55 protein-coding genes, 1 other RNA gene and 1 riboswitch (2 of these 57 only partly in view) are annotated in these 57,671 nt (G+C 39.4%); of the genes, 27 read left to right on the top strand and 29 right to left on the bottom strand.

All coding sequences use genetic code 11. The features are described from left to right. The 4 genes from AAFN64_RS11645 to AAFN64_RS11630 form a co-directional block, all read right to left on the bottom strand. Positions 1-478 carry the 5' portion of an SDR family NAD(P)-dependent oxidoreductase gene (locus AAFN64_RS11645; protein ID WP_347760557.1) on the bottom strand. The gene continues 239 nt to the left of window position 1, outside the view, so 478 of the gene's 717 nt are visible here — the first part of the coding sequence; the start codon lies at positions 476-478; the stop codon falls past the left edge of the window. Positions 479-501: 23 nt separating this feature from the next. Next, positions 502-2,157 carry a serine hydrolase gene (locus AAFN64_RS11640; protein ID WP_347760556.1) on the bottom strand — a complete coding sequence of 552 codons (1,656 nt, stop codon included), beginning with the start codon at positions 2,155-2,157 and terminating at the stop codon, positions 502-504. Positions 2,158-2,230: 73 nt separating this feature from the next. After that, positions 2,231-3,040 carry a helix-turn-helix transcriptional regulator gene (locus AAFN64_RS11635; protein ID WP_347760555.1) on the bottom strand — a complete coding sequence of 270 codons (810 nt, stop codon included), beginning with the start codon at positions 3,038-3,040 and terminating at the stop codon, positions 2,231-2,233. 130 nt (positions 3,041-3,170) lie between these two features. Next, positions 3,171-4,484, bottom strand: coding sequence for a PAS domain S-box protein (locus tag AAFN64_RS11630; RefSeq protein ID WP_347760554.1), 1,314 nt, complete (start codon positions 4,482-4,484; stop codon positions 3,171-3,173). 441 nt (positions 4,485-4,925) lie between these two features. Between AAFN64_RS11630 and AAFN64_RS11625 the strand changes: the two genes are divergently transcribed. From AAFN64_RS11625 to AAFN64_RS11610, 4 genes are all read left to right on the top strand, one after another. Next, positions 4,926-6,803, top strand: a complete 1,878-nt coding sequence (locus AAFN64_RS11625; protein ID WP_347760553.1) for a PAS domain S-box protein — start codon at positions 4,926-4,928, stop codon at positions 6,801-6,803. A 26-nt stretch (positions 6,804-6,829) separates the two neighbouring features. Then, entirely contained in the window at positions 6,830-7,264 is a 435-nt protein-coding gene (locus AAFN64_RS11620) for a response regulator (protein ID WP_300492075.1), read from the top strand. Between the two features lie 403 nt (positions 7,265-7,667). Further along, positions 7,668-10,625 (top strand): hypothetical protein, encoded by a 2,958-nt coding sequence (locus tag AAFN64_RS11615; protein WP_347760552.1) that lies wholly within the window; start codon positions 7,668-7,670, stop codon positions 10,623-10,625. Positions 10,626-10,634: 9 nt separating this feature from the next. Continuing rightward, the gene (locus tag AAFN64_RS11610; RefSeq protein ID WP_347760551.1) at positions 10,635-11,060 is read left to right on the top strand and encodes a hypothetical protein; all 426 of its coding nucleotides are present in this window, start codon (positions 10,635-10,637) and stop codon (positions 11,058-11,060) included. Positions 11,061-11,167: 107 nt separating this feature from the next. On the opposite strand, the gene AAFN64_RS11605 is transcribed toward AAFN64_RS11610, so the two are convergent. After that, on the bottom strand, positions 11,168-12,370 hold the full coding sequence (locus AAFN64_RS11605; RefSeq protein WP_347760550.1) for an NAD(P)-dependent oxidoreductase: 1,203 nt from the start codon (positions 12,368-12,370) through the stop codon (positions 11,168-11,170). A gap of 208 nt (positions 12,371-12,578) precedes the next feature. Here AAFN64_RS11605 and ssrA point away from each other — a divergent pair. Next, positions 12,579-12,975: a transfer-messenger RNA gene (gene ssrA / locus AAFN64_RS11600) on the top strand. A 21-nt stretch (positions 12,976-12,996) separates the two neighbouring features. Here ssrA and AAFN64_RS11595 read toward each other — a convergent pair. Further along, positions 12,997-14,421 (bottom strand): MFS transporter, encoded by a 1,425-nt coding sequence (locus AAFN64_RS11595; RefSeq protein WP_347760549.1) that lies wholly within the window; start codon positions 14,419-14,421, stop codon positions 12,997-12,999. A gap of 43 nt (positions 14,422-14,464) precedes the next feature. Next, positions 14,465-15,031: a TetR/AcrR family transcriptional regulator gene (locus AAFN64_RS11590; protein WP_347760548.1), complete on the bottom strand. Its 567-nt coding sequence runs from the start codon at positions 15,029-15,031 to the stop codon at positions 14,465-14,467. 337 nt (positions 15,032-15,368) lie between these two features. Between AAFN64_RS11590 and AAFN64_RS11585 the strand changes: the two genes are divergently transcribed. Both AAFN64_RS11585 and AAFN64_RS11580 read left to right on the top strand, forming a co-directional pair. Continuing rightward, positions 15,369-15,779, top strand: coding sequence for a RidA family protein (locus AAFN64_RS11585; RefSeq protein WP_300492062.1), 411 nt, complete (start codon positions 15,369-15,371; stop codon positions 15,777-15,779). Between the two features lie 277 nt (positions 15,780-16,056). Beyond that, positions 16,057-17,526 carry a PAS domain S-box protein gene (locus AAFN64_RS11580; protein WP_347760547.1) on the top strand — a complete coding sequence of 490 codons (1,470 nt, stop codon included), beginning with the start codon at positions 16,057-16,059 and terminating at the stop codon, positions 17,524-17,526. Positions 17,527-17,578: 52 nt separating this feature from the next. Here the strand turns inward: AAFN64_RS11580 and AAFN64_RS11575 are convergent, their stop codons facing one another. The 4 genes from AAFN64_RS11575 to AAFN64_RS11560 all read right to left on the bottom strand — a co-directional run bounded on the left by AAFN64_RS11575 (position 17,579) and on the right by AAFN64_RS11560 (position 22,124). Continuing rightward, positions 17,579-18,586: a S41 family peptidase gene (locus AAFN64_RS11575; RefSeq protein ID WP_347760546.1), complete on the bottom strand. Its 1,008-nt coding sequence runs from the start codon at positions 18,584-18,586 to the stop codon at positions 17,579-17,581. A gap of 314 nt (positions 18,587-18,900) precedes the next feature. Then, a complete protein-coding gene (gene eptA / locus AAFN64_RS11570; RefSeq protein ID WP_347760545.1) occupies positions 18,901-20,424 on the bottom strand; it encodes a phosphoethanolamine--lipid A transferase EptA in 1,524 nt (507 codons plus the stop codon). Beyond that, entirely contained in the window at positions 20,411-21,238 is an 828-nt protein-coding gene (locus tag AAFN64_RS11565; RefSeq protein WP_347760544.1) for a phosphatase PAP2 family protein, read from the bottom strand. The genes eptA and AAFN64_RS11565 overlap by 14 nt, the downstream gene beginning before the upstream one ends. Before the next feature lie 454 nt (positions 21,239-21,692). Then, the gene (locus AAFN64_RS11560; protein WP_347760543.1) at positions 21,693-22,124 is read right to left on the bottom strand and encodes a PepSY-like domain-containing protein; all 432 of its coding nucleotides are present in this window, start codon (positions 22,122-22,124) and stop codon (positions 21,693-21,695) included. Between the two features lie 288 nt (positions 22,125-22,412). Here AAFN64_RS11560 and AAFN64_RS11555 point away from each other — a divergent pair, with 288 nt between their 5' ends. The 6 genes from AAFN64_RS11555 to AAFN64_RS11530 all read left to right on the top strand — a co-directional run bounded on the left by AAFN64_RS11555 (position 22,413) and on the right by AAFN64_RS11530 (position 26,559). Further along, positions 22,413-22,988 (top strand): inclusion body family protein, encoded by a 576-nt coding sequence (locus tag AAFN64_RS11555; protein ID WP_347760542.1) that lies wholly within the window; start codon positions 22,413-22,415, stop codon positions 22,986-22,988. 190 nt (positions 22,989-23,178) lie between these two features. Next, positions 23,179-24,180, top strand: coding sequence for a metal-dependent hydrolase (locus AAFN64_RS11550; protein ID WP_347760541.1), 1,002 nt, complete (start codon positions 23,179-23,181; stop codon positions 24,178-24,180). Positions 24,181-24,343: 163 nt separating this feature from the next. Next, positions 24,344-24,721: a hypothetical protein gene (locus AAFN64_RS11545; protein WP_347760540.1), complete on the top strand. Its 378-nt coding sequence runs from the start codon at positions 24,344-24,346 to the stop codon at positions 24,719-24,721. An 88-nt stretch (positions 24,722-24,809) separates the two neighbouring features. Beyond that, on the top strand, positions 24,810-25,568 hold the full coding sequence (gene yaaA / locus AAFN64_RS11540; RefSeq protein ID WP_347760539.1) for a peroxide stress protein YaaA: 759 nt from the start codon (positions 24,810-24,812) through the stop codon (positions 25,566-25,568). Positions 25,569-25,648: 80 nt separating this feature from the next. Next, complete coding sequence (locus AAFN64_RS11535) at positions 25,649-26,080, top strand: META domain-containing protein (protein WP_347760538.1); 432 nt, start codon at positions 25,649-25,651, stop codon at positions 26,078-26,080. A 20-nt stretch (positions 26,081-26,100) separates the two neighbouring features. Beyond that, the gene (locus tag AAFN64_RS11530) at positions 26,101-26,559 is read left to right on the top strand and encodes a hypothetical protein (RefSeq protein WP_300492030.1); all 459 of its coding nucleotides are present in this window, start codon (positions 26,101-26,103) and stop codon (positions 26,557-26,559) included. A 32-nt stretch (positions 26,560-26,591) separates the two neighbouring features. Here AAFN64_RS11530 and AAFN64_RS11525 read toward each other — a convergent pair whose 3' ends face one another. From AAFN64_RS11525 to AAFN64_RS11465, 13 genes are all read right to left on the bottom strand, one after another. Continuing rightward, positions 26,592-26,942, bottom strand: coding sequence for a hypothetical protein (locus tag AAFN64_RS11525; RefSeq protein WP_347760537.1), 351 nt, complete (start codon positions 26,940-26,942; stop codon positions 26,592-26,594). 180 nt (positions 26,943-27,122) lie between these two features. After that, positions 27,123-28,706 (bottom strand): MDR family MFS transporter, encoded by a 1,584-nt coding sequence (locus tag AAFN64_RS11520; RefSeq protein WP_300492027.1) that lies wholly within the window; start codon positions 28,704-28,706, stop codon positions 27,123-27,125. 1 nt (position 28,707) lies between these two features. Beyond that, positions 28,708-29,787, bottom strand: coding sequence for an HlyD family secretion protein (locus AAFN64_RS11515; RefSeq protein ID WP_300492025.1), 1,080 nt, complete (start codon positions 29,785-29,787; stop codon positions 28,708-28,710). Between the two features lie 20 nt (positions 29,788-29,807). Next, positions 29,808-31,130 (bottom strand): TolC family protein, encoded by a 1,323-nt coding sequence (locus AAFN64_RS11510; RefSeq protein ID WP_347760536.1) that lies wholly within the window; start codon positions 31,128-31,130, stop codon positions 29,808-29,810. Then, positions 31,120-31,743: a TetR family transcriptional regulator gene (locus AAFN64_RS11505; RefSeq protein ID WP_300492021.1), complete on the bottom strand. Its 624-nt coding sequence runs from the start codon at positions 31,741-31,743 to the stop codon at positions 31,120-31,122. The genes AAFN64_RS11510 and AAFN64_RS11505 overlap by 11 nt, the downstream gene beginning before the upstream one ends. Before the next feature lie 363 nt (positions 31,744-32,106). Continuing rightward, positions 32,107-32,868, bottom strand: coding sequence for a tryptophan synthase subunit alpha (trpA, locus tag AAFN64_RS11500; protein ID WP_347760535.1), 762 nt, complete (start codon positions 32,866-32,868; stop codon positions 32,107-32,109). 24 nt (positions 32,869-32,892) lie between these two features. Next, complete coding sequence (gene trpB, locus AAFN64_RS11495; RefSeq protein ID WP_347760534.1) at positions 32,893-34,080, bottom strand: tryptophan synthase subunit beta; 1,188 nt, start codon at positions 34,078-34,080, stop codon at positions 32,893-32,895. A gap of 1 nt (position 34,081) precedes the next feature. Then, on the bottom strand, positions 34,082-34,672 hold the full coding sequence (locus AAFN64_RS11490) for a phosphoribosylanthranilate isomerase (protein WP_347760533.1): 591 nt from the start codon (positions 34,670-34,672) through the stop codon (positions 34,082-34,084). Between the two features lie 35 nt (positions 34,673-34,707). Then, on the bottom strand, positions 34,708-35,493 hold the full coding sequence (gene trpC, locus AAFN64_RS11485; RefSeq protein WP_347760532.1) for an indole-3-glycerol phosphate synthase TrpC: 786 nt from the start codon (positions 35,491-35,493) through the stop codon (positions 34,708-34,710). Between the two features lies 1 nt (position 35,494). Next, the gene (trpD, locus tag AAFN64_RS11480) at positions 35,495-36,490 is read right to left on the bottom strand and encodes an anthranilate phosphoribosyltransferase (RefSeq protein WP_347760531.1); all 996 of its coding nucleotides are present in this window, start codon (positions 36,488-36,490) and stop codon (positions 35,495-35,497) included. Between the two features lie 83 nt (positions 36,491-36,573). Then, a complete protein-coding gene (locus tag AAFN64_RS11475; protein WP_347760530.1) occupies positions 36,574-37,143 on the bottom strand; it encodes an aminodeoxychorismate/anthranilate synthase component II in 570 nt (189 codons plus the stop codon). Between the two features lie 41 nt (positions 37,144-37,184). Further along, a complete protein-coding gene (locus tag AAFN64_RS11470; protein WP_347760529.1) occupies positions 37,185-38,585 on the bottom strand; it encodes an anthranilate synthase component I family protein in 1,401 nt (466 codons plus the stop codon). A gap of 243 nt (positions 38,586-38,828) precedes the next feature. Further along, a complete protein-coding gene (locus AAFN64_RS11465; protein WP_347760528.1) occupies positions 38,829-40,133 on the bottom strand; it encodes a voltage-gated chloride channel family protein in 1,305 nt (434 codons plus the stop codon). 37 nt (positions 40,134-40,170) lie between these two features. Further along, positions 40,171-40,233: riboswitch (Fluoride riboswitch) on the bottom strand. A gap of 629 nt (positions 40,234-40,862) precedes the next feature. Here AAFN64_RS11465 and AAFN64_RS11460 point away from each other — a divergent pair. From AAFN64_RS11460 to AAFN64_RS11415, 10 genes are read left to right on the top strand one after another with little or no spacing between them, the layout of a single operon-like run. Then, on the top strand, positions 40,863-41,558 hold the full coding sequence (locus AAFN64_RS11460) for a phosphoadenylyl-sulfate reductase (RefSeq protein ID WP_347760527.1): 696 nt from the start codon (positions 40,863-40,865) through the stop codon (positions 41,556-41,558). A 20-nt stretch (positions 41,559-41,578) separates the two neighbouring features. Then, positions 41,579-42,484 (top strand): sulfate adenylyltransferase subunit CysD, encoded by a 906-nt coding sequence (cysD, locus tag AAFN64_RS11455; protein WP_347760526.1) that lies wholly within the window; start codon positions 41,579-41,581, stop codon positions 42,482-42,484. A 26-nt stretch (positions 42,485-42,510) separates the two neighbouring features. Further along, positions 42,511-43,746 (top strand): GTP-binding protein, encoded by a 1,236-nt coding sequence (locus AAFN64_RS11450; protein WP_347760525.1) that lies wholly within the window; start codon positions 42,511-42,513, stop codon positions 43,744-43,746. A gap of 4 nt (positions 43,747-43,750) precedes the next feature. Further along, positions 43,751-44,563, top strand: a complete 813-nt coding sequence (gene epsC, locus AAFN64_RS11445) for a serine O-acetyltransferase EpsC (protein WP_347760524.1) — start codon at positions 43,751-43,753, stop codon at positions 44,561-44,563. 22 nt (positions 44,564-44,585) lie between these two features. Beyond that, positions 44,586-45,497, top strand: coding sequence for a cysteine synthase A (cysK, locus tag AAFN64_RS11440; protein WP_347760523.1), 912 nt, complete (start codon positions 44,586-44,588; stop codon positions 45,495-45,497). Between the two features lie 32 nt (positions 45,498-45,529). Further along, entirely contained in the window at positions 45,530-46,345 is an 816-nt protein-coding gene (cobA, locus tag AAFN64_RS11435; RefSeq protein ID WP_300488179.1) for a uroporphyrinogen-III C-methyltransferase, read from the top strand. Continuing rightward, positions 46,335-47,990: a flavodoxin domain-containing protein gene (locus AAFN64_RS11430; protein WP_347760522.1), complete on the top strand. Its 1,656-nt coding sequence runs from the start codon at positions 46,335-46,337 to the stop codon at positions 47,988-47,990. The genes cobA and AAFN64_RS11430 overlap by 11 nt, the downstream gene beginning before the upstream one ends. Positions 47,991-48,014: 24 nt before the next feature. After that, the gene (locus AAFN64_RS11425) at positions 48,015-49,664 is read left to right on the top strand and encodes an NADPH-dependent assimilatory sulfite reductase hemoprotein subunit (RefSeq protein WP_347760521.1); all 1,650 of its coding nucleotides are present in this window, start codon (positions 48,015-48,017) and stop codon (positions 49,662-49,664) included. Further along, complete coding sequence (locus AAFN64_RS11420; RefSeq protein WP_347760520.1) at positions 49,615-50,424, top strand: DUF2490 domain-containing protein; 810 nt, start codon at positions 49,615-49,617, stop codon at positions 50,422-50,424. The genes AAFN64_RS11425 and AAFN64_RS11420 overlap by 50 nt, the downstream gene beginning before the upstream one ends. Continuing rightward, positions 50,414-51,865, top strand: coding sequence for a TSUP family transporter (locus AAFN64_RS11415; RefSeq protein ID WP_347760519.1), 1,452 nt, complete (start codon positions 50,414-50,416; stop codon positions 51,863-51,865). The genes AAFN64_RS11420 and AAFN64_RS11415 overlap by 11 nt, the downstream gene beginning before the upstream one ends. A gap of 82 nt (positions 51,866-51,947) precedes the next feature. Here AAFN64_RS11415 and AAFN64_RS11410 read toward each other — a convergent pair whose 3' ends face one another. From AAFN64_RS11410 to AAFN64_RS11400, 3 genes are read right to left on the bottom strand one after another with little or no spacing between them, the layout of a single operon-like run. Further along, a complete protein-coding gene (locus AAFN64_RS11410; RefSeq protein WP_347760518.1) occupies positions 51,948-52,514 on the bottom strand; it encodes a YceI family protein in 567 nt (188 codons plus the stop codon). A 28-nt stretch (positions 52,515-52,542) separates the two neighbouring features. Further along, positions 52,543-53,175 carry an NAD(P)H-dependent oxidoreductase gene (locus tag AAFN64_RS11405; protein WP_347760517.1) on the bottom strand — a complete coding sequence of 211 codons (633 nt, stop codon included), beginning with the start codon at positions 53,173-53,175 and terminating at the stop codon, positions 52,543-52,545. A 12-nt stretch (positions 53,176-53,187) separates the two neighbouring features. Next, positions 53,188-53,643 (bottom strand): MarR family transcriptional regulator, encoded by a 456-nt coding sequence (locus AAFN64_RS11400; protein WP_300488200.1) that lies wholly within the window; start codon positions 53,641-53,643, stop codon positions 53,188-53,190. 136 nt (positions 53,644-53,779) lie between these two features. Here AAFN64_RS11400 and AAFN64_RS11395 point away from each other — a divergent pair, with 136 nt between their 5' ends. The 4 genes from AAFN64_RS11395 (at position 53,780) to AAFN64_RS11380 (ending at position 56,458) form a co-directional block, all read left to right on the top strand. Continuing rightward, the gene (locus AAFN64_RS11395) at positions 53,780-54,346 is read left to right on the top strand and encodes a TlpA family protein disulfide reductase (RefSeq protein WP_347760516.1); all 567 of its coding nucleotides are present in this window, start codon (positions 53,780-53,782) and stop codon (positions 54,344-54,346) included. Positions 54,347-54,371: 25 nt separating this feature from the next. Continuing rightward, the gene (locus tag AAFN64_RS11390) at positions 54,372-54,983 is read left to right on the top strand and encodes a thioredoxin family protein (RefSeq protein WP_347760515.1); all 612 of its coding nucleotides are present in this window, start codon (positions 54,372-54,374) and stop codon (positions 54,981-54,983) included. Between the two features lie 247 nt (positions 54,984-55,230). Continuing rightward, on the top strand, positions 55,231-55,659 hold the full coding sequence (locus AAFN64_RS11385) for a lipocalin family protein (protein ID WP_300489144.1): 429 nt from the start codon (positions 55,231-55,233) through the stop codon (positions 55,657-55,659). A 478-nt stretch (positions 55,660-56,137) separates the two neighbouring features. Further along, positions 56,138-56,458, top strand: coding sequence for a rhodanese-like domain-containing protein (locus AAFN64_RS11380; RefSeq protein WP_300489143.1), 321 nt, complete (start codon positions 56,138-56,140; stop codon positions 56,456-56,458). Positions 56,459-56,500: 42 nt separating this feature from the next. Here AAFN64_RS11380 and AAFN64_RS11375 read toward each other — a convergent pair whose 3' ends face one another. After that, a complete protein-coding gene (locus AAFN64_RS11375; RefSeq protein ID WP_300489142.1) occupies positions 56,501-57,226 on the bottom strand; it encodes a TIGR00730 family Rossman fold protein in 726 nt (241 codons plus the stop codon). 318 nt (positions 57,227-57,544) lie between these two features. Then, positions 57,545-57,671, bottom strand: partial view of an excinuclease ABC subunit UvrA gene (gene uvrA / locus AAFN64_RS11370; RefSeq protein WP_300489140.1) — the 3' end only. 2,708 nt of this gene lie beyond the right edge of the window; the window shows 127 of its 2,835 coding nt (coding positions 2,709-2,835); its start codon lies off the right edge, out of view; it ends in the stop codon at positions 57,545-57,547.

The following is a 57,671-nucleotide window of genomic DNA, read 5'->3' as shown; positions in this document are numbered from 1 at the left end:
GTAAGCCTTCCAGATAGTTTATCTGATATGCTTTTGAAGCATTATAAGCCGGAGCAAGAGAACTTCCCCGTAATCCGGCTATAGACGTGATGACCGCCAGATGTCCCGATTGTTGTTTTTCGAAATACCGAAATGCCCAATCTGCGATTTGGGTAAAACCGATGGTATTGGTCATAATCGTGTGGTGTCCCAAAGCGAAATCCAATTCGGGATTCAACTCACCGGTTCCGGAACTGAGTACCAATAAATCAAGACCACCGAGTTGGTTGGTGAGCACTTCCAATTGTTCACAAAGGTTATCCGTTTGTGTAATATCCATGGCTGCGATTTCAAAGGCTTCGGGATGTTGTATTTTCAGGTCGTTTAATAATGCTGTTCTTCGTCCGGTAATCCCAATTTTATAATCGTTTGCGGCAAAAAGTAGGGCGAGTTGTTTTCCGATTCCTGATGTGGCTCCTATGATAATTACTTTTTTCATCGATTGATTTTATACGATGGCTATTATTGTGCGATCATGGCTGGTAACAGGAATTCCTGCATCATCCGGCGTACCTGTGGATGAGCGTAAGGTTTGTTGTAGGCTGTGGCTGTGATAACAATCACAAGAGGGACGTTTTGAAAAATATAGACTTTATTACCGCCGTTTCCACTACAGGCAAAGGCTTCATAATCTTTCCCTTTTATCGTAAAGCTTTCTTTCCAGAACAGATAACCGTATCCCGGTGTGTTGGGATCTTCCGGGAAATAATTGGTAAAACTTTTTTCAACCCATTCTTTTGGAAGCAGTTGTTTTCCGTTCCACAAACCTTTGTTGGCATATAATTGTCCGTAGCGTGCCAAATCCAACGTTCGCAATTGTAAGCCGCCAGCCGTATTGGCTACGTTTTGAGGCGTGTATTGCCATTGGTAGCTTTTAATTCCCAGCGGATTGAATAGTTTGGTCGCAGCGTAGGATTCCAGTCCTTTAGGCACCCGTTGGTTTAGAATATCGCCCAAAAGGACTACTCCGGCTGTAAAATAATCCCAATTTTTCCCGATTTGTTTTTCGGAGTCCATCGGAAGGTCTAATCCGAATTTAACCCAATTGTCTGTCGGATACATATTTTCTTCGTTACCCGGTGAATCCGGATTCTGATCCGATCCGTCAAAACCGGAACTCATCGTAAGTAAACTTTTTAAGGTGACGTTTTCTTTTGAAATAGAATAGTGCGCAAAGTCTTTTAGCTTGTAAAACTGATTGAGGGTTTGCTTCTCGTTTTTAATATAACCGTCCCGTATGGCGATTCCCATAAGGGTGGAAGCAAAGGATTTTCCAATCGATCGGGTGTTGTGAAGGGTGTTGCGATCGCTACCGTTAAAATATTCTTCAAGTATTAATTTTCCGTTTTGGATTACGACAATACTGGTGATGTCTTTAAAACGTTTTTCCTGAATTTTTTGGTTTAAAAGGCGGATCGTAGTAGTGTCGTAGGTAGCGGTTGCCTGTGGCCAGTCACTTTTTGGGGCGATTTTCTGAATAGCAATCTGATTTTCAGATAATGAAACTATCGGAGCCGTTACGATAAGACTTCCCTTTGCGATTAATGTACCGGTTTTGATAGTTGTACCGGATTTCAGATACGGGCGTATCTCGATCGTAAGTTTGTGTTTTCCAGAAAAGAAAGCATCTTCGCCACCACCGTTAAAAAAGAAGCGTGACCATAAAAATCGTCCCCAGGAATCTTCACCCGATTTGCTGATAAGCGGAATCTGAAACGTGGTTCCTTTGGTTTTACTTTGAAGTGTTCCCGCACCGGTATTCAGGTTTTCGGTATAAAGTAGTTTGTCGTCGGCATAAAACGAAAACTGGAAATTTCCACTTTGAACTAATTCGTCAACGGTTAGATTTGTGTTTATTGTATGTAGAAAATTAACCAGCGAATTGTCCATAAAAACACGGAGGTATAAATCATTTCCGTCGCTATTCTGAAACGATTCCAGAAAATCGGATTCTGTTAGTTGTTCCGATGGAATGGATTTGGAGAGGAAAACAATCTTTCCAATGTTCTTTTGGTATAGGGGATTGGTATTTATTTCGGGGTTGGTAATGTTGTGTTGTGCCGTGACGCTAAACGATAATCCTAAAATAGTGATCATACACCAAAAGTATGCTTTCATCCTGAGTTTGTTTTTTGATTTGATGATGTAAAAATAAGGAATCGTTTTTTTTGAAAATAGCATGAAATTAACATCAGAAGTGCATTCGTTTGCGGAAAGCCAACGGTGTTATTCCCATGTTTTCTTTAAAACAGCGGATAAAATGACTTTGATCGGAAAAGCCGGAATCCAAAGCAATGTCCGTAAGTGATTTGTATTTGTCCGGTAGTAAGGCAAGCGATTTTTCCACTTTTAGTTTGCGGATATAGGTACCAAGGGAACAGCCAAAATACTTAGGGAAATAACGGGAAATATGAACCGGATGTATCCCTAATAGCGCGGATAGTTCCGAAAGGGAAAGGTCTTGGAGGGTATCTTCGTAAAGTATTTCCTGTAGTGGTTTTATCCAATCCGGACGCGAAACAGCATTGGTTTTATTTGCGCCTTTTATGTTTTCCAATACTTCAACGAGAAGTATGTCTGTGGCCAAATGACTGGTTGTGTCGTGTAGCCTACTTTCATTAAAAAGCTTATAAAACAAAAGTTTTATCTCCGGATTTTTTACGGCAAAGCTTCCCTGTAGACAGTCGAGCGACAAATCGAATCGATCCAGCCAGTGCTGTGCTATTTCAATATGAAATCCACGGGTAAATCCAGGTGGTTTGAGGTTGTAATGAGCATCGTCCCAATTATGAAAAAGCAGGGAACCCGCAGTGCATTCATAGATTTCTTTCCGGTTGCCTTCGAGAACTTTTCCCTGAATGATAAATGTAAAATAGGGTTTTTCGTGATAATGCCAGTCTACTTTTTCGTGTGTATATTCGGTATCGGTAACCACAAGACCTCCCCATTCAAGGCGACTGTTGGTTTCTCCGAAAAACTGTCCTGTTTTGAGCTGTTTCATCTGTTTAAAACGGACTGTTACTTTACAGTACGTTATGGGATAGCAATATAAGGAAATTTATAATTTTTTGTAGGCTAATTATACCTGTTTCCCGGTGTTGTTTTGGGCAATTATAAAAGGAAATCGTTGCTTAGCTAAATCCGTTTTTAAGGTTTAATGAGGTCCTTATTTCCATTTCGGTTTGTTTTACAATTTGAGCCACAACTATATCGAGTTCTTCAGCGGAATGGTTGAGGTAGAAGAGGAGTTCTTCCAATTCGGGGCCTTCAACAGGGTCTGATTTGATCAGTTCGGTGATGCCCATAATCCGGGATAGCGGATTGCGGATAACATGGGATTGCAGATGCGCAATTTCCCGGAGTTTTTCATTCTTTTGTTCAATGGCAGTGATGTATTCGGCTTCCGAAGTAATGTCTCTCACAATAGCAAGTCGTACCCAGGTTCCGTTAAGTCGGATGTTACTGGCATTGATGTCAACTTGAATACGCTCCCCATTCTTACAATAATGTTCGTCCCGCTGGTGTACGTAATCCTGGCGTATTTTGTTTCGAAAAGCGGCTTCGTCACAGCGTATAAGATCCGTTATTTTCATATTGAGAAGTTCCTTAATGCTATATCCGTAGCAGTCTACCGCACTTTTGTTTACATGTTGCATCCGGAGGCTTTGCGGATCGTAAATCAGCATCGGTAGCGGATTAAAAATAAACAGGCTTTTATAATGGGTCACGGCATCTTCCAATAGATTTTCCCGATTAATCTTTTCCTGAACTTCCTGGCGGAGTTTCTGATAGAGGCTTTCCGATTTTAAAATGGTTTTTTCGAAACCGCGGATGATATATAAAATAACAGCTACCATAACCAGATTCGAAAATATAAAATTAAAGGAGTATAAAACCCATCGATCCGGAATGTTGTCGCTCATTAATTCAAGCCGATTTACCGGAAATCCTTCATATAAGGCAATACCAAACGAGAGACAGATTACGGCATTGACCGCAACCGACAAATAGGCCATTTTTTTTGAAAACAAAAGCGTAACAAATACGCTGAGCAATAGAAGAAAGACCGTTCCGAACATTAGCGAATGCAGCGTTACGATTTTTATAATCGAGAAAGTCAGCATTACCATAACACCGAAAAGTTTTTTAACCCGGATGTCCAGTTTTTTATGCAAAACTACAATCACTATGGAGGTAAATGCCGACAGATCAGTTATGGCTGTCAGATAACTGCTGTGGTAGCACTCGATAATCACATTAGGGATCAGTGCAATGATACCGGTTGGAACTGCAAATTTTATGATTTGTGTAAAAAAACGGTCTTTCCACATCTCATTTCGGTTCGGATATTTCTTTCCGGTAAGCGTTCCCCGGTTTATAAAAACGGAGTAACTTCTCCATAATTTTTCGAGGTGCCTGATTATAGGGGAAGCGCTAGTTCTCATGTTGGGTTTGGTAAGGCTCAATTTTACGAATAAATTCTGTATCTCGTTATGGCAAAAAGAACCATTTATCCTAAAAATATCAAGACCTGAAAAAATAAGAATAGCATGTTGATTAACAGGAATTTATTGTTAAATTGTAGCGTAAGAATGAATCATTGCGGACTTTACTATCGATGGTAATTTAACGGATCGATTAAAAAAAACACATTCGGAATGCCAACTGATACCCAAAATGTTCGAAAGTTTATCGGAAATAGTTGACAGGATCAAATGTCTTAAGCAATTAAAAATGTATCTTTCGCCTATCGGGAGAAGCATCCGGCCTTGATTCAGGAGATTTGAATCTTTTACATTAAATGAACAGGGATACGATAAAAACGATGACAGTACTCGGAATATTTTACCGGGACTGTTTGTAGTTTGTTAATTAAAAAAAGAGATATGCATTCAGCAGAACTTCAGAATATGTGGAACGATGCGATATTAAGCAGTATGCAGAATATCGGAAAGGAAGGTGTATTTATTGTAGATTTTGAAGGAAACATTGTTCGGGCAAATAAAAATGCCATGATTACTTTTGGTCTTAACGATGAAAAGTATCAGGGGAGAAGTTGTTTTGAATTGTTTCGGTTTTCTTATGCAGAAGACAGAACACCACTAGACCAAAAAGAATTGCCGTTTTCGATTACGTTAAAAGGCGGAAAAACCATAGAAGATCAGATACTGGGCGTAACCATAGCGGATAAGCCACTTGCCTGGTTGTCGATTAGTTCACAGCTCATTACGGTTTCGGACATGGAATATGTTATGATCCGTTTTTTTAATGTGACCGGAATTATAACCAAAAGTCAGAAATTAGAGAAACGGAAAAATCAATTGGATGAGATTTTGGCTTCTATAGACGATATGATTTTTGAAGTAAGCGCCGCCGGAGTAATCCTAAATTGCTGGACTAACGATAAAGATCAGCTTTTCTACGAACCGTCACTATTTTTGGGGAAAAATCTGGAAGCACTGTTTCCAGGTGAACTTGGGCGTTCTTTTGTAACATTGATCAAAGATGCTCTAAGCAAAAATAAATCACTCAGTATGGACTACCAGTCACCCGTTCAGGTCAATAGCGGGTTGTGGTACAGAATGCAGGCACGACCCATTTATTCATCAAAAGACAAAGCGGCGGTAGTTATTACCGATATTACGAACCGAAAGAAAACGGAGGAAGCGGTTCGGATCAACGAACAAAAATTCAATCAGGCATTTCTGCATTCGGGATTAGGAATGGCTTTGGTCGATACCGATGGCCATTGTATCGACGTTAATAAAACCCTGACCAAGATGCTGGGTTACGATCTGTCTGAAATGTCACGGATGAGTTGCTGCGAATATACCCACCCGGACGATTTGTTGCTTATTGAGGAAAACATAAAAAAGCTAAAATCACTCGAAAGCGAAAGTTTTACGATCAAGAAACGCTATATCCATAAAGAAGGGCATTATATCTGGTGCCTTCTCACCATGTCGACTGTTTTTAACCAACAAGGCGAGCCCGTTTTTTTTATTGCTCAGGTTCAGGATATCACCTTGTACAGTAAATATGTACAAACATTACAGCGCAATAACCGACAATTGGAGATTGCCACAATCGATCTGGAAACCAAACTACGGCAATTGGAAGAATTCAATCAAATTGTAGCGCACAATTTGAGAGGACCGGCTGGAAATATCCAGATGTTGGTTGCCGAAATTGAACATGCTGAAAATGAAAACGACAGAAAAGAATGCCTGCAACTCCTGCAATCGTCCAGTGACGGCCTTATTGCGATTATGGAGGAACTCATTGAAATACTCGAAGTGAGAGGTAGCAAATCGCTTCCTTTTGAAGAATGTAATTTCGAACGCCTCTATAAAAAGACGATTCAGCAGTTTTCAGCAGAAGTCTATGCCAAAGGTGCTGTGATCGAAACCAATTTTGAAGTCAATTCGATTTCCTATTCGAGAATCTATCTGGAAAGTATTATGCATAATTTGATCAGTAATGCATTAAAATACACCATACCGGGTAGGAAACCACATATTTATATCAAATCCTATATAGAAGAAGGAAAAAGCTGCTTGAGTGTTAGTGATAATGGGGTAGGAATTGATCTCGAAAGACATGGAGCACATATATTCAAATTCAGGAAAACCTTCCATACCGGATACGACAGTAAAGGTATCGGGCTTTTTATGACAAGACATCAGATTGAGTCATTGGGAGGACGAATATATGTGGAAAGCGAACCGGATAAAGGAAGTACCTTTTATATCCAGTTCAACTGATGCGTAAGCCCTAAATATCCCTTTATATGACAAATTTACGTATTGCTATTATCGACGATGATTCGATATTTCGTTTTATCTTCAGTAAGATGGTAAAGAAGTTTCCCGATGTCCACACGGAGGTCATCGGTTTTGAAGATGGCCTTGAAGCCATCAATTATTTTCAGTCGAATGAAAAAAAGAGTGAAACCTGGCCGGATATGTTGTTTGTAGACATTAATATGCCTCAAATGACCGGTTGGGAATTTATGGATGAAGTATGCCGTTTGGAATTGGATTTTGTAAAAAACATTCCCGTTTTTATTCTGAGCTCTTCGACAAGCCTTGCCGATATCGAAAAAATAAACGAATATCACTTTATCGATGATTATTTGGTAAAACCATTAAAAAAGGCAGCATTTATGGAACTATTACATTTGTATTACCATAAAACTGCCGGAACCATAGGGAAACCCGAATAATCACTTTTACTACTGCAACAACCAAAAAAAACACCCGATAGGATTTTAAAACCCGATCGGGTGTTTTTTGTATGCCTAAAAAAGGATCTACCGCAACTACAGAATTGTCCTTCTCAAAAACTATTAATTGCAATAAAAAAAAGTGAATTTTGACTCCGAAATAAAAAAGTACTGAAAAAAAAATAAAGAGCCAAAAACAATAATTTACGCATTCAGGACATCATTACCGGGACGATAAAACGATCCGGGTTTGCATAAGAACTCTTATGTCAATTTCAGCAAAATAATAAAGCCAGTCCGGTTTTATTTGATTTTCCAGAACTAAAAAGGCCACCAAAAGTGCAACAACCGGAGTTGCATTTTATAGGGCAAAAATAAATATGTCCAATCAAAAATTGACGGTATGAAAGATACAATACCTTTAGATAAAGAAAATAACCCACAGCAGACAGAGCAAAAGAAAAGACAGACGGAGTCGATACCATTGCGTACACCCGAACCTGGAAAAAACAACGCTCCATCCCAAAATACAGGAGCTCCGGGAACGACAAGCGAAAGTGGCAGCAAAGGACCGGGAAATAATCCGGCACCTGCGACTCATGGAACGAATTCTGCGTATACGGATGGCTCGACGAAAATGCATACAGAACTTCAGGAAAGTTTGCAGCAAACCGGAAATTTAAATCATCCGGATACGCAAAAAAAAGAAATGGAGTATAAAAAGAGCCTGAAAATTGATGAGTTACGAAAGTATAATGATATAAAATCGGGTGAAGGGAATGCAAAAACGACAACCATGCAGCCTGTCAAAAATGCTACTGAACAACAGCAACAACAAATCCCCGAATTTATACCGCAAGCTCCGGCGATCACTGGGAAATTCCGACCACCGGTAGTGTATCGGAACAAGGGCCAGTATACCGTCGATTTTAATGCAAATCAAACCGATTATGACGGCTCTTTGATCACAAGTAAAGAGCAATTTAATACATTCATCACGCGGGTTCTTAATGAGTCTGATGTCGTATTGCCCGAAGATAAACCGAGAAGCGCATCGCTTACGGGTAATTTTGATCAAAGCATTGAAAAGCTACTGAAAGAAGGGAATACCATCACCTACAGACCAAGTTCTAACGAGAGTAAAATAGAAAAACAAACCAGTACCGAAAAGAGTGGTACAGGACAAGGAACCGGTACTGGCCACGAAAATGGTACGGGTACGGCTAAACCTAAAAAAACAGCAGAAGAATTACAGGAAGAGTTTAATGCCTTCCCGGAAGCCGTAAGAAATCTTATTCGTACATCCGAAGAAGGAGGCTGGGTAACACCGGAAGAAAAACTCGAAGTTGCACAATATATATTCGACAACCTTACCGTTTTGGAAATGCTGGATTATGCCAGTAAAACCAGTAAAAGTACGATGAGCCTTTTTGAGTTTAAGGCGTCGATACAAAATTATAAAGGAGATAAAGCAAACCGGGAATCTAATCAAAAAGTAAAAGCTGATCTGGAAAAAAAACTCGGTACCGCCAGCTTTAAAGAGTTATACAAGCTTTATAAAGATTATGTTTTTTGGGTAGGACAAGCCAGTACAAGTGCGGCTATAAGTGGGATGAATAATCCTCAAGCTGGTCCGGATATCGGTAGTACGATGATCATGACGGATAAGGCGGAGATTCTTCGTAAAGCTTTGGAAAATGCAGGCTATAAAGGCGGTATATCGGAATTTGAAAAACTGATTCATCAATATGAAGCCGCTTTCGAGCAGGAGGCACTTTATACCGCTATTGATCAGCTGCAGAAGTATAAACATATCTTGTTTGAAGAAAAAAACAAACTCGAAAGTCCAGCCTATTTACAACAATTGCTCAATCAGCTCAAAGGGACTGGTGCTAAGCAAATGTATCAGGCAGGTAATTCGCAAATTGCTGGTGCATCAAAACTCCACAAAGATGCGGATGGTTTTGAAGTGCGGGTAGATTATGGGGAACGTGATAAAGGACAACAAAAACTAGATAAAGCCGACTCGCTGGTAGGAACTATAAATAACGATCTGGTAAAAGAAAAACAGTTTGATAAACCTGCCTTTGCTGAAATTTCGGATACCGCCAGACTTAAAGCGTTTTTATCAGATTATATTCGAGAGAAAGAAGAAAGTATCGATAATATACAGCAAAAAATAATCCAGAATCCGGAGGCAATTTATGGAATGGATTTGCTGTATAACAGCTGTAAACAGGCTCAGGGTATCGCTCCGGGTTCGACACTCGATGCGATTTTGACGGATAAAAAAAGCCAGATAGAAAAATTTGAGTTTATAAAAAATCTTGCCATCGCTTTTGGTGCGATTGTGCTTACGATCGCTTCGGCAGGAACCGGTTCGTTGGCATTGGTAGCCTTAGGTGCTAATTTTGCCTTGAGTGCCTATACCGTATATGAAACAATAGAAACCTATAAAACCGAAAAAGACGGTTATAATGCTGGTTTATTGAGTGATGATCCAAGTTTGTTATGGGTGGTTATTGCTATAGTGGGTGCGGCTGTCGATGCAGCAGCTCTTAAAAGTGCCTTTAAAGCGGCAGAACCGTTAGCGGATGCTGCAAAAGAATTTAATAGAATTAAAGATGTTACAAAGCTGGAGAAACGACTTGAAGCGATTACAGAGCTGAAAAAAGAAGTACGCGCCAATATTGTAAAACAAGCGAAGGTAGAAGCGCAATATGAGCGTGTAATGCAAGGCATAGCACAAGCCAAAAAGCTTACCAATGTTACGATACCTGGACTTCTGCAAACCGGAGAGCTTTTGACACATCTTGTATTTGCGATTAGAAAAGGAATACTTACATTTGAAGGAGTACTGTTGGAATTAAAAGCCGCTCGTCTGATCGAGGATTTGGGCACATTAAGCAAAGCGGATATCACTACTCTGGAACAAGCCTTTGCCAAAGCCAAAACGCTGGCCAAAGACGATAAGCTGGCTATCGAATTGGAGCAGGCATTGGTCGATCAGGATTTTACAAAATTAAAAAGTTTGCTGGATGAATTTAATGTGACTTATGGCAAAAATATGCTTGAGAAATTTAAAAAACATTCCGCTCAAATAAGAAGAGTTGCCAAAAAGTTTGACATAGAAATTCCAACAAGTCCAACGAAAATTGAAACCCAAAAAGCGATGCAGAGTTTTGTAGAAAAGGTAGTGATTGAAGGCGAAAAAAGACAGGGTGAATATATGACTTTAGGAATATGTAAATGGAGTAAGCTTGATGATGGTATCGTCGTACAAAAACTAGATGGAGAGTTTGTTACATTTTTAGATTATTCGCTAGGCGGTGTTTCAAAACAATGGGATAACATAAAATAACAAAATAAGATGGAAAAATTATTAGGTGTAAATATTACGAATCTAAAGAAAATAATAGTTGTTGAGCAGGATGATAAAACAGAATTGATTGATTCTATTTTAGTAAATAATGATTTGGTTTCGTATCAAATATATACGAATCATACTGGAATATATGTGAATACAGTTTACAACACACAAGATATTGTTGTTGATGGAGAATATGATGTTTCAGCTATTTTATATGAAACGATTTTAAATGTTGAGAATTTTAATATTGATAGTATAGAATTGTTTTGGGATGAATATAAAACCTATTTATTAGGATTTATATTAAAATCGAATTCAAAAGGCTTATATTTTATTAATTTGGGTGATGAACTTATTTTGGAATCCGAAGAAGACTTTTTTACTAAACTAAACAATGCCACTAATTTTCAGACCGAAAAAATATAATAGCACTCTAAATTTTAGAATAAAGCATTTTGATTCTGCTACAAACTAAAAACACCTGACAGGTTTTCAAAACCTGTCAGGTGTTTTTTTGTATATAAATAGCGGTATTATTTACCGTCTACATAATCCTGAAGATAGCTAAAACGTTCGGTTAGCTTTCCACCTTCGGTTATTTTAGCGCGCTGTAAGATACCGTCTTTGTCGTTATTATAAAAAGCCGGAATTACATGTTGCAGGAACATTTCGCCAAAACCTTCACTGGCATCTTTTGGTAATTCGCATGGCAGGTTGTCTACCGCCATTACGACAATCGCCCCCGGATGGTTCACATCCACTTCCTTGCCTTCACTTGGATAATAACCGTAAATCGGCTCGGCTATCGTTGAAGCGCGTAATGTACAGGCAATTGGTCCTTCTACATCACAGGAGATATCGGCTACGACTTTGATTTTGTTATCCGGAGCATTTAACATCTCGCGGGTTAAAATCACCGGAGAGCCGTTTCCATAAAAGTGACCCGCCATAAAAATATCGGATACTTTTGTAAAACGTTCGAAATCGGATATATAATCCTGCGGATTGTGGTAGAAATCCTGATTGTCCAGTTTTTGTCCGTCTTTACGTTTGTTATAATCCAACACGTCGATTTGGGTATAAACCGGAGTGGCAAAATTTTTAGTCAGATAATCTTCAATTGAAACCTGCTTGATTTTCATCGCGTCCAGGATTTCCTTAGCACCCATCCCTACTTTTCCATGTCCTGTTAAAACGATTTTAATAGGGGGTAAAAGTGGTCTTCTCAGGCGTTCCACCAAAGCCGCTTTATCGGCTAAAGTTTCGGCTTTAGGAAGGTTAAAAAGATCAAATTTAATTCCGAAAGCTCTAAAACCGTTGTAAGCGCCCACAATTCCGGCATAACGACCAAAACCGATTAATCGGTGGTTCGTTTCGTTTACAATCGTTTCATGATCAATCAGTCGGATGTTTTTCTCCAGACAAGCCACCAACAGTTTTCTGTTATACGGTTGCTTTTTGATGGTATGCGAAAAGAAAAAATATTTTTTATCCGGGATCAGGGCATCAACCGGTACTTCTTTTACACCTAATAACACGTCGCAATCGCTCATGTCTTCGGTTACTTCAAAACCAAGGGCTTTGTATTCTTCGTCTTTAAAAATCCGGATATCGGATGCTTCAACTTTAATTTCCGTCTGCGGGTAGTGTTCCTTTAATGTAACGAGTTCTGTAGGCGAAAAAACCACGCGTCTGTCCGGCGGATTTTTTCGTTCCTTAATAATTCCAATTTTCATTTTACAGTAAGTAGCTTTGAGAAATTAGCATCAAAACAGTAAGAAAACTGTTATTAATGTAACTCTCGATGGGTTGTTTAGTTTGTTTTTAATAAATAGTTCCCAAATGTAACATTTAAAGAATAGTGTTGCAATTATTTTTAATTGAAAATTTAATCATTTATATTTGCGGTCTGGTTTTTGCTGAGTATAGTAAAGACAACTGTTCGGGGTCGACTGGTTTTGACAGCGAGTGGAATTGGACAGTAAGCACGTCGAGCGCTGGGACACAGCTCGTAAATATCATGTTTCAAACTTATAAACGGCGAAAATAATTACGCTTTAGCTGCTTAATCCGAATTATAGTACGATTTGCCTAGTTCCGACAAGGTCGGAAAGCTAGATTCTCCTCAAAAGCCTTGGTTTATGGCGTTTGGAATAGGGGAACCGTAAAAGTAAACCTAGGAACGGTAATGCTTTAAATCCGTTCTGACACTGATAAAGCTAAGCAAAAAGTGGCGGTTTCCGGCCTTGCTTTTTGTCGAAAATTTAATCGGAAACTAAGCGTGTAGAAAGCTCTTCGATTGCTTGTTTGGACGAGAGTTCGATTCTCTCCGACTCCACTGAAACCCTTGTAAATCACTGATTTATAAGGGTTTTTTGTTTTTTGAAACTCCCAAAGGAAGTATTGATTTCGGTAAATAGATAAGGGTACATAAAACACCTATCAGACAAGATAGATGAATCAATAGCCCGTATTTAAACGCCTTATAGAAATGGATAAAATCACTATTGCCATCTAGTATATAATAGAATACACCGCCTGTGAGTGCTATTCCTATGGCGCCAAACAATTGCTGTAGCGTGGAATAAACACCTGATGCATTTCCAATCATGTTTTCCGGTATGTCTTTAAGGGCAATATTAGCAAAGGATGGGAGTACCAAAGCCACACCAAAACCATGCATTGCCATTATGATATATCCCGTAAATCCGATCTGTTGGTGATAAAAAAGTACAAGCTGTGAAATCATAGCAACAATAAGCAAGAATACTCCAAAAAGCAAGACGTTTTTGCCGAAACGTAGGACCCATTTCGCAGCAAAGAGTGACGAAAGAATAAAGCCGCCTCCTTGAAATACAACGAAGTATCCTGCATGCATAGGAGCTAATTTTAGCCCATCCTGCAAAAATAGTGCAAGCACAAAAAAATAGGCATCAAGCATCAACATAAATAAGGCTACCAATAACACCGCCATATTGAAATTTTTAAAAGTAAAAAGTGTAAGATTGAGCAAAGTTTGTTTCTGTATTTTCAGCCTTCTTTTTTGTCTCAAAACAAAGACGGTAATAAACAGGATTGAGAGGGGTAGACCGCTGTTGTGAAGAGGGTTGTCCTGCTCCAATCCAATGGTAAGCGAAAAAATAAGAAGCACAAGTCCTATACTTAGGATGGCGGCACTTGCATAATCCATTTTTACGGAGTTCTGATCTTTTGAAGGCTTGAGATATCTATTGGCAAGTCCTATGGTTAGTATGCAGATTGGAACGTTGATAAGGAATATATAGCGCCAGGACTGATCAATAATATAAGGTTTTAGTGCTACAAGAAAGCCACCAAGAAATTGTCCCAACATGGTTCCTATACCGATCGCAATTCCATACCAGCCAATAGCGTAGGTTCGTTGCTGGTGGTCGGTAAAAAGTACCTGTATATAGGATAATACCTGCGGTGACATCAAACCAGCACTAACTCCCTGAAAAAAACGCAAGGCAATAAGTTGTCCGGATGTTGCCGCAAAACCGCACCATGCAGAACTGATCATAAAAATAAAAGTCCCCAAAAGGAATACGTTTTTTCTGCCGTAATGGTCTCCTGCTTTTCCTCCGATAATGAGAAATGAAGCAAATCCAATCATGTACATTGCGATTACCAATTGGATTTCCGAATGGGTAGTGTCAAGACCCTGCTGAATGGTGGGAATAGCAATATTCACAATGAATATATCAACTATTGTCATCAGATGTGCCAATAGTAGCACAAGTAGTGAAATCCATTTTTTATTTTTCACGTTCATTTTATATAGAATGATCTATCTATTTTATTTAAAAAAATTAGAATAGTTGATTAATAGCTTTTTTAACAGCCTTTAAGTCGTTGGTATTTCCATGAATACTGGTTGAAACGATGGCGCCCTCTATCATCAAAAAAATTGTATTTGCCAGGCTGTGTTGTTCCATAGGAAGATTTTGTATAGTAGCAATTTCAGAAATTATCTCATTTATAAAGTCCCGTTGTCGTTGTTTATGGTCCATAACCAATTGCGCTACCTGTTTATCCTGTCGCCCGATTTCGGCATTTATTTTGATAAAGTGACAGCCCGAACAATCAGCTTCATTTTGGATTTTGATTCGGTAATCGACCAGTTTAAGAAGCTTTTGTAACGGTTTTTTTTCTTCTTTTAAATAGTCATTAAGGTTGTCAAAATAGAGACCATCCTGCTGTTTCAGATACTGATACAGTAAATCGTTTTTTGAGCTATAATGCTTATATAAAGAACCAATTGCGACACCGGCTTCAGCAATAATCTGGTTGATCCCCGTACTGTTAAACCCTTGATAATAAAATAGACGGGATGCGGTGTCAAGTATCCGTTCTTTTACTGTTATCGTTCTACCCATGACTAAAGAATTTTTGGTAAAGGTATAAATAAATAGATAGAGTTATCTATTTATATGTAAATAAAAATAAAAATAAAAATAACAACAGCAAAAACATTAAAAGATAAAAAGCCTTTACATATGTACACGTTTTCAAAAATTATGGAAGCTAATTTTGCTTTAGTAATTAAAACAGCCATTACTCAAATGTTTCAAATCAACCAATTCTTTGTCAATCATGATTAATGCTAAAAACAAAGTACACAAAAGCAGCTATATCCTAATTTTATCAATCCTCATTTTATTATTTTTAGGCTGTTCACAAACTGAAAATAGTAAAACGAACCATCAAAAAAACATGAAACACATTATTCATAAAAACCCAAAAACACTTTTCGATCCTACGCCTTTTGCCTTTTCACACGCTACGAGTGCCTCGGGTAACGGAAAATATGTATTTATCTCCGGACAAAGTGGCGGAGAGGATTTAAAACATACGCTTTCTAAGGATTTTAGAACGCAGGTTAAATTTGCGTTACAAAATTTAGAAACGGTGCTAAAAGAATACGATCTAAAAGCCGATGACGTCCTTAAAATCACCATACTCATTGTGGATCACGATCAGGAGAAACTTACGATATGGACAGAGGAAATGCATAAAGTGTGGACGAATCATGAATTTCCCGCAAGTACCTTGATTCCGGTTCCGCGGCTGGCTCTGGATGGTATGCTGATAGAAGTCGATGCTATTGCTTTTATGCCATCATAGTTGATGCTGAAAGCAGGAAAGTCATAAGATAACGCTGTTTTCGGTTTTAAAAAAAGCCTGTAATTCCATGAATTACAGGCTTTTTTTATTATCGTATCAGAAAAGCTTTATAAGATGTTGCTATCAAAAACTTTTTAATAAAGACTTAAGAGCCTATTTAAAATCATTTCGATAGATTTTTACTAAATTGTGGCCAAAGCCCAAAATTATTATTTACTGATGGTTCGTTCTGATAAATCGGATTGGATTAGTGTAAAAAGAAACTAAAAGTGTACGGATGAGGGATGGAAAAGATAAGATAATGTATAGCGCAACGCCAATAATGCCCAATGAACTAACGGGATTATCGGAGGTGCTATGTCTGGCTGCGGAATTAATGGCGTGTGAAGTAGCGCAGCTTAATTTTATTGACGATCTTTTAAAAGGATTGGATTTGAAATGGGGCAAAACAGTACCATTAGACAAATTGAATCATTTCTTTAGCAATCTTATACTAAAAAGTAATGAAATGATCATTATACCGAATACCCTAAAGCACTTTAATTCCATTGCTGTTCTTCCGGAGCTTTCGAGTGCTGAACTGAGGTTTTTTGTTGGTATACCGGTTTTTTTGGGTGACGGAAGACCTATCGGTAGCATCTGTTTATTTGCTAAAAAAGCAAAAATCGTTACCGAATCGGAAAAGAAAATAGTACATCTGCTTTCTCGCCAGATTGGACTTATCATAGAAAATGAAATAAGCCGAAGGAAGCTTGTGGATGAAATAGACGAAAAAGAGGCACGTACCGATTCTCTGTTGAAAATAGCCCAACTCCAATCCCATCAAATAAGACGACCATTGACGACCTTAATGGGACTTGTTAATCTGATTAAGGATGAAATCCATCCGGTTGATCAAGAATGGATGACTATGTTCGAGACTGCAACAAAGGATTTCGATAAAACGATTCATATGATTGTAGAAGGCTCTATGGCTAGTAAAGATCTTAAGGCAATTCGTTTTAATAAGATGGTGGAAGAGATCGATGATTATGCAATTCTTATTCTCGATGGTGACGGATATGTTGAGAATTGGAATAGAGGAGCAGAACGGATAAAAGGGTATCGATATGACGAAATTGTTGGACAGCACTTTAGTTTATTCTACACGGATGAAGACCGGCAAAACAGACGACCAGAAAAGTTGATCATAGAAGCTGAGAAAAAGGGTGTAGCAAGGGATTTAGGATGGCGACTTCGAAAAGATGGAACCTTGTTTTGGGGAAGTATTGTCATTACTTCCATACATGATAATAATGGAGCGGTAATCGGATTTACGAAAGTGACCCGGGATCTTACTGAAATCACGGAAGTGCGGGATTCATTAATTGCTTCAGAAGAATTGTATAAAATGATGGTAGAGAAAACAGGAGCATTGGCACGTATTGGTGGCTGGGAGCTCGATGTAGTCCATAATTTTCTATCCTGGACATCTGTTACAAAGGAGATTCATGGTGTGGATAGCGATTATGTTCCCGAATTAAAGAGTGCGCTTAATTTCTATAAAGAAGGTACGAGTAGAGATACGATCAAAGAGGCGGTAAAATTGGCAATCGAAGAGGGTAAACCATGGGATATGGAGCTACAAATCGTAACCGCACAGGGAAAGGAGATCTGGGTAAGAGCAACGGGAAAATCCAATTATAAAGATGGGATATGTACCAAGGTCTACGGTACTTTTCAGGACATAAATGCTTTACGAATATAGCGTAAAACAGTAATGCCTACAATTCCAATGGTGTACCGAATAGCGCTTCTTTTTATTTTTTAAGCCATTTAATCGCTTCTATTACCGATGGATCGTCGGCTAACGTATAAAAGTTCTCATATCCTTTGACACGAACCTGTGGTTTTACGATTTCGGGATATAATTTTTTGTCTTTGTTGGCAATTTTAGCCACTGAAATAAGAAAGTAAAATTCCTTATTATAAAAAACAAAACCATTGGTCGAATTGGCCAAACCAGCGGTGTTTGTACCAAAAGAGCGTACCTTGTTTTTCTGTAAAAAAACCAGTGCAACTCCTTCGCCCGAACTAGCCGTACCCGGACCTATGAGTAGGGCTATCTTAGCATCCGACAGCAAATTCATTTTTGTTTTAATACTAGCTTGTGGCTTGTTGTCAATAACGAAATCACCATTTAAAAATCCCGCTTTATCGGTTGCATTTCCATCTTTGTCGATATAATACGTATAAGTACCGTTGTCAAAAAACATAGACAAACCGGCAAGCATAGGTCTGATATTACCTCCTCCGTTCATTCGAAGATCGATGATCCATCCCTTTGGATTTTTTGTATTAAGGTTATTCACGGCATCATAAATCCAGTTGGCGTATTTATCGATGTCTTGTTGTTTGCCTACTCCTATGGTAGGGATACTAATATAGGCAATATCGCCCATCATTTTGTTTTCTATTCGAAGACCTCGTTTCCATCCCGCTTTTAAAGAATCGGTATATCGCGACATTAGTTCGCTATTGTCCAATCTGTATGAATTTCCTTCCGGAGAAAAATAATTAGCATGTTTATCTCCCAATACATTGAAGGCAATCTTAAGCGCTTCAAAAGCTTCTGTTTTGGATTTGGCTTCGCTTGCTTGCGTGTAGACTTGTTTTTCTACTTTTCTCCAATTGACATTGTTGGCATACAATGAATTTTCCCGAAGTACAATAAGAGCGCTGTCAATATAGGTTCTAACCGAGTCTGACTGAGAAAAAGCCATCGATGTGATAAAAAAGAGTAGGATAGTAAGTATATGCTTCTTCATAGATATCATTCTTATAAATAAACAGCTGTCTTATATATCCTAAGAAGAGGATATCACTACAAAGATATAGATACGTTGTTCTTAAGCAAGTTTTTTAATTTTAAATGTTGTTGTTCCATTCATTTTATAGGATCCTTTATAGGTCAGCGAGTTACCACCAAATACCCAACGATTTAGTTTACTATAAAATCGGATAGCAGTAAGAAATTAAAGAAAGCTAATTAAATAGAACGCTTTGGTTTTGATATGATTTGTCTATTGTGTTCGTTTTAGCTATTATTGCATTATTCTGAACAGCACGATAACAATTCCAATTAATCTTTATAGATATTCAGACTTTCGTCATAAACCGGACTCTGTATTCCCAGAAAATGTAAAACACTGTGAAAAACATGGTTTTGGGATACCGTTTTATTAGGTTTGAGCTGTTTGGAACCATCCGATACCCAAACGATAAAAGGAATATCATATTGTTCCTTTGGAGCGAGGCTTAACGGTAATCCGTGCATGTATAAATTCTTTTCGCCCAACGATTCGCCATGATCCGAAACAAATAGCATCGTACTGTTATAATCCTTTAACTGTTTTAGATTTTCAATTACTTTATAAAGAATATAATCGGTATAAACAATCGTATTATCATAGGCATTGATCAGTTCCTCTTTGGAGCAATTTCCTAATTCAACGCTGTTGCAAACCGGTTTAAACTTTTCGAATTGAGCCGGGTATTTTTGACTATAAGTCGGCCCGTGACTCGTACTCGTGTGTAACACAATCAATATTTTATTACTCGTACTGGCTTGGATTCGTTCTTTTAGTCCGGTTAGGAGCATTTCATCGTAATTGCATGGATCACCTTGGCAATCCGGGGCGAGTTGTTCTCTTTTTTGATACTCTTTAATATGAACGGGTGGCTCTCCCCAGTTGGAAGTTCTCCAAACAACATCGACATGATTTCGGAATAAATAATTGGGTAAAATCTCATACAAATCGTCCGTATTGGTATGTTCCAGAATACATTTTACGCCAGCAGTGGTGTAGGTTGCACAGGAAGTGGCATTAAAATGAAAAACATTTGGCGTTTGCGACAGGAGCGGATTGGTGTTTTTACCATAGCCATATAAAGAGAAATTCTGACTTCTTGCCGATTCGCCTATAACTAAAACGACAACCGATTTTTTAGTGTCTTTTATTGTGGCATCGGGTAACAAAATTTCTTTTTCGTTTTGTTTCTGTTTATGAATATAAAAAAGAGACATATTTACGCTATACGACCAGGGCATCGCAAGGCCTCCCAATGTTTTTGAATTTTTATCGATCCATAACCAATTGCTCGCATTCGCAAATGCTAACGCCAGAATAAATACCAGACTAAGTGACGCAGTGATTAAAAATTTCTTTACCGGAACGCTGGTTAGCTTTACTTTTATGATATAAATACTTGGAAGTATCGCCAGAAAAAGCAAATAGAATACCAATTTGATCGAAAAATAACTGCTCGATTCCGCATAATTGGTATTGAGTACGTTACCAATCATACTTTCGTCTATTATAACATTGTAGGTATTGATAAAATAAACCGCAATAGCATTACAAATAAAGGTTACGACCAATAAAAATTTCCCGACATAACGGGAAAGGGAAAAGATCAGATAATACACAAAAGCATTGGCGACCAGCATTATAATTATCAAGCTGACAATTAATAGTATGCCGTTCAGACTTTTATACTCGACATTATTACAAACAAAGGCGAAAAAAGGGTAATGAAAAAATAAAAAAGTTATAAAACTCATTAGTAAAACAAAACGAGTCAGGGGCACATTATTTCTGAACATAAACTTTAATGATTTTGTATGTGGAAAAAAGTAAGCAAATCAAAGACAAATAGAATATTATCAAATTCTCATGAATGATTCGGTTGATCAGTACAACTGCACAAATCAGGAACAATACAATAAAAATAGGATAATATTTTTTATCATTAACCCATGCCCAAATTTTATATTTCCGACTTATAAAAATACCTAAAAGCCCCGAAATATAACCAATAATACTTCCCACAATGACATCTATCGGATAATGTGCGCCCACGCCAACACGGGTAAAAACAAGAATCAATCCGATAAAAATGGCCAGGAAAAACCATATGATTTTATGACTTAGCTTTTTAGGCATAAAGGCGAACATCAAAATGGTATGCGCGGTAAAAATGGTGATGGAATGTCCCGAAGGTAGACTGTTGTTACCCGATAGTATTTCTCCGGTGATAATAAATTTAGAATGATCAATCATTGCGGCCGGTCTTGGTACAGCAAATAAACTTTTTAAGACGCGGGTGATTAGGCAAGAAATAAGCGACGCCGATAAAAAAGCTTCCCATATTTTGGGAGCATACACAATAAAAATACTTAAAAGCGACAATGAAATCAGACAATCTCCAAATTGAGTCAGATTAAATTGAAGATTGGGGTAGCTACCCAAATGATGATTAATAAAAAAGAAGCTATCCTGTTGAATTTTTGTATAGCTACTGATCGATAAAGCATGCTGTTGATATAGAAATAAAACAATTGTAATTAAAAGAGATAGCGGTAAAAGAAACAGAAGTATCCGAAGCTTTGAATAATTAGTACTAATTTTTGTGTTCATTCTATATTTTTATTTAAACGGTTTGTTGTTCAGTTAGATACAGATGTATTTATACTTTGGGATACTCGACATATCAAAATTTATCGGAATCTGAGGTTAGAATGTAAAAAATAGCGCTGGGGATTTTCATGGCGTAAAAGTAGAAATACAATGCTGAATAAATTTGGAAGACATAATTGTTTACTATTTCTTGATGTAAAATGATATAGTCTTTAAAAACAATTGGATAGAAAGTCCTGATATGCCATGAATCTCAATAAAGCCATAGGATGTTGTGTTAACAATTTGTTTACTTTAGACTTGAGGTGCCAATAACTTTACATTGTATAGCTCCGAATTTTGTTGAAATTGAAAGAACCCGGATGGCAAACAAAAGTATTGATCAATAAAATTGAGCTGTTTTGAAGCGGATGGTCAGTCACAAAGGCAAAAACAGCCCAATTATAAAAAGTGTTTAGTGGTTAACCGCTTTTAGGAATGTACCGGAACTATCAAATAGCAAATCTTTTCCATCGACTTCTGCTTCATATGTAAGTGCACCTTTGGCATCGGTAATTTTTGCCGCTTCCTTAATCTTTTTTCCGGGGAAGTTTTTCGCAATATAGGTTTTAATATTTGCGGGTAGGGTAGTTACATTTATTTCAATTTCTGTTTCAACGATTTTCCCGGAGGCGTCAAGCAGTACGGAATAGTCCTCTTGTGCCATCTTAAATTCCGCCTCATAATTGGCTTTTTCTTTTTCCCATTTCAAATGGGTCGCATTGGGGTAATTTTTTTGTAAGGCCGATTTAACTGCTGACGGAACTTCTTTGTCCGATATTTTCTGTGCATTGGCCAGGGGAATACTTGCCGCTGTAGCCAATATAAAAAACAACATCTTTTTCATGTCTTTAAATTTTTAAAAGTTGAAGAACAAACTTGCAACTCAATTTAGAAGAAATTCTGAACGACAATTCCTTTTTTAAAACACAGCAATAAAAAGCAGGTTTTAGTACGTAAGAATTTATCCAATTGTATTTGTAAAAGTATGTTATTTGATTGTAAAATATTTAAAATCAGGTATTTATACCCTGTTTGGCTACTGTGTGTTATTGTAATTTTGATTGGAAATACAATACCAGCGGAAGTCGAAAAACTGGAAAAATGAGTAGACAAAACTTTAAATTTTATCAAAATGGATGCAGAATTAAAAAACGCACAGGAGTTAGATGCGGCATTAAGTAATGTCGCCTTGATTACCAACATTCAGGTAATTATTGACACGGATAAGATTATAAATGATTATCCGAAAGGTGGAAGTACTGACTCGACAAAACCAACCGGTATTGGTCACCAATATCAGTATATGGTAGCTTCAAATTTAACGGGAAGCAAAGGAAGTGGAACAGCAGATTTAGAGATCAATGCCGTTTCCGGCGACGTTGTCCGATTTAATGCCGTATCGGAATATGATAACTTTAACAATGCGGTTATCATCTATAACATTCAGAAATTTGGCGGTACGGATGTATTTGGCCCTTTCACCTCGAAAGTATTTACTGCAGCGGGAGTGCAACCTTCTGCTGGCGCATCGCCGCTTCCGATTCAACAGGTTAGTGGAATGAGTTATTGGTTTTATCAGGCTGATGTGATCAAACCCGGAACCGAAGACTATAATATTAGTTTTGCCCTATATACGCTGGACAGAGCATCGGGCAACATGAAATTATTCGGTTACTTCGTTTGGGATCCAAGAATTATTGTTAAATAATACATGATTACAAAATTCAGCCCCAAACTGAAGAAATTAAAATGGCTATCCGAAACCTAGTTTTTGATAGCCATTTATAGTATAAAAGAAATATCTGACTGATAGTTATGTTATAAATGCAATGTTTATTATAGATGGGCTATCCTTTTACGGATTTGCCTAAAAATACCATTCACCGTATCTTTGCCGCATGGATTCAGTAACACAGATTGTACTCGGAGCGGCCGTTGGCGAAAAGATTCTCGGTCGGAAAATTGGGAATCGCGCGATGTTGTATGGTGCTATTGCCGGTACAATTCCGGATTTGGATGTCGTGATCGGATTATTTTTAGATCCGTTATCAGCTGTCGAAATTCATAGGGGATTTAGTCATTCCGTACTGTTTTTTATCCTTTTGTCACCGTTTCTCGGTTGGCTTATTGCCCGAAGGGAAAAGGAAAGCAAAGTTTCCGTGATGAATGGAGCCAGTCTGGTTTTCTGGGCTTTGTTTACCCATGCTTTATTGGATGCCTTTACAACCTGGGGAACGCAGTTATTATGGCCAATGGCTAATAAATTGGCTTTCCGCTCCATTTTTGTAGTGGATCCATTATATACACTTCCGTTCCTGTTTTGTTTGATCATGGCTATGCGAAAAGCCCGTACCGATTACAGACGGACGCTATGGAACAACCGCGGACTTAAAATTAGCTCGGCTTATCTTATACTGACATTGGTGTTAAAAGGCGTTACGTATTATAAATTTCAACAGGCACTCACCCTTTCGGGAATGGAAGTGCTGCAACTCGAAACCAAACCGACACCCTTAAACACCATTCTCTGGACGGCTACGGCAGAAACCAAAACAGATTATTGGATCGGAGACTATTCCTTTTTGGATACTAAACCAATCACTTTTAAGCGTTATCCTAAAAATCAGGAGTTGTTAGACGGTTTTATAAAAGATAAAACAATCCAGCGCCTGATCGCTTTGTCGGAAGGAAAATATACTGTTACGGAAAAAGATGGAAAGCTGTATTTTAACGATTTACGCTTCGGATTACTCAACCGAAATGAAACCAATCCGCAGTTTGCATTTAGTTATGAACTGCTACCTTCCAAAAACGGATTTCAAACTCAGGAAGTACCAAAAACCAGACAGGAAGGAATGTTGTTACTACGACAACTCTGGAAAAGAATCCAGGGAAATTAAACACTGCCATTTCTCTTTTTTTAACGATAGACTTAACGACTATTTTGCTATACAAATAAGTCAGTAAAGATATTATATAACATTTTTAGCACATCTTTATAGTGCCCTGTTTATCATTTGTTTAAATGCTTAAAAGAAAGGAATGTAAACGATGTGGAATACTATGTTTAAAATAGTAAACTTACTATTGGTTGTAGCGATAGTGGTTAAAAATTTATGGGATGCCTATTGGTTGTTTGAAGAACCGGAACAATTGGTAGCTATCATTATTTCGGACGATTATTGTGTGATTTTAGGATGGTTGTCACTGATTGCAACAGTGTTTATTCTGCTGCCATACACTTATGTTACCGGGTATTTGCTCACTATTTATAAAATAATAAATCTGATCGCTTTTTATATAATAGAAGGAAAACCGTTGGCAATACTTTTGGAAATGCTACTATTGGTGGTTACCATTTTACTGATTCGATATGGACATTGTTTTTCAAAACGGTATTTATGGAACGATATGACACTGGAAGATGGCTTTAATAAATAAATCCGATATTGGTATCGAAACTATCCATTTTACCGTAGGGCATTTTAAAAGCGGAATTTGTATTTTTGAGTTCCTTAAATAAATTGCCATGAAAATTGTAATATCTCCAGCCAAATCACTGGATTTTGAATCGACACTACCAACAAGTCATTATACGGAAGCATCCTTTTTAAAAGAAGCCAATACGGTACATCGCGTATTGAAAAAAAAGAAACCGAAACAACTTTCGGAATTGATGGATATTTCCGAAAAACTGGCCGATCTTAACTGGCAACGCAACCAGGAGTGGGCCACGCCATTTACACCCGAAAATGCCCGACCTGCCGTATATGCTTTTAATGGTGATGTATATATTGGATTGGATGCCTATTCGTTACCGGCGGAAAAATTACCCGTTTTGGAAGAAAAGTTGCGAATTCTTTCCGGTTTATACGGATTATTAAAACCATTGGATCTGATACAACCGTACCGACTGGAGATGGGAACCAAACTTCCGGTGGGAAAAAGCAACGATTTATATGAATTCTGGAAGCCAAAAATTACAAAAGCACTAAACAGCGAACTTCAAAAAGACGAGCTGTTTATTAATTTGGCCAGCAACGAATATTTTTCGGCTGTAGATAAAAAAGCGCTGAAAGTACCCGTTATCACTCCTGAATTTAAAGATTATAAAGATGGGAAACTAAAAATGATCAGCTTCTTCGCCAAAAAGGCGAGAGGTATGATGGTGCGCTATATTATCGATACCAATGCACAGACAATCGACGATCTGAAAGGGTTTAATTACGAAGGGTATCAATATGATGCGAATCTGAGTAAAGGTAATACTCTGGTGTTTACGCGCTAATTCAAATCAGTATAAATAAAGCGATTACAGTTGTTTTTAACAGAATTTTCGTAATTTTAAGGAACCTAAACGCTGTATTTATGAAAAAAGTATCCTTTATTTTAGGGCTAACACTGCTTCTGGTAGTAGCCGGCTGTAAATGCACAAAAAATGCTGCAGCCTATGATAAACTAACGGCCAATGGCTGGGAACTGGAATACATCACCGGTGTACGTATTGCTTTCGATGGATTATATCCGGACACGAAACCGCAATTGTCGTTTACCAAAACCGGAGAGGCAAATGGAAATAGCAGTTGTAATCCGTTTTCAACCCGCTATACTACAAAAGACCCGAACAGTATTGCGATTGTAGCTCCAAAAGCGATGACCATGCGCTTTTGTGAAGGAGAAGGGGAGCGTCGTTTTCTGGATATGATGCAGAAAGTTACTAAATATGATGTGACTCCCGACGGAAAACTCGTGTTGCTAATGGATGATATCGTAGCCATGCGTTTTAAAAAGAAATCGTAAACGACTTTAAAAAGAAAGAGATGAGGAAAATAGCATTTGTTTTTGCGCTTCTGGCTTTGACTGTGGCGTGTAAGAAAAATTCGGATAAAGAAAAAACGACGGATAGCGACATCGACATGGTACCTACGGTGCAGGAAGAATGCTATGAATACCGTAAAGATGGGAATACCATCTATATGCACCTCAAAAAAGAAGCCAATGCCGTTACCGGTAATCTGGAATATGCTTATAGCGAAAAAGATTCCAATACCGGAACCTTTAGCGGTACAATTAAAGACGATGTGTTGATTGCAACCTATACCTTTACTTCGGAAGGAATGGAAAGCAAACGGGAAATCGCTTTTCAGGTTAAGGATAAGACTTTAATAGAAGGTTATGGCGAAGTGGAAGAAAAAAATGGAGCCGTAACATTTAAAAACCCGGACAAACTCGTGTTTAATTCCGGTATGCCACTCGCTAAAGTGGACTGTAAGAAATAAAAAATCCCGACGATCTGTCGGGATTTTTTATTTTAATGCATATAGAAATATTCTTCGTAATCGCGCAGGGTTTCGCGGGTCATTTTTTTCTGATCGCGGGAGATTTCGCGTAAGGCTTCAACTCCTTTTTTAGCACATCGTTTTATGCGGCTCAGACGCAATGAAAAATCCATTAACCGGTTGATGTCTTCCGGACTTAATTTATTACTGAGTTCCGTAACGTAATCTTTGAATTCGTATACGATACCTCGGTTTTCTTCGTATTCGGATTTTAAATCCTCCAACAGTTCGTTTATTTCTTTTTCGATATCATTGCAGCGGTCTTCACTTTTCCGGCTGAATTCTTCAATGATTTTCTTCTCGGAGTTGCTGAATAATCCCATGGTAAGTTTTTTTAGGGTTAATAACTATTTTAAAATCAAATAGTTGCTATACTGTAAAAATACGGATTTTTTAATACAATTAAAAGGAGAAAACGTTTTTATAACGCAAGCATAATACCATAAAAAAACTCCGGAAGTATTTCCGGAGTTTTATAACAAATTAAATAACCTTATTTAAAATTAATGAACATTCGACATGTCTACTTTACCGCCGGAGCCTTTCTTGATCAATAGTACAAACGGTACACAGATCAGGAAGAGGATTCCCAGGTACATAAAAACGTCCATATACGATAATACCGTACTCTGTTTCATAACCGACAGTTCGATGGCTTTATGGGCTTTGTCCAGTGCTTCGCTACTGCTAAATCCTTTCGACATAAATCCCATTTGCAATTGCTGAATACGTTGTTGCACTTCGAATTTGGAGCCGTCTAAATTGGCGATCAGATCCACGCGGTGCGACTGCGTAAAACGGGCTATAAAAGTCGTAATGATTGCAATACCGAACGAACCTCCCAACTGACGCATCATTCCGGTAAAAGCGGCTCCTTCGCCAATATTTTTCCCTTTTAAAGTCGACAGTGCCAACGTGGTAATCGGTACGAATAATAATCCCAAACCAACACCTCTAAGGATTAACGGCCAGAACATATGTTCGGTTCCGGTATCCGGCGTGATCACATTGTGCATCCAGAAGGTAAAAATAAAGAACAACAGGAATCCGGTGGCAACCATATACGATTGCGGTACGCCTTTCTGGATTAATCGGCCAATGATTGGCATCATAAATCCGGTCATAATCGAACTCGGAATTAATAATAAACCGGCATCTGTAGCCGTCCATCCTAAAATAGACTGCGTATAGATCGGGATAATAAACGTGGAACCGTATAATCCGAATCCAAGAATAAAACACATAATGGTTCCTACCCGAAGGTTTCGATCCTGTAATACGCGTAAGTTTACAATCGGATATTTATAGGTTAGCTGTCGCCAGATAAACAGTAATAATCCGAAGAATGAAACAACACTAAGGGTTACAATGATCGGATCGGCGAACCAGTCATCTTGTTGCCCGTGTTCCAAAACAAACTGTAGGGAACCGATAAAGGACGACAGGAATACAATGCCCCACCAATCGACCTGATTGGCTTTTAATTTTTCACCATATTTCGGACTCTTCACAAACGAAAGGGTCAATAGGGTTGCGATGATTCCCAATGGAATATTGATATAGAAAATATACGGCCATGAAAAATTATCAACCAGATAACCTCCTAATGGCGGACCTAAAGTAGGTCCCACAATAACACCCATACCATAAATTGCCTGTGCCATTCCTCGTTTGGCTGCGGGATAACTTTCCGTAATAATGGTCTGAGCGGTTACCAATAAGGCACCACCACCCATACCCTGGATAAAACGGAAGGCTACCAACTCCCATATATTGGAGGCATTACCACAAAGAAAAGAGGAAATGGTAAAGATAATAATGGAGGCTGCAAAATAGTTTCTTCGACCGAATTGTTGCGACAACCAGCTGGTCATCGGGATTACGATTACGTTTGCAATCGCATAGGCCGTGATCACCCAGGCAACATCGGTAAGTGTAGCCCCTAAACTACCTCTCATGTCGTTTAGGGCTACGTTTACGATAGTAGTATCGACAATCTCCAATAGGGCACAAAGTACCGCGGTGATTGTGATGATGACTCTTCGAAAGCCATATTCTACTAAATTATCTTCTCCGGCTGCTTCCATATTATTTTACGTGTACGTCAACTTCTACGTTCATTCCCGGACGTAATAATTTTACTTTTTCAGGATCGTTGCTTGGCGTTAATTTGATTTTTACCGGTAGACGTTGGATCGTTTTTACGAAGTTACCCGTTGCATTGTCCGGAGGAAGGATTGAAAAACGCGCTCCGGTTGCCGGTGAAAACGAATTTACTTCTCCTTCGAATTTGGTATCCGGATACGCATCAACTACGATGATTACTTTCTGACCTTCACGCATTTTGTTTAACTGCGTTTCTTTAAAGTTTGCCACAACCCATGTTTCCTGATTGTTGATGATATAGAATAACGATTGTCCCGGTTGTACCATTTGTCCCGGTTGAATGTCAATATTCGAAACCTGACCGTCAATAGCAGCAGTAACTACAGTATAGCCTAAATTCAATTCGGCTGCTTCCAAGGATGCCTGTGCTTTTTTGATATTAGCAGCAGCAACCGATGTTTGTTTGTTGGCTACATTCGTTTTAGAAACCACAGCATCACGTTGGTGTGCACTGGCATTACGTTGTTGTTGTAATACTTCAACCTGTTTTTCAGCTTCCTGTTTGGCTGCTAAAGCCTGTTCGTATTGCTGTTTGGTGATCGAGTGGTTTTTATACAGGTTTTCATAACGCTCGAAATCATTTTTAGCACGACCCAAACGGATTTTTGCCGCATCGATATTCCCTACATTAGACTGAATTGTCGCATCGGAAATTGAAATATTGGCTGCAGAAGCACTTACATCGGCTTTGCTCACTTCAAAAGAGCTTTCGGCACTGGCTAAAGCCGCTTTAGCTTCTTCTACACGTACCAGATAATCTTTGTTGTCGATTACAAAAAGCGTGTCGCCTTTTTTAACGAAATCATTGTCTTTTACATATACTTTCGCTACATAACCCGACACACGTGGTATAATAGGGTTCATGTTTTTTTCGATCTGCGCATCGTCGGTCTCCTCGTGAGACTGAGCGTGCATATATTTGAATATTCCGTATACCGAACCCAGAATAACTAGTGTTCCCAGAACAATGATGAATTTTTTATTTGATGGTTTCTTTTCCATGATCTTTACAGAAATTAATATTAGTTTTTGGTGAGTGTTACGGATGAGGTTAATTTACCGCCGGCCGCCAATGCGGTATAGTATTTTTCGATACTATTGGCTTTGGAGTAGGCCAGGTTGATTTTTGACTGAAGTTGCTCTACGTCGGCTTCCAGTAAATCGTTGGTATCCGACAAGCCGTTGTCGTATTTGTCTTTTACGATACGGTAGTTTTCGGTAGCCTGCTCAACCGCTTCCTGGTATACTTTGTTTTGTTTTAAAGCCAGTTGGTAGTTTTCGTTTGCCTGCTGGTTTTCCACTTTTACGCGGTCGGTCATCATTTCTACAACCTGTTCTGCTTCGTGTGCTTTACTTTTCGCTGCTTTTACTTCTTTCCCGTTTTTGAAAATAGAAGTCAGATCATACGAAAGACCAACACCAAAGTTCATCGCATTGGTAACGGTCATCACATTCTGAAGATCCAGAGCGATATAACCTCCCATCAGAGAGATCGACGGATAGTAATTGGCCTGAGCGATTTTTACATTGGCATCGGCAGCTTTTTGTTGGGAACGGATGGCTTCCAAATCATTTCGTCCGCTTAATGCGTCTTCTGCGGTAGCATTCAAAATGTTGTTTTTATCAAAAACAGCAGCATTCGGAACGATTTGAGTGCTTTCCGGTAATTTTAATAAAGTAGCCAATTGGAAGTTAATCGTGCTTACATTTTTCTTCGCATCTTCCAAAGCAATTTTATAATTGGATACCTGTAATTGCGCTTTTAATAAATCGTTTCGGGCAATCAGACCATTGGCTTCCATCGCTTTAAAATCCTTTACGCGTTGTTCGGCACTCTTAATGTTTTCGGTTATTAATTGTGTGCTTTCCTGTGCTTTGTATAGGTTTACATAAAGTTTTACTACATCAAGAGCTAATTGTTCTTTGGTGTTTTTGGCCGTGTATTGTTCTGCCTGATAAAGGTTTTCGGCTACCTTGATGTTGTTTTGGATTTTAAATCCGGCAAACAAGGGTACCGACGCGCTTGCTTGTCCGAGCATTAACTGGTTTACCTTTGGTGCCGCACTGGATCCTTCTTCACCACCACCGCCAATTTTCAGGTTCACATCGGCGTTGGTCAGGCGCTGATATTGTCCGCTGACTTTTAAGTCGGGGTATTGACGGTTTTTTACCGATTGCATTTCGAATGCTTTGGTGGCCACTTTGGTATCGGCCATTTTTGCCTCGGTACTTTGTGTCATAGCCAGTTGGATTGCTTCTTCCAATGCCATTTTCTTCTCCTGAGCTTCAGTAGAGAAAACACCAAATAGAAAGAAGGCGCCCAACCAGAGGGAACTATTCTTCATAGGTTAAAAGTGCTTTAATGGTTTTTTGTATGTGTTTTGTTAAATCGTTTTTGATATAATGATCATATTTTTCCTCGGTGTCGAGTTCTAATAATTCCGTATAAAACGTACGGTTCATCTGGAAATGGAAAAAAGTACCCATTACGGTCGGTGGAATCATCGTGATGTTAATATTGGGTTTAAAAACACCTTTTTCCTGTCCTTCCTCAATAATGTCTCGTAAGGCTTCGAGGTTATAGCGCTTCACTTCGTTAAAGGACTCACAGTTGATCTCTCTTTTTTTGGAACTGATTTCAAAATGAATGATCTGATACATCCCTTTATTTTTGTTGATACGGGTGATGTACAGTTCAATTAGTTTATCGATCTTTTCAAAAGGGGAAAGGGCTTCTTTGTGTAAGTTTTCAATCTGAAGGCGTAAACCGGCTATACGTGCAATTATTAGGGCTTCCAGTAGTTTTTCTTTTGAGCCAAAATAGTAGGAGATCATCGCTACATTTATATTGGCCGCTTTGGCTATGTCTCTGACAGAAGTTCCATCAAAACCATGTTCGGAAAACAACCGCTCTGCAACCAGCAGAATCTCGTGTTGTTTATCATTAAATTCAGACATCACATAATTGGTTTGAAATGCGAGTACAAAATTAAACACTTGTTTAAATTAAACGTTTGTTTAGTTTTATTTTAACGTTATTTTAACTTAAATAAATGAGAAGAAAGAGGCTGGAAAAAAGAGGGGAGATAGCGATTATTTTAAATGATGAATTTTAAATTTTGAATTTTGAATGGGAATATAAAGAACCTTGAAAATGCTGTAGATTTGATTTATTTTTCTATTTTTACAAACTTACAATGCAATAAAAAGGCAACACTAAAGTTGCCAATTCTATACGTTAAAATCCGAAATTTATTGCAATAGATAAAATCTATTTTTGCGGTTTAACTATTTTTAAATGAGTGGTTTGGTGTCATTTATTTAAACTATAGTTTTGATAAAATTCGGAATGCTTTCAATCGGATTATTTTTTAGAAAATTTACAAAAGCACTACCAATTATCGCGCCTTTTTGATGTTGTGTCGCCTGTAAAAACGTCTCCCGATTACCAATGCCAAATCCGACAATCTGCGGATTTTTTAAATCCATTCTGGCAATCTTTTTAAAATAATTTTCCTGATCTTTTCCAAAGGAATTTTGACTTCCGGTGACACTCGCGCTACTCACCATATAGATAAATCCGCTGGAGATTTTGTCGATATGTCGGATACGTTCTTCGGATGTTTGTGGGGTGATTAGGGAAATATTCAGTAAGCCATTTTGCTCAAAAATAGCCTGATAGTCGGTTTCATAAACGGCAATGGGAAGATCAGGAATGATCAATCCGTCGATGCCTATTTCGGCACATTTCCGACAAAAATTAGCGATGCCATATTGCAATATCGGGTTAAAATAGCCCATGATCAATAACGGAATCTGAACCGTTTTCCGAATGTCTTTGAGTTGTTCGAATAAACGTTCGGTAGTCATTCCGTTTTCCAACGCCTCGGTCGAACTGGACTGAATGGTTGGTCCGTCTGCCAACGGATCGCTAAACGGTAAACCGATCTCAATCATATCCACACCGCTTTTTTCAAGGGATTGGATAATCGGAACCGTGTCGTTTAAATCTGGATAACCGGCGGTAAAATATAGGGAAAGGATTTTTTTGTCTTCCTGTAGTTTCTGTGTGATGCGATTCATAATCTGTTTTTTTACTAATACAATTTATAATCCAAAATAAGAGATATAGGTATTTAAGTCTTTATCGCCACGACCAGAAAGATTGATCACAACAATATCGTTGACTCCGAATGGTCGTTGTTCCAATACGGCTAAGGCATGAGCACTTTCGATGGCCGGAATGATCCCCTCGGTTTTACAAAGCTCCAGTCCGGCTTGCATGGCTTCGTTATCGGTAGCGGCAGCAAATTCGGCGCGACCACTTGTAAATAAATGTGCGTGTAACGGACCTACACCGGGATAGTCCAATCCAGCCGAAATAGAATAGGGTTCGGTAATCTGACCGTCTTCGGATTGCATTAATAAGGTTTTGCTTCCGTGAATGATACCGGTTTTACCTAAAGCCGAAGTCGCGGCACTTTCTCTAGAATCGATTCCCTTTCCGGCGGCTTCCACAGCAATAAGTTGTACGTTGGCATCATCCAGAAAATGATAAAAAGCACCGGCCGCATTACTACCACCGCCTACGCAGGCAATCACATAATCCGGGTTTTTACGCCCTTCTTTTTCGAACAACTGGGTTTGAATTTCGGCTGAAATAACACTTTGAAAACGGGCAACCATATCCGGATACGGATGTGGTCCAACTACCGAACCGATAATATAATAGGTGTCTACGGGATTGTTGATCCAGTCGCGGATGGCTTCATTCGTGGCATCTTTTAGGGTTTTCGAACCGGAAGTGGCCGGGCGTACTTCGGCACCGAGCATTTTCATCCGGGCGACATTTGGCGCCTGACGCTGGATGTCGATTTCGCCCATATAAACAATACACTCCAAGCCCATTAAAGCACAAACAGTAGCCGTAGCAACGCCATGCTGACCTGCGCCCGTTTCGGCTATAATCCGTTTTTTACCCAGTCGTTTGGCTAATAAAACCTGTCCAATAGTGTTGTTGATCTTATGTGCTCCGGTATGGCATAGGTCTTCGCGCTTCAGATAGATTCGGGTGTTGTACTTTTTCGAAAGGCGTTCGGCAAAATAGAGTGGTGTGGGACGACCTACATAATCGGTTAATAATGCCAGGAATTCCGACTGAAATGCAGGTTCTTCCATGATGGCTAAATAGCGTTGACGCAGTTCTTCTACATTCGGATAGAGCATTTCCGGGATAAACGCTCCGCCAAATTCGCCATAATAGCCTTGTTCGTTTGCGTGGTAGGTTGTATTCATTTTAATTGTTTTTTAGGGTTACAATAGCCTGTTTACATAGGGTTATGTCTTTTAGGCCGGGTGCTGTTTCAAATTTGCTGTTAATGTCTATGGCATAGGGTTTTAGTCCTGTTTTTGGTATTGTGTTGATGTGATCAATAGCAATTCCACCGCTTAAAAAATAAGGTTTTGAGGAAGGGTAGTTCTTCAAAAGTGTCCAGTCAAAAGGGAAACCGTTTCCGCCGGGTAATTTTCCTTTGGTGTCGAACAGGTAGTAATCGCAAACGGATTCATAATCTTCTAGTTTCCGGAAATCGAAAGTAGTGTCGATCGAAAAAGTCTTGATGATTTCCACATCTGACGCATTTCGAATGGCGGTACATAATTCGGGTGTTTCCGATCCGTGTAATTGTACGGCTTGTAATTGGTAGCGTTCGATGGTTTCCAGAATGGTTGCGCTATCGGCATCAACAAAAACACCGGTTTTTTTAATTGTCTTCGGAATTTCCGGAAGTGTGTCGTTATAAAAACGGGCGGACTTTTTATAGAAAATAAAGCCCATATAGTCCGGTTGTAAGGCCGCTATCGCAGTAATATTCTCCGCATATTTCATCCCACATATTTTGATTAAAAATGATTTTTTCATGACTATTCAGCTAACTGATTTATAAAATTTTTAATGCTATTACCTAAATCATTACTTTTCATAAAATTTTCCCCAATCAGGAAACCTTGATAGCCATAATTCCGAAGGTCTTTTACGGCTGTTGTCGTACTGATTCCACTTTCTGAAATTTTTACAAAATCATCCGGAATACGATCGGCCAGTGTCTTACTATATTCGAGGTTTACTTCAAAAGTTTTTAAGTTTCGATTGTTAACACCAATCATATTCAGACTTGGCATCAGACTTTTTTCAAGTTCCGCTTCGTTGTGAATTTCCAACAGTACTTCCAAACCAATCTGTTGCGCAAATTCGGATAATGTTTTGATTTCCGCACGCGATAAAACGGCCGCAATCAATAGGATAACATCGGCTCCGTAGGCTTTGGCTTCCAGAATCTGATAGGGGTCGATAATAAACTCTTTTCGCAATAACGGAAGGCCAACCGAGGCTCTTGCGAGTACCAAATCGTCCAGAGAACCACCAAAATATTTCCCATCGGTTAGTACCGAAATACCACTGGCTCCGGCTATTTCGTAACTTTTCACAACATCTTCCACCGTATAACTAGTATTGATCACTGCTTTTGACGGAGAACGACGTTTGTGTTCTGCGATAATTCCTGTCGGACTGTTTTTCAGATTTTGACTTAAAGAATAAACGGTACGGTCGAACAAAACTGAAGCTTCGAGTTGGGTTTCAGGAATAAGGCTCTTTTTTAAAGCAACTTCTTTGTGCTTGTCGGCTATAATTTGATCTAAAATGTGCATCTTAACGGGAACTTAATTGTTGTAGTTTGTTTAATTTTTCTAGGGCTTTACCGGATTGCAAACTTTCCATAGCCATAGCAAATCCGTCCGCTATACTCATTTGATTTACCGTAACAAGAGCAATCGCGGCATTGGCACAAACCACATTGTTTTGCGCTTCGGTTCCTTTTCCGGAAATAATGTCCAGGAAAAGTTGTGCCGATTCGGTTACGGTCGTTCCGCCTTTTATAGCATCCGGATCCAGGCGACTTACGTTAAAATCGTCGGGTTTTAGTATTTGTTCACTGCGATTGGAAATCAGTTTGGTATTCCCAGTTAGGGATACTTCATCATAACCGTCGAGGCTGTTTAAAATGGTAAAATTGATCGGCGTATTCTGGTATAAATAGGCATACATTCGGGCGAGTTCCAGATTAAAAACGCCCACCATCTGGTTTTTAGGAAACGATGGATTTACCATGGGACCCAACATATTAAAAAAGGTTTTTACAGCCAGTTCCTTTCGGATACCGCCAACATTTTTCATTGCCGGATGAAATAGTGGCGCATGTAAAATACAAATATTGGCTTCTTCGATACATTGTTGTAAAAAACCGGCGTCGCTACTAAAACGGATCCCCAGATTTTCCATGACATTACTGGAACCGGATATGGAGGAGACACCATAATTTCCGTGTTTGGCCACTTTTGTTCCGGAACCGGCCACAATAAAAGAAGCCAGGGTAGATATATTAAAAGTGTCTTTTCCGTCGCCACCTGTTCCACACAGATCAATGGTGTTGTAAGCCGATAAATCAACCGGAATGCAAAGGCTTAATAAAGCATCCCGAAATCCGGCCAGTTCATCGATCGTAATGTTTCGCATCATATAGACGGTTAAAAAGCTGGCGATCTGACTCGGATTGTATGCGCCGTTGGAAATATTGACCAGAACATCCCGGGCTTCTTCGCGGCTCAGGATTTCCTGATTGATCAGTCTGTTTAATATTGTTTTCATGATTTTTAGAGATAATAAGGGCTGTATCTTAAAGCGAATTGGCTCCAGACAGGGTTAGTAATAAAGTGATATGTTAGTGTAAACTAGCTGTTTAACCAGTTTTGGAGGATACTTTTTCCATCTGGTGTAAGTACGCTTTCCGGATGGTATTGCACGCCTTTTACATCAAATGTTTTGTGGCGGAGTGACATGATCTGACCGTTATCGTCTACCGAAGTGATTTCCAGTTCGATCGGAAAATCCTCAGGGTTGATCACCCACGAATGATAACGTCCTACCTGTATGTTTTTGTTTAATCCGTTAAACAGTGGTTCATCGTCAACCGTGATGGTAACCGGTGTTGCGACTCCGTGGTATACTTTTTCAAGGTTGATCAAGCTTCCACCAAATACCTCGCCAATAGCCTGCTGACCAAGGCATACGCCCAAAATACTTTTAGTAGCCGCATACGTTCGGATGACTTCTTTTAGTAAGCCGGCTTCTTCCGGAATCCCGGGACCGGGCGACAATACGATTTTGTCGAAGTCTTTCAGTTCGTCGATCAGGAATTCATCATTGCGGAAAACCGTTACGGAACAGTCGAGATCTTCCAGGTAATGAACCAGATTATAGGTAAAACTGTCGTAATTGTCTATGATTACTATCTTTTTCATCGGATGCTTTATTTTGGGTTCTGTTTTTATTTTATTTCGGGTTAAATAGTGGTGGCCAATTCCAAAGCTTTGGTAAGAGCGCCCAGCTTGTTGTAAACCTCCTGCATTTCGTTTTCTTCAGACGAATCGGATACAATTCCGGCTCCGGCCTGATAATGTAATTGATGATTTTTACTTAAAAAGGTACGGATCATAATTGCGTGATTAAAGTTACCGTCAAAATCCATAAATCCAATAGCACCGCCGTAAAAATTCCGTGAAGTGTTTTCAATGCTTTCAATGAGTTGCATGGCTTTATACTTGGGCGCACCGCTCAAAGTACCGGCTGGAAACGTCGCAGCAACGGTCTGCATTGTCGTAGTTTTGTCGTGTAATTTCCCAGTAACTTTGGAAACCAGATGGATAACATGGGAGAAAAATTGTACTTCGCGGTATTTTTCGACCTGTACATCACGACCGTTTCGGCTTAAATCGTTGCGCGCCAGATCGACCAGCATCACATGTTCGCTGTTTTCTTTTGGATCTTCCGATAATTGTCGGGCCAGAATACTATCCGTTTCGTCGTTTCCGGTTCGCTTAAATGTTCCGGCTATCGGATGGATTTCGGCTTTCCGGTTGTGTACGACTAATTGTGCTTCCGGCGATGATCCCATGATTTTAAAATCGCCATAATCGAAAAAGAACAGGTAAGGCGATGGGTTGATACTGCGTAAAGCGCGATAAACGTTGAATTCATCCCCTTTAAAAGCCTGAGAAAAACGACGGGATAATACGAGTTGAAAAACATCCCCGCGGAAACAGTGTTGTTTGGCGCGTGCAACCTGTTGTTTAAACTCGGTATCGGTCAGGTTGGAAAGCACATCGCCTTCGGTATCAAAGGCATAACTGGCAAAATTTTTCGAAAAAAGCAATTGTTCAATTTCCGGAATATTGTTCTGATTGTCGACACTATGACTAAAAATATACGCTTCGTTTTTAAAATGATTGATCGCGATAATGTTTTGATATACGGCATAATACAAATCCGGAATTTGCAGGTCGCCCTGTTTTTTTGTTAACGTCAGTTTTTCAAAATAACGTACGGCATCATAGGAAATATACCCGAACAAACCGTTGTTGATAAACTTAAATCCGTGGTTTTCCGATTCAAAACGGGCTGCAAAATCCTGTACCGCGGTAATGACATCCGTTGGATGGGTAATGGCATTTTGATTTGTGGTACCGTCGGGAAAGCTTTGTACGATCGTTTCATTTTCCACTTTAATACTGGCAATCGGATTGCAACAGATATACGAAAAACTGTTATTATTAGCTTGATAATCACTGCTTTCCAGTAAGAGGCTGTTCGGGAATTTATCGCGGATTTTCAGATAAATGCTTACCGGTGTAATTGTGTCGGCAAGGATTTGTTTGTATTGGGTATGTAGGTGAAATTTTTTCATGGTAACGAAATTTTAATGCAACAAAAAAGGCCTGTCGTGATGACAGGCCTTTATCTATTTTTGATTTTAAAAATACAGATAGGAGGTATCGCTCACGATGTTCGACGTAAGGAATTCCACCACCAAGTATTGTTATAAAATGTGTTCATTGTTGTGAATTATGTTACAAAGGTATAAAAATCATTTTCAATTAAACAAGCCTTTTGCCGAAAAAAAATAGAAAATATTTTTTAAGGTCTTGTTTTATAGGTGTTTATCGTTGTTTTTTGCTTCGGATAAAGGCTTGCCTTTTAAACGGAGATAAAATTGATGTTTCGGACTGCCTATGATTTGTGCCGAATAAATACCGGTATGTCCGGAAAACAGATAGGCCGTTACGCAGGCAATCGCAATATAAATCCCGCTTTCGACTCCAAATAGTTCAAGACCCATTAACGTACAGGCAATAGGCGTATTCGTGGCACCCGAAAAAACCGCAACAAATCCCATTCCGGCCAGTAAAGCCATAGGCAACGGAACAAACCAGAATAGCGCATTTCCTAAGGTGGCTCCGATAAAAAATAGCGGAGTTACTTCGCCGCCTTTAAAACCGGCACCAAGGGTAAATGCGGTAAACAGCAGTTTTGCGATAAAGTCATAGGAGGCTAAATTGGAATCAAAAGCAGCCTGGATGGTAGGTATTCCCAACCCGATATATTGTGTTGTGCCAATGGCATATACCGCCAATGCTATCACAATACCGCCAACAAAAGGGCGTAAAGGCGGAAATTGGATTCGGACTTTAAACTGATGGCTCCAAAAATGCGTGGTTTTAGAAAAGAGCAGGGCTGTAAGACCAAAGATAATTCCAGCGAATACAGTCCAGGCCAAGGTTTGCGGACTCAGTTCCGGGACATAGGGAATCGAATAGTGCGTATGGTTTACATGCCAGGCCAGACAGGTATAATGTGCAATTGCAGCGACTAAAAAACCGGGTAAAATGGCTTCATATCGGATACGACCTAAAATCATAACCTCCAACGCAAAAACCGCACCGGCCAAAGGCGTTCCGAATACCGAGGCAAAACCGGCACTGATTCCCATGATCAATATAATTTTACGGTCTTCTTTTTTAAGTCCGAACCAATGGGAAATACGATCGGCTATGGCACCGCCCATTTGCACCGCTGTTCCTTCGCGTCCGGCCGATCCACCAAATAAATGGGTGAGTAATGTTCCGGCTAAGACCAATGGTACCATACGAAACGGAATCACTTTTTTGGGAGAATGGAATTCTTCGAGCAGTAAATTATTGCCTTTTACAACGTTTTCGCCCCAATAATGATAGCTTAATCCGATAAGTAGTCCGGCTAGTGGTAACAACGCTATAATCCAGAAATGCTGTTCTCTGTAAACCGTGACCCAATCGAGTGCCGTCAGGAAAAAAGCCGATAATGAACCGATAAGCATGCCAATAATGATGGCCAATACCGACCAACGAATTAGAAATAAAAGCAAGGGAAGTTGCGGAAAGGCTGCAATGTGTCGTCTGAAAAAAGTGTTGTCCATAATTGTCTTGATTACATACATCTATACCGGCATAAGCCGTGTTACAGACGTCATCAGCTTTTTAAAGCGGTTCAAGGCAGACATCATTGCCATAATTAATCGGAACAAAGATAAGGATAAATTTTTATCGGATAGTAAACCGGAATGATTTTAAAAATAAACAACAATCCATTTTGTGTTTTATTTCTGATAAAAACAGGGTGAATAACCGTATTTGTTGTGTTTTTATCAGTTGTGGTTCGTTTTTTTAGGTTTCGGCTGCGAAAAATTAATTTCAAAAAATATTTTTTTATTTGGTGAATATTTAAAAAATGTTATAAGTTTGCAACATCAAAACAAATGATTTCGATGACAAATTCGGTTTTATCTATGGCGATGTGTATGTGCTGCTCAGTTAATGAGAGGAGCCTTGCTATTCGTTAATGTCGGTAAAACATTTTCAAATATCAGTAAACTCCTCAAGCAATTGGGGAGTTTTTTTTTGATCCCAATCCAAACAAAAAATAAAACTTACAAAAATAATTTCAGATAAAAATGACCAAAACAACAACCCATTTCACTAAAAAAGCAATAGCTGCAGTTTGTATGATGATGTGTTGTTGTATGCGAAACTTCGCAAGAGGCCGTCTGTCGTATTAGTTGCTGTAAGATAATAGTACCTGTTGATAAGCCTCTTGTTCCCAAGAGGCTTTTTTTATACCCGATTTTTAAAAAACAAACAAAATAAACATGGAAGAAACAACAATCAGTTCACTAAAACAAGGAAAAAACCTAAGGGAAAGCCTGGCGTTTTTGTCTGAAAATACTACTGGTAAAATAGTGTTTTCAACCAGTTTTGGTATTGAAGACCAGTTGATTACCGATGCCATTTTTGCTCAGAACCTGGACAATGTGGAAGTCTTTACTCTCGATACCGGTCGTTTATTTCCGGAAACCTATGCGACCTGGGATAAGACCTTGTTACAGTATGGCAAAAAGATAAAAACCTATTATCCGGAGCAAAATCATCTGGAAAAATTTGTGGAAGAACAAGGAATCAACGCTTTTTACGGAAGCACGGAATTACGCAAACAATGTTGCCATATCCGTAAAGTAGAACCATTGCAACGTGCTTTAAGCGGAGCAACGGTTTGGATAACCGGGCTTCGCGCCGAACACTCGGCGAACCGGAACAATCTGGAAATCGTACAATGGGACGCGCAATACCAGTTGTACAAATACAATCCGCTATTGCACTGGACGACTCAGGAAGTGAAAAACTACGCCGAAAAAAACGGTATACCCTATAACATTTTACACGATAAAGGCTTTGTCAGTATAGGCTGCGCACCCTGTACCAGAGCCATAAAAGAAGGTGACGATTTCCGTGCCGGTCGCTGGTGGTGGGAAGAAACCTCCAAAAAAGAATGCGGACTACATCAGTAAACAACCCTAAAATAAAAGATATGAGTGCTACAAAAGAATATTTAAAACAATTAGAAGACGAAGCGATATACATTCTTCGCGAAACCGCGGCACAGTTCGAAAAGCCGGCCTTGTTGTTTTCCGGCGGAAAGGATTCGATTGTCCTGGTACATCTGGCCTTAAAAGCGTTCCGACCGGGGAAGTTTCCGTTTCCGTTGGTGCATATCGATACGGGGCATAATTTTCCGGAAGCCATTGCTTTTCGGGATTATCTGGTCGATCGGATTGGCGAAAAGTTAATTGTCGGTTCGGTGGAAGACAGCATCCGAAAATACAATCTGAAAGAAACACCGGGGCGTTTTCCGTCGCGTAATGCCTTGCAAACCTATACGTTACTGGATATTATTCAGGAAAATGAATTTGATGCCTGTATCGGTGGAGCGCGTCGTGACGAAGAAAAAGCGCGGGCCAAGGAACGCATCTTTTCGGTTCGGGACGATTTTGGACAATGGGATCCAAAATTACAACGTCCGGAATTATGGGATATCCTAAACGGTAAAATCCAGAAAGGACATAATGTCCGCGTTTTCCCGATTAGCAACTGGACGGAACTGGACGTGTGGAATTATATCCAGCAAGAGGCTATCGAATTGCCGGAACTCTATTTTGCTCATCACCGGGAATGTATCGTACATCAGGATAAACTGGTCGCAACTTCCGAATTTATCCAGCCGCTTCCTACCGATACCGTGGTTGTGGAAAAAGTGCGCTACCGAACTGTTGGCGACATGACGTGTACGGCGGCTGTTCCGTCGGATGCCGAAACGATTCAGGATATAATCGATGACATTATCCAGACGCGGATTAGCGAAAGAGGGCAAACCCGATTGGATGATCAGCTATCGGAAGCCGCAATGGAAGACCGTAAAAAACAAGGTTATTTTTAAAAACAACACCTCTAAAAACATAAAAAATGAACACATTAAAATTTATAACAGCCGGAAATGTAGACGATGGTAAAAGTACGCTGATCGGGCGTTTGCTTTACGATTCCGATAGTATTCATACCGACCAGCTGGGCGTTTTGCAAAAGCAAACCAAACAGGAAAATGTAGCGATCGATTTATCGTTGATCACCGACGGACTTCGAGCCGAACGGGAACAGGGAATTACGATCGATGTGGCCTATAAATATTTTGCCACTTCGAGACGGAAATTTATCATCGCCGATGCGCCCGGACACGAACAATATACCCGGAATATGATTACCGGAGCGTCAAATTCCGATTTGATCATTGTTCTGGTGGATGCGCGTAAAGGAATTACCACGCAAACCAAACGTCATGCGAGTGTGGGTTCGTTAATGGGGATCAAAAAGGCCATTATCGCGATCAATAAAATTGATTTAGTGGACTATTCCGAAGCGGTTTTTAATACGATTAAAGCCGATTTTGAAGCGATTCGTTCGGAATTAACCTATGATGAAATCGCATATATCCCCGTAAGCGCACTGGTGGGCGATAATATCGTAACGAAATCGGAAAACACGCCTTGGTTTGAAGGCGATGCATTGTTAAGTACGCTGGAACATATTGAGATTCCGACAAAAGAAAATCTCGTAGCCCGTTTTCAAGTGCAATGGGTAATTCGGCCTAAAGATGAGGAAAATCACGATTACCGCGGATATGCCGGGCAAATCTTAAGTGGAAGTTATGCCACAGGCGATTCGGTAGTGATTTTACCTTCGGGAATTGAAACAAAAATTATAAAAATTGAAAGGCACCAGGAAGTGGTCAATCAGGCTACGGCTGGCGACAATGTGGTACTTCATCTGGGGCATAATATCGATATCAGTAGAGGCGATACGATTGTAAAAGCCAATGCCTTACCGCTTACGTCAAATGAATTAAAAGCCTGGATTTGCTGGTTGGATACGGCACCATTACAAATCGGAAAAACCTATCTGCTGCAACATCGTTTTAAAACGGTACGGGTAAAAATCCAGGCGGTCGATCGGAAATGGGATGTCAACCAATGGCAATTTGATCAGACGCATGAGCTTGGCATTAATGACATTGGTAAGATTGCCCTACGTTCGAGTCAGCCGTTGTTTTTTGATCCTTTTGCCGAAAATTCCCGAAACGGAAATGCCATTCTGGTCGACGAAACAACGTTCAATACGGTAGGTGCTTTAATGTTTTTACCCTAAAGCGATGGAACATCCGTTATACCGAAAAAATAAGGGAAACCACGAACGGATTCCCGATAAGGCAAAAACCGGAATATGGATCGAAAAGCTGTTTAACTGGCTTTTTGCAATCGATGTCGAATTGGACAATTATACCGTCTTCTTGGAAAAAGAAAAGGAATTGCAGTCGGAACTGACTGAAATAGTAAAATACGTACTGACAGATAAACAAGCCCAAATCGTAACAAACACCTTTTTTGAATCACTGGAAACCGTTCACGACTTACTGGAAGCGGATTTAGAAACCATTTTTAATTTCGATCCGGCGGCAAAATCCAGAAATGAAGTACTCGCGGCATATCCCGGTTTTTTTTCCATTGTAGTCTACCGTCTGGCGCATTTGCTCTGGAAAAGTAACGTACCGGTAGTTCCAAGGTTGGTTTCGGAATATGTACACGGAAAAACCGGTATCGACATCCATCCGGGAGCAAAAATCGGTGCTCGTTTTTTTATTGATCATGGAACAGGTGTGGTCATCGGAGAAACGACAGTTATTGGTAATGATGTTAAAATTTACCAAGGTGTGACGTTGGGCGCCTTAAACGTGAGTAAAGATAAAGCCGAAGAAAAAAGACATCCCACGATTGGTAACAATGTGATCATCTATGCCAATGCAACCATCTTGGGTGGCGAAACGCATATTGGCGATGATGCTATTATCGGCGGAAATGTATGGATCACGCAGTCGGTTCCCAAAAAATCACTGGTTTATCACAAAAGTGAGATCGTCATTAAAAACAAAGCTCCCTTTCCGGAGCCCATCAATTTTGTCATATAAAACAACTAAAAAAAATAGAATCATGAAAGCAAATACAATTTTAGAAACAATAGGAAATACACCGGTTGTCCGACTTCAGAAGCTTTTTGGAGATCCCAAAAAAATATGGATCAAACTCGAAAAAAACAACCCGGGAAATAGTATTAAAGACCGTATCGCTCTGGCGATGATCGAAGATGCAGAACAAAAAGGCATCCTGAAACCGGGGAGCGTTATTATTGAACCAACTTCGGGAAATACCGGTATCGGACTGGCTTTGGTTGGTGCCGTTAAAGGCTATCGGGTCATTTTGGTCATGCCGGAATCGATGAGTATCGAACGTCGGAAATTAATGGAAATCTATGGTGCCGAATTTGAACTGACACCACGTGAGAAAGGAATGAAAGGCGCCATCGAAAAAGCCAACGAACTGGTAACGCAAATCCCGAATGCTTGGTCGCCACAACAGTTTGATAACCCGGCTAACGTAGCCATTCACGAAAAAACAACGGCACAGGAATTAATTCAGGATTTTCCGGAAGGTATCGATTACCTGATTACCGGAGTAGGTACCGGCGGACATATTACCGGTGTTGCGAAAGTTTTAAAAGCCAAATTTCCAAAACTACAAGTAATCGCTGTCGAACCGGAATTATCACCGGTGTTAAGTGGCGGCGAACCGGGACCACACCCGTTACAGGGAATTGGAGCCGGATTTGTGCCTTCGGTTTTACAACCGGAATTATTGGACGAAATTATACAAATCGGCAAGGATGAAGCTTTTGATTATGCCCGTAAGGTGGCAAAAGAAGAAGGAATTCTGGTTGGGATTTCAACCGGAGCGTCATTGGCGGCCGTAGCCCGAAAAATTCCGCAAATCCCGGATGGAGCTATAATTGTCACCTTTAATTATGATACAGGCGAACGTTACCTTTCGATCGAAGGGCTGTATTAATCCTGAAATAAACTAAGAAAACTAAAAAAACAATGAGTATAGAAAATAAAGGGAAAGTCATTTTAGCCGGAGCCGGTCCGGGTGATCCCGATTTAATAAGTGTAAAAGCGATCCGGTATCTGCAAACGGCAGATGTAATCCTGACCGATCGTCTGGTTGCGCCACAACTAATTGCCGATAATGCGCGTAAGGAGGCCATCATTATTTACGTTGGAAAACAATGTTCGAAGGGAATCCATACGCCGCAAAGCGATATCAATACGTTAATGGTGGAATTTGCGCTACAGGGAAAGTTGGTCGTACGACTTAAGGGTGGTGATGCATCGTTGTTTTCGAATATACTGGACGAACTGGAAGTGCTCAAAGCGAATGCGATTCCATATGAAATCGTACCCGGAATCTCCGCAGCTTTTGGTGCGGCAGCCTATACCGGCATTCCGTTAACGGCGAGAGGATTGGCACGTGGTGTGCGTTTCCTGACTTTATTCGATCTGGCATCGGTCACTCCGGAGCAATGGGCCGATTGGGGAACGACAGACGATACCCTTGTTTTCTATATGAGTGGCCAACGATTACAACAATTGGCCGGTTATCTGTTAGCCAACAATGTTGATCAAACTAAAGGACTGGCCGTGATTCAACAAGCGACAACGCCGTATCAAAAAACGAGGGTGTTTTCGTTTGCAGAATTAAAAACCAAGGAATTACCCGAGTTTGGTTATGTACCGACCTTATTAATAGTCGGGAAAGTGGTACAGTTGCACGAACAATTTGCCTGGTTCCGGGAGCAATCTAAAAACACTTCGTATTTCGATAATCATATAATAAACTTCCAACATGCTAGCTGAAAATAAATTAGAGGTACTAAAAGATCTGGTGCGACAGTATTCCCGTGAAGAAATTATTTGGACCAATGGTTATCTTGCCGGATTACTGGCGCAAAATGACGTACAGGGATCGAAAGAAACGGTAGTGCCTGTTTCGGTAAAACCAACGATTATTTATGGAACCGAAACCGGTAATTCTAAAAAATTGGCCACGCAGTTACAAACGGTTTTCAAAAAAAACAAAATCCAGTCGAAAGTGATCGATGCATTTCAATATCCGGTGGAAAAACTGGAAAAAGAAGACTTTCTGATTGTGATCATGAGCACGCAGGGTGAAGGCGATCCGCCACAAAATGCGGTTAAATTTTTTGACAATATCAGTAATAGTAATGCCAACCTTTCGAAAATCCGTTTTGCGGTTTTAGGATTGGGTGATTCGTCCTATCCGTTGTTTTGTAAAGCGGGAGAAGATCTAGACGAACAACTCGCACGACTTGGCGCACAACGCGCATTGCCGTTTCAAAAAGCCGATGTGGATTTTAGTCCGGTTGCCGAAAAATGGTTTGCCGAAATCCTGGAAAGTCTGCAACAAATAACAGTTGGAAAAGCAGTTGTGACTTCTTCGGTTGCTACTCCGGTAACACAAAAGAAAACGTTTACTGGTATTGTACGGCATAAGGTCGTTTTAAACGATCGCGGTTCGAATAAAGAAACGCATCATATTGAAATCGAAACTGACGAACCGGTAGTATACGAACCGGGCGATGCGATCGGTTTTTATCCGGAAAATGCCACAACGGAAACATTGGAAATTGCGACATTGTTACAAGCGGCTTCCCGTAGTGATGAACTGAAAACCAAAAATATCAGAGGACTTTCGAAAAAATCATTGGAGGCACTTTCGAACCTATTGGGTGTGTCTATTACCGAAACAAAAGCCGATTTACGGGATATTCTACAAAAATATCCGATCGATGCAAAAGTCACCTTCGATGCCGTTATCGGATTGTTATTGCCCATTGCGCCACGCTTGTATTCGATTGCATCAGCTGCCGAAGCGCATGACGGAGAAATCCATATAACGGTTAATCGCAATGTGTTTACAGTAGACGGTATTCCGAAATCCGGGTTGTGTTCGCAGTTTTTAGCCGATTTTCCAAAGGAGGGAAGTCTTCCGTTTTACATTCATAAAAATCCGAATTTCCGATTGCCCGATCCGGATAAAGATATCATTATGATTGGTCCCGGAACCGGAATCGCTCCGTTCCGTAGTTTTCTGGCGCACCGTGATGCTACCGCTGCCGAAGGGAAAAACTGGTTGTTTTTTGGCGAGCAGCATTTTGTATCCGATTTCTATTATCAGACCGAAATACAGGAATGGCTCGCAACCGGAGTACTAACGCGATTGGATACGGCTTTTTCAAGAGATCAGAAACATAAAATTTATGTACAGGATCGCTTAAAACAAAACGCAAAAGAGGTGAGTGAATGGCTGGATAACGGTGCTTATCTCTATATCTGCGGTCAAAAAGAACCGATGAGTACCGATGTCGAAAATACCTTGCTGGAGATTATCGCTACTGAAAAAAAGATCAGTAGTGCCGAGGCAAAGACAATTTTGGAAAACCTTGAGTCAGAAGGACGTTATCTAAAAGACGTATACTAAGCAAACATTAAATTGAACGATACTATGAGTAACGATAAATTATCCCCGATTGAAACGATTAAAGTGAATAGTGACGGACTTCGCGGGACTTTAAAAGAGAGTTTAACCGATAACCATACCGGAAACGTACGACCTGACGATGAAGCTCTGGTCAAATTCCATGGGATGTATGTTCAGGACGACCGCGACAGAAGAGCGGAAAGAGCCGAAAAAAAACTGGATAAACTCTATTCGTTTATGATCCGTTTACGCATTCCGGGTGGTGTTATCTCGGCTGATCAATGGTTGGCAACACACGCGATTTCCGAAGAATACGGTACCGGAATCCTTAAAATCACAACCCGTCAGACGCTACAGTTACACGGTTTATTAAAACACCAGTTACAACCTACAATACAGGGTTTTCTACTGGCAAAACTCGATTCGATTGCCGCTTGTGGCGACGTTAACCGAAATGTAATTTGTAGTTCGCATCCGCAGGTTTCGCCCTTATATCAGCAGATTTACGATTATGCCGATACCATTTCCACCTTGTTGTTGCCTAAAACGCAATCATATTATGAAGTGTGGATCGACGGTGAAAAAGCATACGAACGATCCTCGGAAGCCGATCCGTTATATGAAGACCGTTACCTGCCGAGAAAGTTTAAAATTGCAATCGCGATTCCGCCAACGAACGATGTGGATGTATTTGCCAATGATATCGGATTGATTGCTATTATCAAAGACGGGCAATTAAAAGGATTTAATATCGCGATTGGCGGCGGATTGGCCACCACGCACGGAAACCCGAATACCTATTCGCGGCTGGCAACGATTATTGGTTTTACCGATACGGAAGAAAAAACACTCAAAGCGGTATACGAGATTCTGACGATTCAGCGGGATTATGGAAACCGTAGCGACCGTAAGCTTTCCCGCTTAAAATATACCGTCGATAAACTTGGTGTAGAGGCGTTTAAAAAGGAACTGGAAAAACGAATTGGTTTCGAATTATTACCGGAAGAATCCTATACTTTTACCGAACGAAACGATCGCTACGGATGGCAGCAAAACCACGAAAATAAATGGTTTTATACCTTGTTTATCGAGCATGGGGTGATCAAACCCTATCAGAAGCAATTCCTTTTGGAACTGGCAGAATTACAGTTGTCCGATTTCCGGTTTACCTGTAATCAAAACCTGATTCTGGGGAATATCGAGGAAGCAACTAAAAGCAGGGTAGAAGCGTTGCTTGCTAAATATCAGATAGAAGAGCGTGATAGTGCGATGCGGAAAAGTTCGATGGCTTGTGTGGCATTGCCTACGTGTCCACTGGCGTTGGCCGAAGCACAACGGTATTTGCCGGAACTGGTTACTAAAATCGAACCGTTTCTAAAAAAATACGAACTGGATCAGGACGAAATCAGCATCCGGATGACGGGTTGTCCGAACGGCTGTGGTCGACCGTATCTGGCGGAAATCGGATTGGTTGGCACCGGACCGGGTCAGTATAACCTGATGTTGGGTGGCGACCGTTTGGGAAATCGCCTGAATCAGATTTATAAAAAACAATTAAACGAAAACGAAATACTAACGGAACTCGATATACTTTTTGATCAGTATACTAAAGAACGCTTACACTATGAGACATTTGGGGATTTTACATTTCGGAAATACTTTTCCGTCAATTAAAAAAGACAGGATACGAATACTCTTTTTAACCCTGTTATTTCCCCTGTTACTCGTGGCTCAGAAAAAAGTAACCCATCAGCAGTTATTGTGGTTTGCCTATCATAATACGATTCGGTTTAACGAAAACTGGGCGTTGCTGAGTGAAGTTCAGGAGCGGCGATTTTTTAACCCCGGAGCGCAACATCAATTGGTATTTCGCAGTAACATTCAGCGGAAGTTAATCGAAAACTGGAATGTTTCGGTTGGGATGACGTATTTTTTACAAAGTCCACAGGATCCGGAATCCGAAAGTAACCTGATTGTTCCCGAATTGCGTCCGGATATTGGTTTTGACAATAAGCAGAAATTAGCCTTTATGACGATCTCGCATCGCTATAAAATGGAAGCACGTTTTATGCACGATTTTGCCAATGACGAACTAACCGGCGGCTATCGTTTTTCGAGTTTCCGTTTTCGATACCAACTGGGATTGGACATTCCATTATGGCGACAGCAAGACACCCGGGAAGAACGATTAACGCTACGATTAAAAGACGAAATAATGCTTAATTCAGGAAGTAAAATTGTAAAAAACACTTTTGATCAAAACAGAATGTACGCGGGACTTAATTATCGGATCAATCCGGATTTTGCGGTTGAGGCCGGTTATCTCAACTGGTACCAGCAACGCGCTTCCGGAACGGACTATTACGACCGGGATATTATCCGTTTTTCGGTATTCCATACGCTATCATTAAAAACTAAAAAGCATGAAAAATAATTTGTTCCCAATATTCTTAAAAAGTGACTCGTATCGGTTTCTGATTGTTGGCGGCGGAAATGTGGGATTGGAAAAAGCTGAAACGTTATTACGGCAAAATCCGTTGACCACTTTAACGGTCGTGGCGCAAAAGATCAACTCCGGCTTACGTCAGTTACAACAAAAACACCCGCAACTCATTGTTCGGGAGCGGTCGTTTGAGGAAAACGATCTGGATACGACCGATTTTCTGATTATTGCCACCGATAATACCGCATTAAACCGGGATATCAAACAAAAAGCCAATGATAAAGGAATATTGGTCAATGCTGCCGATCAGCCGGACTTATGTGATTTTTACCTTGGCTCGATCGTAAATAAAGGGTATCTTAAAATTGCGATTTCAACCAACGGAAAATCACCGGTATTGGCACGTCGTTTACGCGAGCATTTGGAAGAGGCTATTCCGGAAAATATTAGCGATAGTATTGAAAACCTCAATGCTTTTCGCGAACAACATAAAGGCGATATTCAGGCCAAATTGGTTTCGTTAAACAAAGCAACCAAAGCACTGGTAAAGGAAACGGATAAAAGGGAAGGAAAAAAGTATAAGGAACTGACATTTGAAATTACCGTAGTTTTCCTGGCGGTCTTTTTTGGCTATGGATTGTCGTCGATCATTTCGGTTGATGAACTAAATGGGTATATCAGAGAGATTCCACCGGCTTTTTACGGAATGGTACTGGTTGGTTTTTTTGCTCAATTGGTCGATGGTGCCGTTGGTTTGGGATATGGTGTGACCTGTGCGACGAGTATGATGTTGTTCGGGATTAAGTTACCGGCGATTAGCGGAAGTATTCATACCGCGGAGATGTTTTCCAGCGGAATCAGTGGTTTTTCGCACTACAAATTCGGAAATGTCAACAAAAAATTATTGCTATGGTTGGCCATTCCAGGTGTAGTTGGAGCCATTAGCGGTGCCTTGCTGTTGATTTACCTCGGAAATAAATATGAAACGATTACCTATGCCGTTTTGGCTACCTATACCATGATCATTGGAATACGTTTGGTATTGATTGCTTTTCGAAAAAAAATCGTTCGGAAAAAAATAAAAAATACCGGTTTACTGGGATTTTCGGGAGGTCTTTTTGATGCTTTTGGCGGTGGAGGCTGGGGGCCAATTGTTACCTCAACCTTATTGGCCAAAGGACGCAAATCCAATTATGTGGTCGGAACGGTGAGTTTGGCGGAATTTTTTGTAACACTGGCGGCTTCGGCTACGTTTTTTGCCTCATTGGGCGTCAGTCATTGGTATATTGTAGTAGGACTGATTTTGGGAGGTTCCATTGCGGCACCATTAGCGGCACGACTGGCCGGTAAATTACCACAAAAAACAGCCATATTAGCCGTAGCATTTTTGGTTATCGTGTTCAGTATCCGAATGTTGTTTAAAATATTCTAATACTGTCTAATTAAAACAAAAAAAAGGTGCCGCAATAACGGCACCTTTTTCCTTTTCATAGCAATTATATAATAGGGGGATATTAGAACTGTAAGCTAACAGTTAAATCGAATTCGTCGTTGATTGCTTTGTCACCGATTGAACTGAAAATAGAACCAGAGTTGTACTCGATACCAAATTTCGTTCTGTCAACTTTAAAGCTTGTTGTAGCCGCGTTACCTTTAACAGTGATGTCGAAAGTTACAGGGTTAGTTTTGTCTTTAATTGTTAAATCAGCAGTAACAGTATACACATCGTTACCTTTGTCAGCGATAGTTTTGAAAACTAATTTAGACGTTGGGAATTTTTCAACTCCAAAGAAATCGTCAGCTTTTAAGTGACCGTCTAATCCAGCTTTTGATTTACCAGAAACGTCAGTAGCGCTGATTGTAGTCATGTCTACAGTGAAGTTACCACCTTTTAATTTTTTTCCTTTGAAAACTAAAGCACCTTCTTTTAAGTTGATAGTACCTTCGTGTTGTCCGGTTACTTTTTTACCAACCCAGTTGATTGTACTTTTAGAAACATCTACTTTTTTAGTTTGAGCTGATGCAGATAAAGTACCTAAAGCTACTACTAAAGCTAACGCAATTGATTTTAAATTTTTCATTTGATTTTAAAATGGTTTAATTAATTGATTATAAATTGATAAATAATTCTTCGTTTGATTTTCGCACTTTGGCGTAATGCTGTGTAGCATCTTCTTCATGTCGGTACCCTAAAGTAGCAATTAAGGAAGCATTTAATCCAAGCTCATTTAATCCAAGGATTTCATTTACCTTTTCCGCTTCAAAACCTTCCATAGGTGTGGCATCGATTTTTAATTCGGCAGCAGCACTTAAAAGATTACCTAATGCGATATAGGTTTGTTTAGAAGTCCAGTTGCTTAGTTTGTCGGCTGGTAAAGTGGTTAGCTTACTTTTCATAAAATCACCGTATCCGGCAATCGATTCCATCGGAATCTGACGTGTTTCCACAATATTGTTTAGGAAAGCATCAATTTGTTCTGCTCCAAAATCGGTCATGTTTGCAAAAACAAGCAGGTGAGAAGCCTCAACAATTTGTGATTGTCCCCATGAAACCGGCTGCAATTTTGCACGTACTTCCGGATTTTCAATGATCAATACTTTATACGGTTGCAGACCGTAAGAAGAAGCACTTAAACGGATCGCTTCTTTAAGGGTTTCCAAATCTTCGTTGGAAATTTTTTTGGTAGCATCAAATTTCTTTGTTGCATAACGCCATTTTAGCGTTTCTATTAAATTACTCATGTATATTTCTGATTATATTGTTCGATAACGTTCCAGTAAATCATTTAAAAGTTCCTGTTCTTCCTGACTCAGGTTTTGTGCAAACAGTTGTTCGTGATGATCCACTTTTGGATCCAGTTCTTCCAGTAGTTCCAGGCCTTTATCGGTGATGGTTACTTCCATTTTCCGACGGTTGTCCGGACAAACTTCGCGGGTTACCAGATCTTTTAATAATAACTTGTCAACCAATCGGGTCGTGTTACTGGTTTTGGCCAGCATACGTTCCTGAATCACACACATATTGGTTGGCTTTGCCTTTTGGCCTCTCAAAATCCGCAATACGTTGTACTGTTCGCTTGATAATTCATAAGGCTTTAATACCTCAGCGAATTTCTCGGAAACCAAATTTTGAGTGTACAAAATGTTTAGCACTGTTCGTTTGCCCAGTGATAATGTTTTTGTAGATTTGATGATGTCTTCGATTTTCATTGTGTTATTAAATTTGTAGGTACAAATGTAGTAATGTTTTTAATTGTATATACAAATGTTTGTTTAATTTTTTGTTAAATTTATTTTCGAGCCTGTTAGAATGCTTAATTTTAGTGGCCTAAACCCGATTTATACCATGAGAAAAATTATAATAATGCTGACTGTTTGCAGCTTTATGTCTTGTAAAAAAGAAACAACCACACCCGAAACAAACGTATCAGAACCGGAAAAAGCAGTTGTAGCCGATCAGCCAAAACCGATTAAAGTCTATGAAAAAGACGGAATTAAGGTAGCATCTTATGACTTTAATGCTTTTGAGCCGTTTTTAAAAAAGGATAACGATACGACCTATGTGGTTAATTTCTGGGCGACCTGGTGTGTACCGTGTGTAGCTGAATTACCGCATTTCGAAAAACTGAATGCGACCTATAAAGATCAAAAAGTAAAAGTTCTTTTAGTGAGTTTGGATATGCCGCAAAAAGTGGAATCCAATTTGTTGCCGTTTGTAAAAAAGAAAAATATGCAGTCGGAGGTGATCTACCTGAACGATCCGGATGCTAACGCCTGGATTAGTAAAGTCGATACGGCCTGGTCGGGTGCAATTCCGGCAACGGTGATTTATAAAGGGAACAAACGCAAGTTTTTTGAACAGTCGTTTACCTACGAAGCTTTAGAAAAAGAATTAAAATCCGTAATGAATTAAGCAACCTAAAAAACAAGTATATAATATGAAAGCAATTAAATTTTTAGCCTTGGCACTGGTAGTAGGTGTTATGAGTGCATTTACATTGATCAAACCAGCAGCCGGTTATAAGGTAGGCGATGTGGCGACTGATTTCAGTCTGAAAAATGTCGACAATAAAAAAGTATCATTAGCCGATTTCAAAGCTGCAAAAGGTTTTATCGTGGTGTTTACCTGTAACCACTGTCCGTATGCACAGGCTTACGAAGATCGTATCATTGCATTGGACAAAAAATATAAAAAATTAGGATATCCGGTTATAGCGATCAATCCAAACAATCCGGCAAAACAAAAAGACGATAGTTTCGAATTGATGCAGACACGTGCCAAAGAGAAAAACTTTACGTTCCCGTATTTATTGGATGAAGGTCAGAAAATTTATCCGCAATATGGAGCGACTAAAACGCCTCATGTGTATATCTTACAAAAAACAAAAGCTGGAAATGTGGTAAAATATATCGGAGCGATCGATGATAATTATAGCGATGCGGCTGCCGTAAAAGAAAAATATGCCGAAAACGCATTGGATGCTTTATTGAAAAACAAAGACGTAGCGGTAAAAGAAACCAAAGCGATTGGATGTTCGATTAAAGCGTAATAAGCATCTCAAAAATATTTTGAAAAGAAAGGAGTCGGTATATTACTGACTCCTTTTTATTTGATTTAAAGCCTTTTATAGGAATACGTTTTTCTTACGTAAAGGCAATGCTAAAAATTTTATATTGTTTAAATCGGGAAACCGATTAAAAGTAGCCGATTCGTTTAATAATGTGATTATATATTTTATTTTTGCGAAGTTTTAAATCATAATATTTAAAACAATAAAACTCTTAAAAATTATAATTATGTTTAAATTAAAAAACTTGTCTGTATTTGCAGCAGTATTATTTTTAGGTTTATCCTCATGTAGTAAAGATAACGATGACACTCAGGAAGTAGCCGCTCAAGTTGAAGGTACCTGGCAATTTACAAAAGAAGGAACCATCACCAATAATCAGGAAATTATAAATGATTATGAGCATACAGCCGGTTGTACAAAAGATTATATCGAAATATTTGCCGCTAACGTAATCAAAGATCATTATTTTGACAATCCAAACTGTCAGGAAACAATCGATACCGGAGTCTGGACTAGAAATAATAATGCGCTGACATTTGTATATCAAAACGGAACAACCGTTAACGCTGAGATTATGCAATTAACGAATACCACATTGAAATTAAAATTCCTACTTTCCGGAAATACGAATTTGGTGGTTTTAACGCGATTGTAATAGTAACATATATACTAAAAAAAATAGGGCTTAAAAGCCCTATTTTTTTGTTTATAAAAGTAAATTCGAAGTTACCAGAATTTAGTTATATGGTTATGGCTTTCCGTAATGCAAAGGTAATTTGATAAACTACTTTTGAGATGTGAAACATTAAATTTTCAAAGTAACATGAAAAAAGTAGTACTATTTATTTTACCATTAGTTTTATTAGGATGCACATCTGAAGGCGGATCGGAAGTGTCAACACCATCATCAGTTGTAACAAATCCAAGTTCCGGTTCCAGCGGCTGTGGGACCTATAATGGGAAAACATTATATAAAGGTTCTAATGGAGGTTGTTATTATATTAATTCGAGTGGAAATAAAGTATATGTAAATGCATCCTATTGTAAGTGCTAATACAATAAACAATATAGACTATTCCCGATAACTAATTACACTTTTTTGTCTACATTTGACTTTTAAACGCAAATCAAAAATGGACATTACACAAGAACAATGGTGGCAGGAAGCACAACAGGACAGCAATGCTGTAATCCTGGATGTGCGCACTGAAGACGAATGGAACCAGGGAATCATTCCGGGTGCCATCAACATCGATATTTATAAAGGACAGGGATTCATCTATCAGGTAGACGAATTGGACAAATCCAAAACCTACTATATCTATTGCCGATCGGGAGGAAGAAGCGGTCAGGCGTGTAACCTGATGCAACAAATGGGTTTTGCCAAAACCTATAACCTTGTGGGTGGAATTATGGAATGGAACGGACCGGTAGTGATGCCGGAAGAAAAATAAAAAAAGGGACTTTAAAAGTCCCTTTTTTAGTTTATATCCCTATTAGAAGTTAGGGCTTAAGTTGTATTTCTTATAGAAATTATCCAGTGCTTCCAATACCTCATCTTCGTTGTCTACGACTCTGAAAAGATCTAAATCGGCCGGATTGGCATTGGCATGTTTTTCAATGATCACGGTTTTAATCCACTCTAATAAACCGGACCAGAAATCACGACCTACCAGAATAATCGGGAATTTTCCGATTTTTTTGGTCTGAATTAAAGTGATAGCTTCAAATAATTCGTCAAGCGTTCCAAATCCACCCGGCATTACCACAAATCCCTGAGAGTATTTTACAAACATTACTTTGCGTACAAAGAAATAGTCAAATTGCAGGTTTTTATCGCGGTCGATATACGGATTGAAATGTTGCTCGAACGGTAATTCAATATTTAAACCTACCGAAGTTCCGCCGCCAAAATGAGCGCCTTTATTTCCGGCTTCCATAATTCCGGGACCACCACCGGTGATCACACCATAACCGGCTTTACTGATTTTATAGGCAATTTTTTCTGCCAATAGGTAATATTTATCTTCCGGTTTGGTTCGGGCCGATCCAAAAATCGATACACAAGGACCAATTCGTCCCATCGTTTCATAACCGTTTACAAATTCGGCCATGATTTTAAAAATCGCCCAGGAATCATTTGTTCGTATCTCGTTCCAGGTTTTTTGTTTGAATTTATCCTGTATTCTGTCGTCTTCGTTTTCAAATTGTTCTTTCATCATCTAAACTCTTTTCTATTAATTATTTATTTTATTTTCTATTGGAATTCGTAGATCGTATGCCATAATTATCCCGCAGTAATGCTAAATGCAACTGATATCCCGGTATAACGATGTAAATAGGAGTGTTGTTGTTTGTTGACATTTATTCGGAAACCGAACAAACATAGTCTAAAACTATTATCTTTTTTGACGTTATGCAAATTTAGCACTCCCTTTTTTTAAAATTAATGAACGAATCCAAATGGTTTTGTTGTAATGTATTGTACAACAGTATTTTGTTTTAAAAACAAAAGGCAACACGATATTGCCTTTTGTATTTTATAAATGCAATTCCTTTTTAAGGAATTTAGCGGTATAACTCTTCTGGTTTTTAATAACCTCTTCCGGTGTTCCTTTGCAAACCAGTTGTCCGCCGCCTTTACCACCTTCATAACCGATATCGATA

It is taken from the genome of Flavobacterium sp. CAU 1735, assembly GCF_039888695.1.
Lineage (GTDB): Bacteria > Bacteroidota > Bacteroidia > Flavobacteriales > Flavobacteriaceae > Flavobacterium.
Note: the sequence above shows the minus strand (reverse complement) of the source record. Positions and strands in the feature narration are given on the sequence as shown.

Excerpts from the sequence above, each read along its gene's own strand:
- AAFN64_RS11640 (WP_347760556.1), bottom strand. The coding sequence starts at position 2,157 with ATGAAAGCATACTTTTGGTGTATGATCACTATTTTAGGATTATCGTTT.
- AAFN64_RS11635 (WP_347760555.1), bottom strand. The coding sequence starts at position 3,040 with ATGAAACAGCTCAAAACAGGACAGTTTTTCGGAGAAACCAACAGTCGC.
- AAFN64_RS11630 (WP_347760554.1), bottom strand. The coding sequence starts at position 4,484 with ATGAGAACTAGCGCTTCCCCTATAATCAGGCACCTCGAAAAATTATGG.
- AAFN64_RS11625 (WP_347760553.1), top strand. The coding sequence starts at position 4,926 with ATGCATTCAGCAGAACTTCAGAATATGTGGAACGATGCGATATTAAGC.
- AAFN64_RS11620 (WP_300492075.1), top strand. The coding sequence starts at position 6,830 with ATGACAAATTTACGTATTGCTATTATCGACGATGATTCGATATTTCGT.
- AAFN64_RS11615 (WP_347760552.1), top strand. The coding sequence starts at position 7,668 with ATGAAAGATACAATACCTTTAGATAAAGAAAATAACCCACAGCAGACA.
- AAFN64_RS11610 (WP_347760551.1), top strand. The coding sequence starts at position 10,635 with ATGGAAAAATTATTAGGTGTAAATATTACGAATCTAAAGAAAATAATA.
- AAFN64_RS11605 (WP_347760550.1), bottom strand. The coding sequence starts at position 12,370 with ATGAAAATTGGAATTATTAAGGAACGAAAAAATCCGCCGGACAGACGC.
- AAFN64_RS11590 (WP_347760548.1), bottom strand. The coding sequence starts at position 15,031 with ATGGGTAGAACGATAACAGTAAAAGAACGGATACTTGACACCGCATCC.
- AAFN64_RS11585 (WP_300492062.1), top strand. The coding sequence starts at position 15,369 with ATGAAACACATTATTCATAAAAACCCAAAAACACTTTTCGATCCTACG.
- AAFN64_RS11580 (WP_347760547.1), top strand. The coding sequence starts at position 16,057 with ATGAGGGATGGAAAAGATAAGATAATGTATAGCGCAACGCCAATAATG.
- AAFN64_RS11575 (WP_347760546.1), bottom strand. The coding sequence starts at position 18,586 with ATGAAGAAGCATATACTTACTATCCTACTCTTTTTTATCACATCGATG.
- eptA (WP_347760545.1), bottom strand. The coding sequence starts at position 20,424 with ATGTTCAGAAATAATGTGCCCCTGACTCGTTTTGTTTTACTAATGAGT.
- AAFN64_RS11565 (WP_347760544.1), bottom strand. The coding sequence starts at position 21,238 with ATGAACACAAAAATTAGTACTAATTATTCAAAGCTTCGGATACTTCTG.
- AAFN64_RS11560 (WP_347760543.1), bottom strand. The coding sequence starts at position 22,124 with ATGAAAAAGATGTTGTTTTTTATATTGGCTACAGCGGCAAGTATTCCC.
- AAFN64_RS11555 (WP_347760542.1), top strand. The coding sequence starts at position 22,413 with ATGGATGCAGAATTAAAAAACGCACAGGAGTTAGATGCGGCATTAAGT.
- AAFN64_RS11550 (WP_347760541.1), top strand. The coding sequence starts at position 23,179 with ATGGATTCAGTAACACAGATTGTACTCGGAGCGGCCGTTGGCGAAAAG.
- AAFN64_RS11545 (WP_347760540.1), top strand. The coding sequence starts at position 24,344 with ATGTTTAAAATAGTAAACTTACTATTGGTTGTAGCGATAGTGGTTAAA.
- yaaA (WP_347760539.1), top strand. The coding sequence starts at position 24,810 with ATGAAAATTGTAATATCTCCAGCCAAATCACTGGATTTTGAATCGACA.
- AAFN64_RS11535 (WP_347760538.1), top strand. The coding sequence starts at position 25,649 with ATGAAAAAAGTATCCTTTATTTTAGGGCTAACACTGCTTCTGGTAGTA.
- AAFN64_RS11530 (WP_300492030.1), top strand. The coding sequence starts at position 26,101 with ATGAGGAAAATAGCATTTGTTTTTGCGCTTCTGGCTTTGACTGTGGCG.
- AAFN64_RS11525 (WP_347760537.1), bottom strand. The coding sequence starts at position 26,942 with ATGGGATTATTCAGCAACTCCGAGAAGAAAATCATTGAAGAATTCAGC.
- AAFN64_RS11520 (WP_300492027.1), bottom strand. The coding sequence starts at position 28,706 with ATGGAAGCAGCCGGAGAAGATAATTTAGTAGAATATGGCTTTCGAAGA.
- AAFN64_RS11515 (WP_300492025.1), bottom strand. The coding sequence starts at position 29,787 with ATGGAAAAGAAACCATCAAATAAAAAATTCATCATTGTTCTGGGAACA.
- AAFN64_RS11510 (WP_347760536.1), bottom strand. The coding sequence starts at position 31,130 with ATGAAGAATAGTTCCCTCTGGTTGGGCGCCTTCTTTCTATTTGGTGTT.
- AAFN64_RS11505 (WP_300492021.1), bottom strand. The coding sequence starts at position 31,743 with ATGTCTGAATTTAATGATAAACAACACGAGATTCTGCTGGTTGCAGAG.
- trpA (WP_347760535.1), bottom strand. The coding sequence starts at position 32,868 with ATGAATCGCATCACACAGAAACTACAGGAAGACAAAAAAATCCTTTCC.
- trpB (WP_347760534.1), bottom strand. The coding sequence starts at position 34,080 with ATGAATACAACCTACCACGCAAACGAACAAGGCTATTATGGCGAATTT.
- AAFN64_RS11490 (WP_347760533.1), bottom strand. The coding sequence starts at position 34,672 with ATGAAATATGCGGAGAATATTACTGCGATAGCGGCCTTACAACCGGAC.
- trpC (WP_347760532.1), bottom strand. The coding sequence starts at position 35,493 with ATGCACATTTTAGATCAAATTATAGCCGACAAGCACAAAGAAGTTGCT.
- trpD (WP_347760531.1), bottom strand. The coding sequence starts at position 36,490 with ATGAAAACAATATTAAACAGACTGATCAATCAGGAAATCCTGAGCCGC.
- AAFN64_RS11475 (WP_347760530.1), bottom strand. The coding sequence starts at position 37,143 with ATGAAAAAGATAGTAATCATAGACAATTACGACAGTTTTACCTATAAT.
- AAFN64_RS11470 (WP_347760529.1), bottom strand. The coding sequence starts at position 38,585 with ATGAAAAAATTTCACCTACATACCCAATACAAACAAATCCTTGCCGAC.
- AAFN64_RS11465 (WP_347760528.1), bottom strand. The coding sequence starts at position 40,133 with ATGGACAACACTTTTTTCAGACGACACATTGCAGCCTTTCCGCAACTT.
- AAFN64_RS11460 (WP_347760527.1), top strand. The coding sequence starts at position 40,863 with ATGGAAGAAACAACAATCAGTTCACTAAAACAAGGAAAAAACCTAAGG.
- cysD (WP_347760526.1), top strand. The coding sequence starts at position 41,579 with ATGAGTGCTACAAAAGAATATTTAAAACAATTAGAAGACGAAGCGATA.
- AAFN64_RS11450 (WP_347760525.1), top strand. The coding sequence starts at position 42,511 with ATGAACACATTAAAATTTATAACAGCCGGAAATGTAGACGATGGTAAA.
- epsC (WP_347760524.1), top strand. The coding sequence starts at position 43,751 with ATGGAACATCCGTTATACCGAAAAAATAAGGGAAACCACGAACGGATT.
- cysK (WP_347760523.1), top strand. The coding sequence starts at position 44,586 with ATGAAAGCAAATACAATTTTAGAAACAATAGGAAATACACCGGTTGTC.
- cobA (WP_300488179.1), top strand. The coding sequence starts at position 45,530 with ATGAGTATAGAAAATAAAGGGAAAGTCATTTTAGCCGGAGCCGGTCCG.
- AAFN64_RS11430 (WP_347760522.1), top strand. The coding sequence starts at position 46,335 with ATGCTAGCTGAAAATAAATTAGAGGTACTAAAAGATCTGGTGCGACAG.
- AAFN64_RS11425 (WP_347760521.1), top strand. The coding sequence starts at position 48,015 with ATGAGTAACGATAAATTATCCCCGATTGAAACGATTAAAGTGAATAGT.
- AAFN64_RS11420 (WP_347760520.1), top strand. The coding sequence starts at position 49,615 with ATGAGACATTTGGGGATTTTACATTTCGGAAATACTTTTCCGTCAATT.
- AAFN64_RS11415 (WP_347760519.1), top strand. The coding sequence starts at position 50,414 with ATGAAAAATAATTTGTTCCCAATATTCTTAAAAAGTGACTCGTATCGG.
- AAFN64_RS11410 (WP_347760518.1), bottom strand. The coding sequence starts at position 52,514 with ATGAAAAATTTAAAATCAATTGCGTTAGCTTTAGTAGTAGCTTTAGGT.
- AAFN64_RS11405 (WP_347760517.1), bottom strand. The coding sequence starts at position 53,175 with ATGAGTAATTTAATAGAAACGCTAAAATGGCGTTATGCAACAAAGAAA.
- AAFN64_RS11400 (WP_300488200.1), bottom strand. The coding sequence starts at position 53,643 with ATGAAAATCGAAGACATCATCAAATCTACAAAAACATTATCACTGGGC.
- AAFN64_RS11395 (WP_347760516.1), top strand. The coding sequence starts at position 53,780 with ATGAGAAAAATTATAATAATGCTGACTGTTTGCAGCTTTATGTCTTGT.
- AAFN64_RS11390 (WP_347760515.1), top strand. The coding sequence starts at position 54,372 with ATGAAAGCAATTAAATTTTTAGCCTTGGCACTGGTAGTAGGTGTTATG.
- AAFN64_RS11385 (WP_300489144.1), top strand. The coding sequence starts at position 55,231 with ATGTTTAAATTAAAAAACTTGTCTGTATTTGCAGCAGTATTATTTTTA.
- AAFN64_RS11380 (WP_300489143.1), top strand. The coding sequence starts at position 56,138 with ATGGACATTACACAAGAACAATGGTGGCAGGAAGCACAACAGGACAGC.
- AAFN64_RS11375 (WP_300489142.1), bottom strand. The coding sequence starts at position 57,226 with ATGATGAAAGAACAATTTGAAAACGAAGACGACAGAATACAGGATAAA.